Genomic DNA, 52,485 nt, shown 5'->3' with positions numbered 1-52,485 from the left:
AGTCGTCAAAAGACAGAAACTTTTAGACCAAAACATTTCTTTCCAAAGAGATTGTTTTACTCTTGGAAAGTCTCGTTTTATCAATCGGGAACTAGCGCTTTTATAAGCATTGATAAACTTTGTCAATTCTGTTTTTGGTTGTGCTTTGAACAAAATATGAATATGGTCTTTCTCGTGATTCCACTCAACGAGCGTGATACGATAGGGCTCTGCGATTCGTTCAAAAGTTATTTTAGCAAATTCAGATATTTCCTCATCAATCACTTGTCTACGGTATTTAGTTACTAGTACAAGATGATAATAGAGAAGAAATACTGAATGATTGTTAGTGTCTAATTCCATTGTTTTATCAACTCATTTCTTATATAGACTGATTGTAACACAGAACGAAACAAAAAGAAAATCAGTCTTATATGTATATGTCGGTATGAGGGTTATCCACAATAACCCTCATACCGAACAGCATTCATCACCCACCTATAGAGGATGGGCGACTTCTGCCTAGTTAAGTTAAACCAATTTGCTGCGGTAAAATCACAGTTTTCTAAGGTGAGGTGTTGCCAATTTATTTCAAAAAAATCACTTTGAATAAAAGATGATTGAGTGAGTGCGGCCACTTTAAAACTAGCATAACTAAAACTTGAAAAATCAGCCAAACACGCTTCAAATTGGCAGTCAACAAAGACGCTTTCGGCAAAGTTTGTGCCAATTAATTTACAATTTTTAAATAAAACACGATGAAATGAAGCACCAATCATTTCGGTATTTGAGAAATCACAATGATCAAAAATGGTATCGGCAACTTCAAAATTGCGCATCGTCAAATTACTCAAAGTACATTTATTTAGCTGTGTTTGTTCAAATGCAATGAATCGCGTCTCATAAGAGCGACAGTCGAGTTGTTCAATCAAGCATTTTGCATAAATTTCGTCATCAATTAACGTTGTAAACTTTCTTAATGGCAAAAAATCAGGTATTTTGGGAGAAAGTGGTTTTTTAATGGTTTTTTCTTCAAAAGATCACTCCTTATCTCATAGAGTTTATCAAAAAAAGGGTTAAGAAAATAGAGTAAAGGAAGAGAAAAAAAGTCGATTTGTTGAAGGATAGTAAAAACCCATGAAATCCGTAAAAGTAGATTTCATGGGAAGTTAAATTAATTTAGTTAGAGCTTTCCTCAACTTCAAATTGATTGGTCAATTCACGTAAACCATCTGAAATGGTTCTTAACTCGCCAACGTGTCCAATAAATTCTTCCATTGTTGCTAACACTTCTTCAGCGTTGGCAGAAACTTCTTGTGTTCCAGCTGCATTTTCCTCTGTTGAAGCAGAAATAGTTTCTAAATTTTCTAAAACGACTTGTTGAATCGTCACAATTTCTTGTGTTGCCTCTTGGATCGTTGTGACCCCTTCGATTAACTCATTGCTACGTTTAAAAACTTGGCCCGAAGCTGAAATAGCCCGTTCAATAAGGCGTGATTGTTTTTCACCACCTGCTAAAGAATCAGTCGTTTGTTGTACCATTTGAGTCGATTGCCCTTGAATTCGTGCGATAATCGCTTCAATTTCTTGAGTTGACGTTTTACTTTGTTCGGCAAGTTGACGAATTTCAGCTGCTACGACTGCAAAACCTTTTCCTGATTCACCAGCACGAGCCGCTTCAATTGACGCATTTAAGGCGAGTAGGTTTGTTTGGTAAGATATATCATTAATTACGTTAATAATTTTATTAATATCTTGAATATTTGTATTCATACCATTCATACCTGTTACTAAGTGTTCCATTTGGCCTAATTCATTTTGCCAATTTTGACTGACTTCATCCATGATTGTCATACTCTGTTGGTTGATTTCAATCGATTCTTGTGATTTTTCATTCATTGTTTCAACATTTGATTGTAAGTGGTTAATCACATCTGAAAGTTCTTGAACACGTTCGACACTTTGCCCAGTTTCACTTGCTTGTGTTCCAGTCACTTCGGCAATGCCATTAATTGTTTCAGCGACTTCTTCAGTGGCTGTATTTGTTTGTTTTGATAAGTCAAAAAGTGAATCAGCCATCGTTGCTACATGCACACTTTCACCTTTCACTCGTGAAATCAAAGCGCCGACAGAATCAATCATTTGGTTATATTTATCAATGAGGCGATGAATTTCTGAGCCATTTGGATCCGGGTAAATATAAGATTCTACCAGGTTCTTCAGAGTCTTTTTCGACTTTTCAGGGCGTTTAATATGTTCTAATTTTCCTTCACTGATTTTATCGAATTTTTCGATGAACGTGAAGAGGATTGCTTTAATCATTGTGACAAAGATAAGAGCCGCTAAGATAACTAAAACCATCATAATAACCAACACAATTAGCGAAGTTACAATTAGGGATTGGCTTTCTTTTTTGTATTCATTTTCATCGATGTTTATTAAAATCCAAAGATTACTATCGAGACTAGATTTGTCGTAAAATAAACGTTTTAATTTTCCGTCATTAACTTCAATTCGTCCACTAATCGCGTCACTTGCTTGGACTTTTGCAAAACTTGGATACAAATCGGCTATTTGTTTTCCAATAAATTCTGTGTTTGAAGCACTAACAATGATTCCTTTATCAGAAGTAAGGTAAATATTACCGGTTCGCCCAACGGATAAATGACGAAGCATATTTGTGACGTTTTGATAAGAAATATCAACCATTAAAACGCCCCACTCGCCTTGCTTGTTCTCGAACGCTTTAGCAAAAGTGTTAACATAACCGGCCCCACTTGCTGCTAAGTAAGGTTCTGTCCGGATAATCGTCTCCTTATTTTCCATGGCCATCTTATACCACTCACGCGTTGTTGGGTCATAGTCTTCTCCTGGAGAATTCAAAGCAACAAATTCACCGTCGTCTTTTGTAAAGACAATTTGCGTTGTATTTGTATCACCAATACTAGACCACTGAACAAGGTACTCAATTTCGTACATATCAAAAGAATCTTGCATATCAGGCAAGGCAATTAAATCATTAATTTTTTGATCAGCCGCTTCAAAAATCGACTGCTTTACTTCGATGACAGACTTTGAGACCGTTTCTTGAGTTAGTTGATTTCGTTCAATTAATAGTTTTGTTGAAGAGTTAATCGAAGCAAATAATAAAGTAACAATTGGAAGTAATGCACTAATGATTAAAATAAAACCAACAGTATGTGCAAAACTTCTCTCTTTTTTTCTTTTTTCTTTTTGAGGTATTTTTGTAGCCATAATGCCATCCTTTCATTAAATAACGAGATATACTTATCTTATCGGATGAAGGTCAAAAAGATTCAATAAAAATGAAAAAATCTTAATTTAATTATCGGGAATGATTTATTGCGATTCACATTTTGCTTATTAAAATTGTAGTTTTAATGGAAAATACGTAATCGAAGGGTTGGGTGACATACAAAGGGAGAGGGACTGTTTTTTTTAATTGTTTTCGCGGAGTGCTGCGTATGGAGTAAGTTCGCACGCACGTTTGCTGGTTAAGAGAAAAAATTAGGGGGGAGTTTTGATATAAGAACTGAGCGAAAATAAACATACAAGAGCTATTTGCTGCAAAAAATCAGCACATCCTCAAATGATTACAACTTTAAGAAAAAGTGAGTTTTATGCTATTATAAACGTAAGAAAAATCGAATTAAAAGGAATGGTGGGGTATGAAAATGAATAAAATAAAAGAGAAAGGCTTCTTCATTTTACTAGCAGGTGTACTTAGCGGTTTTCTTATGCCTTACGTTTTAGGAGTTTTTTAGCCAAAGTTTAATCTTTTTCGCTCAGTCATTAGTTTACTAGGAGATGTGAGCAGTCCTGTTCAGCAAGCTTTTTTAGTTTGGTCAGTTGTTACAGGAACATTCTATTTATTCTCTCTTCCAGCTGTCTATCAAGAGATTTGTAAAACATCGGTCAAATTGGCGCGCATCGTCGCCAGTTTAATTGCCGCTTATGCTTTAGGGGAAGAAATTTTTTCAGGAATCTTTCGTTTAGACACACAACAACCAACTTGGAATTTTTCTTCTTGGATGCATAATATCGGTTCTGCCATTGGTTTTTCTGGTTTTATGGTTTTACCCTATTTCATTTATCGTTATTATGAAAAAAAGAAGATAAAAAATGGGCACGTCGCTATTTTTGGTTAATGCTTATTAATTTCTTAGTGATTGGTTTTTATTTCGTTTCGCGTATGATTACAATGTTTCAATTTGCCCCGTTTCACGCTGACGGTTTCTTCCAACGTTTGAGCTATTTTTTTAACTATTTACCAGTAGGAATTTTTGCGCTAAACCATCTGAAAAATCAAAAACAGGACGATTTTATGCCAAAATAAGGCGAAATTTTTACTAAGTAGCAAGATTCACAAAATCATGCTATAGTTAGATAGTAAAGAAACGGTGGAGCGCAAGTTATTACTTCATCTAAACCCGACAAGGATACGCCCACTTCAATCGTGTGCAAACGATAAGTGGGTGAGGAATGGTCGTCAGCTACGAACGTATCTGAAATGCCTTTTTCTAACATAAAGTATTTAATTTCACTAGGATATATATAGTATAATAACATTAGTGAAAGGTGGTGAGGTGAATGTCTACCGTTACGGCAAAAATACAAGTTTACGTTTCGAGTCTCCAAGCGGAAAATCTAAAGGCCACAACGGACGCTTACCGTGAGGCGTGCAATTGGCTGTCGAAACATATTTTTGAGACAAAAGACCTGAATCAAGCAAGTTTAAACAAGCGCTATTACGCTGATTTGCGACGTCTATTTGAGCTGAAAAGCCAGATGGCACAATCGGTAATGAAAACCGTTATCGCGCGTTATAAATCAGCGCAATCGAACGGACACAACTGGTCTTTCATTGTGTTTAAGCTTCCTGAATACGACCTCGTTTGGAATCGAGATTATTCTCTGACGCAAAATCAATTTAGCGTAAACACGTTAGCGGGTCGCCTTAAATTGAATTACGAACGTACCGCCATGAAAAAATACTTTAATGGGACGTGGAAATTCGGCACGGCGAAATTAGTGTACAAATATCAAAAATGGTTTTTGCACATACCGATGACAAAAGAGTTTCCAGAACTGAACGACACCGATGTCAAGAATATTGTTGGTATTGATTTAGGTATTAATTTTCTAGCGACGACGTATGACAGTCAAGGAAAGACCACGTTCTACAATGGTAACGTTGTTAAACATAAACGCGGACAATTTAAAGCCGTTCGTAAACAATTACAATTGCGTCAAACACCTTCTGCTCGTAAAAAATTAAAACAAATCGGTTCAAGAGAAAACCGTTATGTCGCTGATGTGAACCATCAGATTACAAAGGCACTCGTTGATAAATACCCGAAAGGGACGCTGTTTGTTTTAGAAGATTTAACGGGTGTTCGTTCGGCGACTGAAAAAGTACGCGTGAAAAACCGCTATGTTTCTGTCTCCTGGGCGTTCTACCAATTCCGTCAATGTTTGGAATATAAAGCAAAACTGAACGGACAAAAGGTAATTGCGGTCGATCCTAGATACACGTCTCAAACGTGTCCGAAATGTGGACATATTGAAAAAGCAAATCGCAATAAAAAACGACACCTGTTTAAGTGTAAGAACTGCCAGTACGAATCAAATGACGACCGTATTGCAGCGATGAACTTACACCGCAAAGGAATTGAACATATCGGTGTTGTTACCACAAGAGTATAACTCTTGTGGTAGGGGCGAAGTCAACCGTCCTTATATTCCACCATACGAAGGTAGGAGGTCTAAACAACCGTTCGCACTACTGGGTAGGAATAAGTGTAATGGTTATCTGTAAGGGCAGAAACCCTGTCGAATTTAGACAGACACAAGCCCCCCACTTCAAACGGTTACGTTAAGTGGTGGGTCGTTGACTGATTCCCCGTTAAGAAGAAAGGAGAAAAATACATGTCGAATTTACCAAATTGTCCAGAATGTCAATCAACTTATACTTATGAGGATCGTGGGTTACTTGTTTGTCCAGAATGTGGCCATGAATGGACGGCCGGCGAAGAAGCAGCTGTGGAAGAAACGGGTTTAATCGTAAAAGATGTGAATGGTAATCTTTTAAGTGATGGGGATACGATTACAATTGTGAAGGATTTAAAAGTTAAAGGGGCACAGTCGGCTCTAAAACAAGGAACGACAGTGAAAAATATTCGTCTAGTTGAAGGCGATCACAATATCGATTGTCGAATTGATGGTTTTGGTCCAATGAAACTAAAATCAGAATTTGTGAAAAAGATTTAAGGAAATAAATCAAGAAAAAACCGAAATGATTGCAGAAGTCTTTTTCAGCAATCATTTCGGTTCTTTTTGAATGGCTGGAGAATTCAAGGTCACGCTTTCGTTTCTGTCGTCGTTGTTATAAAATAAATGAGAAGTTTAAATAAAAGAAAGCAAAAGAGGGTAAAAATGTTGAATTCGTATGAAAAAATAATGGAAAGAACAAAGTGGTTTCGTCAAGATCGTTTTGGGTTATTTATTCACTGGGGATTGTATGCGATTCCAGGTCGTGGAGAATGGGTTAAAACTTATGAAAAAATGACGAATGAGGAGTACAATCAGTATTTTGAAGCGTTTAACCCAACGGAATATGATCCGAAAAAATGGGCAAAAGCGGCGAAAAAAGCGGGGATGAAATATGTTGTTTTGACGGCAAAACATCATGATGGCTTTTGTTTGTTTGATAGTCAATATACCGATTTTAAGTCAACGAATACCGCTATTAAGCGTGATTTAGTTGCTGAATATGTCGAAGCGTTACGAGAAGAAGAGTTGAAAGTTGGTTTGTATTTTAGCTTAATTGATTGGCATCATCCCGATTACCCGAAGTACAATGACTGGCATCATCCCATGCGAGGAGTAGCGACTTATCAAAATGAAACGATTGATTTTGATAATTATCTCGACTTTATGCATAAGCAAGTTGAAGAGTTAGTGACAAATTATGGTAAACTCGATATTTTATGGTTTGATTTTTCTTATGACGAAATGACTGGGGAGAAATGGCAGGCCGAAAAATTAATGGCGATGGTTCGTAAACACCAACCGGATGTCGTCATTGACAATCGTTTAGAAACATCAGGTGAAGCTTTTGGTAGTATCGTTTCAGCGCAACCAAGTAACTATTCGGGTGACTTCTTTAGTCCAGAACAACTTTTACCCCCAGAAGGCATTAAAAACCAAGCGGGGCAGCCAATCCCTTGGGAATTATGTATTACCATGAATAATAATTGGGGATATAATCCAATGGATAAAGATTACAAGTCAAGTAAGACGTTAATTCGCAAATTGGTTGAATGCGTTAGTAAAAATGGCAATATGCTTTTAAACATTGGGCCAGATGCTAAAGGGAGAATAAATCAAGAAAGTTTCGCTATTTTAAATGATTTTGAGCAGTGGATGAATGACCACGATGAGTCGATTACAGGTTGTGGAAAAGCAAACGACTTACCAAAACCAGAATGGGGTTACTATACCCAAAACGCCAATATTTTGTATGCCCATGTTTTTGAACAACCCATTGGACCGCTAGCAATGGTTGGTTTGAAAAAAGATAAAATAAAACGGGCGTCCTTACTGAGTGATGGTAGTGAAATAAAAATTTCAAATAGTTGGACGACAAAAGCGTTTGATGATGTTACGTATTTAGAATTTGGCGGCGTTTCTCACTATACGTATCCACTTCCTAATGCGATTGATACGGTAATTAAAATTGAACTTTTTGATTAAGTGAATAAAAAAGAGATCGTTAGACAATTTGAAAGTCTAGCGATTTCTTTTTTTGTTAAAGATACTTGCGTCCCTCACGAATACTTAGTGCACTTAGTTGTGGCTTATTTTCTTGAATAAAATCGGTAACCCAAGCCGGATTGGTTTTACTATAATCTCTTAAGCTCCAACCAATCGCTTTATTGATAAAAAACTCGGTCTGGTTGAGATTATTACTTAAAATTTGATGCAATAAAGTTGTATCCATTCGTTCTTTTAAGAGCAACTGGTGTAAAATGGCGACGCGTCTTAACCAAAAATTTTCGGCAGTACTCCACTCAAGCATGGTCGTTTTTAACTCAGGGAAAGCCAAAACCAGCACACGCACAATGGCATTTAAAGCATCCACGCTATCCCACCAAGCTTTTTCAGTAATCAGTTTTTGTATTTTAGGTAAATCTTTTTTATCTAATAATTGGCGATAGTATAGTAGATAATCAATCGCTAAATATTGAAACTCTCGTTCTTCTTTTTGCCAACAAGTCTCAATAAAAGCCCAATCAATCTGTTTTACTTCATTTTGTTTAAAATAATTTTTGCTAATTTCTCGTCGTTTAGGCGTTGGAATACCTAAAAAAGGAAATTGGTTCCGCATGTAAGCAGCCATTTGGCCCGATTTTTCAGTATTTGCTTGGTTAAAAAAAGTTTCAAAAATATCCATCAGCGCTTTCTCCTTTATTCGCTTTTAAAAGTAAATTTCAACGTAACCGGATTATGATCAGAATTTGCAAATTCTAAATCAGAAACGACGACTTGCTGCACTTCAATGTTATCTGAAACAAGAAAGCCATCGATTAGTGAAACAAAGCTTGTTTTTTGGTCATAGGGAACACCGTTTTCTCGCACGCTTGGAATTTTTGCTTCAACTAGCCCTGTTTTAGCAATGGAAAAATGATCCGGCAATAAGTTTTCTGGAAAAGGTTGCGTCCAAGTTTGAATTGTATCGCTCGTTTCAAAAATGGCGGGACTATTACCAAGCAAATCATGATTAAAATCGCCGCCAACGATGACACTGCGCCCTGCTTCGTATTCACTGGTCATGAGTGCGGCTAATTTTTTGATCTGGGCATCTAGCACACTCGTATCTTTTGTAAAAGCAGATAAGTGCACGTTGATTAAAGTAATTGGATGATGATCAAAAGTAGTTTGTGTCACAGTAAACGCCCGATCTAAATCAAAGTATTTATTAAAATTGGTTTCGATAGGCAAAGAAAACCGGGTGCTTTTTTCAAGCGGAAACAAACTGAGCGTGAAGAGACCCGATTGCGAGCGACCAATCGGACGTGTAATTGGGTAAAATAAATAACTAGAGTCGTAATTTTGTCCAAAGGTATAATGATAAGTTGGTAAGGCATCGCTTAAATAAGCGACTTCATTTATTTTATAAGAGCGATGTGCCCAAGTATCGACTTCTTGAAGTAAAAAAGCATCGGAATGAAGGGTTTCTAGCGTATTAGCGATTCCACTTAAATTATCTAAGACATTTTCTTGGCTGTAAGCCCGCGAGTATTTCCCACCATCCATAAAAAAAGTATAGTCAGCTGGATAAGCTGCGTAACCAATATTAAAACTTGTAACTTGATAGGTCTGTTTTGGTGAAGTTAGACTTGTCTTTTGATTAACAATGGCCAACTCCTGTTTGTCAGGGAGCCGCTTATAATCGACAAGTAAATAAACGAGATAAGTAGCCAGAACAAGAATGAACAAGAAAAGAAAAATGATTGTGTAGCGTAGACCTTGCTTCATTGAAACACCTCCAGTTATAATAAGTTTAGTATAACACAGCGAAAAACGAAGGAGCATTCAGATGAATTTAAGTGAGCAAATAAAAAATTATCAGCCATTTAACGAACAAGAGGTACAAGACAAAAAAACACTTCTTGCGTTAATAAAAGAAAAAGGACTCGAAAATTTATTAACACGTGAAAATTCTCTGGCTCATTTGACGGCTTCTGCTTGGGTAGTTAACGCAGATCATCAAAAAGTCTTAATGGCTTATCATAATTTGTATGATTCTTGGTCGTGGCTTGGCGGACACGCGGACGGGCAAGCGGATTTACTTGCCGTTGCTTTAAAAGAAGTAACAGAGGAAAGCGGCTTAACAAAACTGCAACCGATTTTAAACGAAATTTTTTCTTTAGAAATTTTGACTGTTGATGGACATGAGAAAAAGGGTGTCTATCTTTCTTCACATTTGCATTTGAATGTGACTTATTTAATTGAAGCCAGTGAAGAAGAGCCTTTAACGATCAAGCCAGATGAAAACAGCCAAGTCGCTTGGTTTTTCCGTGATCAAGCAGTCGCAGCATCGAGTGAGCCGTGGTTCCAAACGCGAATTTATACAAAATTAAATCAAAAACTTGCTAGTTATTTTGAAAAAAATAACTGATAACATCATTTAGGAGGAAAAATGACAAATAAACATTATTTTAAACGCGGATTGATTGTCGTTATAGGTTCTTTTATTATGGGAATTGGCATTTATTTGACGATGCTCTCGCAACTAGGCAATGATCCATTAACGATGTTTTGGATTGGTGTCTCCAAGCAACTATCATTAACAGTCGGACAAGCCAATTTACTCGTCAGTGGGATTATGTTATTTATTGTTTTCTTTTTTCAACGTAAAGAGCTTTCAGTTGGTAGTCTTTTAAATCCGGTTGTGATTGCATTAACGACAGATTTACTTGTAAAATTACCGATTGAAGCATCGAATTGGCCGCTGCGTTTGGCCTTTTTTTTAGTTGGGATTGTCTTATTGTCTTTTGGTGTTGCCTTTTATGCTTTGGCCGATTTTGGTCGGGGTGCTTATGAAGCAGTCACGTTTACCCTTATCCATCAATTAAAATTATCGGTTCGAACGGTTCGAATTGGTTGTGATTTGACGTTTGCGATTGCCGGGATTTTACTAGGGGCACAACTTTCAATTGGACCCGTTTTAGCGATATTACTAATGGGGACTTTGATTCAATTTTTCATCCAGCGCCTTGTTCAACCAATTCAACGCTATCTAACCTAAGCAACAAACGGCCCATTTTGTTTAATGGGTTATTTTTTTTATTTGTGTTATGCTAGGTTAGATTCAGCACAAGTGCCATAAAAAAGAAAACAAAGGTGAAGTAACATGGAACAAAGCAAACATCGACCAAAACCAATACTAGAAGGTTTGCGTCCCTATCCGATTGAAGGGCGAAAAACCTTAACGGTAAAAAATCGGCAAGAAATCTACCAACGCCTAACTAAGCCTCAGCGTGAATTGATTGAAAAGCATAAAAAATATAAAATGGGCTCATTCTTTTTAGAAAAACAATATTTAAAAGCAGAAGAGTGGGACTTTCACACACTGAATGTTGATGAAAATTATAATCAAAAATTAAAAAAATACCACTTGTACTGTCAATGTGGCAAACCCGTTAAATATCAATTTGTACTAAAGTCAAAAACAACCAATGAGAAAATTCATTTAGGGATTACCCATTTTACGGATCACTTAGGGGTAACGCCAGCGGTTGCGAGTGAAATAAAAAAAGGCTTAAACCAAGTTGATTTAGCTCTTGATGAGATTCTTTGGTTAAAAGATCGTCGCTATTTCTTTCCACAAGACTTATGGCAAAAATACCTCATTGCACTGCACAAAAACGAACGTTTAGTTCACCCAGTTCCCGTTAATTTAGTTTTAACTCAACGCGTTTGGGCCTTTTTTGAAGTGGATATGCCGATTTTTGTGGCCGATTATTTAGCAATCATCCAAGATATTCGTGCAATTGATAAAGCGTTTCAAAAAGGGACGAAAAAACAAGCCATCCAAAATTTTGAAACATTCAAAAATCACTTTGTTCAACAACTCCAGCCAAAATCAGTCGCTAAAAAAGAATATTTACCTGAAACAAAAACTCTCTTTGCTCAATTTATGCAACTAGAGGAAGAAAAAATAGCCCAAGTTTGGTTAGAGCTGCAACAATTAATGGTGCAAAATCAAGAAAAAAATAAAGGAGGAGATTCCATCGCCTAGAAGATACCACGGCCCTTATTTGGCTTTAAAAACCCATCATTTAATGGTGCCTTATACCCAACAACCCCGTCGTGTTCGCGTATTACTTCCGGTAAATTATGAAGAGAACACTACGAAGACGTATCCCGTAGTCTATATGCACGATGGCCAAAATGTCATCCATTCAAGAGAATCGTATTCGGGGTACTCGTGGAAAGTGATTCCGCATTTAAAATTTAACCCAAATCTGCCAGAACTAATTATTGTAGCCATTGACAATGACGGTGAAAATCGTTTAGATGAATACACGCCTTGGCCATTTCCTCATTTGGAAAATATAGCGTCTCGTCATTTAGGTGGTTTAGGTAAAAAATATGGTAAGTGGGTAGTCGAAGAAGTCAAACCCTTTATTGATGCCCACTATCGAACAAAACAAGCAGCTGATCAAACTTTTTTAGCGGGAAGTTCTTTAGGTGGGCTAATCACTGCGTACATGGGAGCGGCTTATCCCGATGTTTTTGGTGTTTTAGGCGTCTTTTCTTTAGCATCTTGGGTCCAAGAAGAAGCTTTCTTGCATTATATTCAACATCAAAAAATCAATCCAACAACCAAAGTGTATATTCAAGTAGGCACAAAAGAAGGAAATGAAACCGACGAAAGTTTTATGGCCGGCAATATGGATCAAAAATATATTGATAGCAGTTTATGGTACTATCAAACCCTCTTAAAAACAGGTGCTGCACAAGAACAACTTTGGTTAAGGATATTAGCCGATGAAACGCATTACGAAAAATACTGGGCCGATCATTTTGGTGAATTTTTAGAATTTGGCTTTAGTCAATAAAAGGCATCCGCCCGCCATTAAACTATTGCTTAATGTCTACTGATTAATAAAAATACCCAAACGATGGTTAAATTCGCCATCGTTTGGGTATTTCTATGTTTAAATGATTCCTTGTTCAGCAAGTTTGCCTAAGTAGTAAGGCATTTGAACGCGCCACCACTCCCAGTCGTGGGCAACATCATGCCCCCAATAGTCAAACCAAGCAGGAATGTTTTTGTTAGAAAAAATTTGTTGGAGTCTTTTCGTATCCGCAATATGAGGGCCTTCCCATGCGCCTTGTCCAACACAAATGATAAAGTTGTTTCGGCGATAGTGCTCGATAAACCAAGCATCTTGTAAATTAGGCAAATAATCAATCGGTGAATTGAAGTAAACACTCGGGCTATTACCGTAATCACCAGTGAAAAATTTTGCATCGTATGAACCACTTAAGGCAATACTCGTATCAAAAACATCGGGATGACGTAAAGCAAAGTTTACTGTATGGTAAGCGCCCATACTACAACCGGTTGCTATTAGTGCGCCATGCCACTGACTTTCATAGCGAATGAGTGGGACAAGTTCTTGAATAATATATTGATCGTAACGGTCATGCGCTTGCCCCATTGCTTCGGGTGATTTCCAAGTCGCAAACCAAGACGCTTGATCATAAGAATCAGGCGTATAAAATTTAACCAGCCCTTGTTCGATAAAAGGCCGACAAGCTTCGATCATACCAAAATCACCATACTCGTTTTGGCTACCACCAGATGATGGGAAAACGACAATTGGTTTACCGGCATGGCCATAAACATTAAAGTAGACTTCTTGTTGTAAAAAATGACTATATTGACTTCTTCTTTCAAAATGCATATTTTTTCCTCCTAAGCGCGTTGATGAATCAGTTGAATAAACTCAAATAGTTGAGTTTTGGATGGGGTGCGAATTAAATAACCTTCATCGCCCATAATTTGAGCAAAAATACCTGGGATGGTTTGAATGCTAATCAGTCCCATTCCAATTTTTTCTTTTAATTCAGCATTTGTATATTGGTAACGATGCTGTCCGTATTTACGTGAGACATACGCGCAGTGGTAAGGCCGGGTCACGTCAGCTAAAAACTGATTATGCGCAACAACATTCGCGTATTCTTGGAAAACATCAATGTCGTTCGCGTAGTTAAACATATCAATCGTCAAGCCACCTGGCGGGCGCATATTTACTTCTAAAGGAATTAAGCGACCTTCTTTTTTAGTACGGAAAAACTCAAGATGAAAGAACCGCTCTTTTACTTCAAACGCTTTGACAATGTTCATCCCCATTTGATAAATATCTTCTGGAATTTCTCTTGGAATATAGTAGAACATGTCATCATTTTTTTCTAACGTATCTAAAACCGCTTCACTATAGTTTAATGTCGAATAAAAAACGACTTTTCCATCTTGGTCCGCGATACCATCAAAAGTCACGATGTCTCCTAAAATAAACTCTTCCATAATATAAGTCACATCAGGTTGGTAATACGTGAAAAAAGTTTTTAATTCTTCTTCAGAATGAATTTTGTACGTATCGCTTGCACCAACGCCACGATTCGGTTTGATGATGACTGGATAATTTAATTCTTTGGCTAAGGCTAGGGCATCAGCTTGGTCGGTAAAAACACGGCCTTTTGCGACCGTTAATCCAAGTGAACGAAAAATTTCTTTCATACCTGATTTTGTTTGGATTTTTGGCAAATCTTCAATCTGATAACCAGGGATGTTAAAATCCGTTCTTAAGCGAGCGTCGAGACTTAACCAGTGCTCATTGTGTGATTCAATCCGATCAATTTTGCCATATTTGTAAGCAAAATAAGCGACCGCTCGATAGACTTGCTGATAATCTTCCATTTGATCGACACGATAATACTCGACTAGATTTTCTTTTAACGACTGGGATAATTGTTCATAAGGAGCATCTGCAATCCCTAAAGTGCGAAAGCCTTGCTCTTTTAGGCGTTGAGCAAAAGGCGCAAAATTATCAGGAAAGTGGGGCGAAATTAAAATAAAATTTTTTTGATTTGTCATGGGACGTCACCTCGTTCATTAAAGTTTTGCTAATCATAGCACAATTATGAATAAAACTCTAATGTTTCATTTATATAATTTTAATCTATGTAAAAGTAAACGCGCGTGTGAAAACTTCATTTATAACACATCAATAAATCGTATGGACTTGAATTATTCGCTTTCTTTTTTTGTTTTTAAGTAACTAAAAAGAAGGCGTTAACAACCTTATTTAATAAGGTTTTTCATTTTAACATACTCGAAAATATATACACATTGCGTAAAATGTTGAATACGTTTACATTGGATGCATAGACCTAAGGGGGGATTTTATGAGTGAGATTCGTGGAGACATTGAAGAAGCGAAAATAAATCAAGAGCAAGACACAATGATCTATCCAGAGACAGAGATGTTAAGAAAACGATTAGAATGGTTTCAAGATTTAAAATTAGGCGTAATCTTCCATTATGGGTTGTATGCGGAAGCGGGCATTGTCGAATCTTGGCAGTTATCGGAGAAAGATTTATGGGCTAGAGAAGGACGAGAGTTTCGTAAAGATTTCAAACAACTACAATTAGATTATTGGAATTTAATTTCAAAATTTAATCCAACCCAACTAAATGCAAAAAAGTGGGCAGAAGATTGTAAAGCGGCTGGGTTTAAATATTGTATTTTTACGACGAAACATCATGATGGTTTTAACCTCTTTAATACAATGACAACCGAATATAAAGTCGGTGGGAAATTAAGTCCTTTTAAACGAGATATTTTAGCGGAAGTTTTTGATGCTTTTCGTGAGGAAGGTTTGGGAATCGGCGCCTATTATTCAAAAGCCGATTGGTACTCACCATATTATTGGTTAGATGATGACACAATCAAAGGTCGAAATGCGAGTTATGATACCGCAGCCCATCCTGAAATTTGGCAAAAATATGTCGCGTTTGTTCATGAACAAATTCGAGAAATTACACATCAGTATGGTGAAATTGACTTGCTTTGGTTAGATGGTGGTTGGTGTGGACAAGGCAAAGAAGATTTGCAAATGGATCGCTTAGCAGAAATTGCTCGTGAAAAACAACCGGAATTAATTATGGTTGATCGCATGATGGGTGGCCGTCACGAAAACTACGTCACACCAGAAAGAAAAATTCCTAGTTTAGCAGAAATTCCAACCAAAGTTTGGGAAAGTAACATTCCAATAGGAAAAGACTGGGGATATGTGCCAACAGATCGCTTCAAATCTAGTCAAGAATTGCTAGATACGTTTGTTGATGTAGTTAGCAAAGGTGGGAACTTGATTTTAGGAGTAGGACCAACACCACAAGGGACCTTTACACAAGAAGAAACGACTATTTTAAGTGAAATGGGGACTTGGGTTGACTTATATGAAGAAGGAATCTACCACACAAGAGCACAAGCAAAAGAGCGTGACAACCACTGGAAACTCACTTTCCATAAAGATGGTCAAACACATTACGCCTTTCGCAGCATTTTAGAAGATTCAACCGGTCCTTTTAGACTACAAGAAATTGAAGCCACAACGGAGGATACTGTTTTTGATTTAGCGACAGGGGAAGTGTTAAAAGTATCAGAAGACGGCACGCTTGATTTTAGTCAAATTCACCAACCCGCCATTGGTTCAATTGGCTTAAAAGTGATAAAAAATAACTAAAAAACAAGGAGGAAAAGAAATGAAATTGAGAAATAAATTAATATTCGGGTTAGGTATCTTATTATTTGGCACGTTATTGGGCGCTTGTTCATCTGGCTCAACAACAAATGGGAGCGATTCAGGTGAATCCAAAGTTAAATTAAATACGGAATCACAATTTCCAATTATTGCAGACGGTGAAGAATTAACATTAAGCATTATGGCACCAGGAATGGGCTTAGCGGAGTGGAAAGATATGCCGACGCTACAAGACTATATGAAGAAAACCGGCATTACAACAACTTACAACACGCCACCAAATGCGGACTTTTCAACAAAATTAAACTTAGCTTTTGCAGCCAATGACTTATCAGATATTATTTATGGCGCAAGTTCAAATGCTTTAACTTCAGCAATGGAAATTGATTATGGTGCACAAGGCACACTCGTTGCATTAGAAGAGTACATCACACCTGAAATTATGCCAAACTTTACAAAATTAGCTGAAGAAGATCCAGCTATTTTAAAATCGATTACGACACCAGATGGGCATATTTATTCATTACCAATGATTGCCCGAAATGCCACAGCGATTTGGTACCAACAACCAATGTGGTATAACGGTGAATGGCTAGATGCACTAGGCGTTACGGAATTACCAAAAACAACGGATGAATTATATGATTTATTAGTTCGCTTCCGTGATGAAGATCCAAACGGAAACGGCAAAAATGATGAAATTCCATTAACGGACGTTGAAATGGATGGGACGCGTTTATGGTTAATGGGTGCTTTTGGAATTAAAACACGTGGGATTCAAGAAAACGATGGGGTCGTTTCGTACACGCCAATCTCAGAAAATTATAAAGGCTTTTTACAATACATGAATAAACTTTATAAAGAAGGTTTGTTAGATAAAGAAGTTTACAGCCAGTCTGGCGACCAAAAGAAAGCAAAAGGACAAGACAATCGTTTAGGATTATTTAACGATTACTATAGCTTCTTTACAACTGGTCGTAGCGAACATGAGGCGATGAATGATCCGTTATTCCAACCATTAACTTCTGAATACTCGAAAGAAGCAGTCATTGCGGGTAGCCCACGTTTATCTCGTGCAGCCTTTGCGATAACAAAACAAAATCCATCGGTTGAAGCTTCTTTACGTTGGGTAGACTACTTCTATTCTGTTGAAGGAATTAAATACTTAGAACAAGGTCCAGAAGGCGTTTTATGGGAAAGTGCGAAAAATAGTGCAGGCGAAGAAGTTCGGGTTTACACGGATCAAGTCGATTTAAATGATACAGAAAGCTTCCGTGGTAAAATCACGCCTGCTTTTGGTTTAGTGACACCAAACATTGTGGTAGACAACGAAGGCGAATATTTAATTCGTAAAGATGCCAATGACGAACCAGATACGGCGTTTAACGAATGGGTTGCGAAAGAAACGCAAGAAAAAATGGACCCAGCAGCAGAAGTGCCATTCCCATTATTATATTTAACAAAAGAAGAAAATGATAAAGTCAGTGCAAATGCGACAGATTTAAGTACTTATGCCAAAGAAATGGAAGCAAAATTCATTACAGGCGTGACTTCTTTTGATGAATGGGATAAATACGTCAAAACGATTGAATCAATGGGTGTGGAAGATTACGTAGCAACTTACCAAGCAGCTTATGATCGTTGGGCGAAAAACTAGTTCTTAACTTTGTTCACTCTTTCAGACCTGAGGCAAAAACCGTTTGGCTTTTGTCTTAGGTCTATTCCCTTTTTAACAATAAACCAATAAGGAGCAACGACAAATGACCCATAAACAATTTGAATTTGAACGAATTCGGAAACTCTTTTATAAACTAGGACGTTATAAAGTCAAAGAACGTCAAAATCTAAGTCCTCTTCAATTGAAGCAAGAAGGCACTTGGCAAGACTATACTGCGGGCGATTATTTTGGTAAAAAAAATACACACTATGAAATCAAAGGTCGGTTTCAAATACCAGCTGCTTGGCATGATTTACCCGTTGCTTTTGAAGGATTTAGTGATTTAAGTCAATCCGATAATAGTACGAATCCACAAATGCAACTTTATTTAAATGGTGAATATTTACAAGCACTAGATGCCAATCATCGAGAAGTTGTTTTACCTGAAAAATGGAAAGAGGCAGGAGAAATTCAATTTGAAGTCAAAATTTTTTCTGGCCGCGAAGAAAAAAAGTTTCCGTTACACTTTCACTTGGTTGCGTATGATCAAGCGACTTATGATTGTTATTATGATTTAGCAACGATTTTTGATGCTTGGCGTGGTATCCAAAAGTATGGAGGCAATGCGACTTTTTATCAAGAAAAGCTTGTTGAAGCTGTTAATTGTCTTGATTTTCGTCAAGTTTATTCTGGAAATTATTATGTAGGACTAGAAAAAGCGCAAGCCATTTTGGCAACGATGAATGAAAATGTGTGTCCGAATCAGCCCAAAGTCACTGCGGTTGGGCATACACATATTGATTTGGCTTGGTTATGGACCGTTCAACAAGGAATTGATAAAGGTGAGCGCAGTTTTCAAACAGTCTTTAAATTGATGGATGAATACCCAGATTACACTTTTTTACATAGTCAGCCACAAATGTATCAATTTATGAAAGAGACGTATCCACAAATTTATGCCGAGATAAAAAAACGCATTCAAAGTGGTCGCTGGCAAGCAGAGGGTGCAATGTGGGTGGAAGCCGATTGTAACTTAACTTCAGGTGAATCGCTTGTTCGTCAAATTCTATACGGCAAACGTTTCTTTAAAGAAGAATTTGGCATTGAAAGTCAAATTTTATGGTTACCAGATGTATTTGGTTACTCAGCAGCTTTGCCTCAAATTTTAAAGAAATCAAAAACGCCTTATTTTATGACAACCAAGCTTTCTTGGAACCAATTTAATCAAATCCCTTATGATTCATTTTATTGGCAAGGAATTGATGGTTCAAAAGTATTAACGCATTTCATTACAACGGTGAGTGAACACTATAATCCAACTCCTTATTACAGTACTTATAATGGATTACTGGACCCTTATACCGTTAAAGGTAGTTTTGAGCGTTACCAACAAAAACAAGTCAATGACGAAATTTTACTGGCTTATGGTTATGGCGATGGCGGTGGTGGACCAACGCGCGAAATGTTGGAATATCAAAAGCGTTTAATGAAGCCACTGCCAGACATGCCAACGATTACAGGTGACCACGCTTTAAGTTTCTTTGAGCGTTTAAGTGAGAAACAAGCCCAATTACCGACTTGGTTTGGTGAACTTTACTTTGAATATCACCGAGGCACGTTAACGTCGATTGGTAAAAACAAAAAATACAATCGTCAAATCGAATTTTTATTACAAACACTTGAAAAACTTTACACGCAGTACGCTTTTGATCAATATCCGCAAGCAGCTCTTGAACGAATGTGGAAAGTGTTATTACTCAATCAGTTTCATGATATTTTACCGGGTAGTTCGATTGAAGAGGTCTATGAACAAACAACGCTTGAATACGAAGCGATTTTAGCCGAGTGTCAAACGCTATTGTTGCAACTACCATTGGAACCAGCAACTGACTATTATACGCTCTATAATTCCCTGGGCTTTGCTCGTCAAAGTGTAGCGAAAATCCCACTGATTGGGGCAGTCACAACGCTAGCAGGGCAAGTCTTAACGAGCCAAGTGACCCATGATCAAAAATTATTAGTGGCTTTACCAGAAGTGGGTGCTTTAGACACCGTTACTGTTCAAGTGACTGAAAAAGCAATGCCAGTAAGTCTGAAAAAACAAGTCGACAAAGCTTTTGAAACGCCTGATTTTTGTGTCGTTTTAAATGACCAATACGAAATCATTTCGTTATTTGATAAACAAGCGCAGCGAGAAATCATTCCAAGCGGCCAAGTCTTAAACCAATTGATTGCCTATGAAGACGTCCCGATGGATTATGATGCTTGGGATATTGATGTCTATTACCAAGAAAAATATTGGTTGGTTAATCAAGTCGATTCAGTTGAATGGGTTGAACAAGGACCGATTCGTGATACCTTAAACATCCGTCGTAGGTTTGAAAATTCAACGATTGACCAAATGATTCATTTTTATCATGGTACCAAGCGCATTGATTTTGAAACAAAAGTTGATTGGCATTTGCATCAAGTTTTACTCAAAGCACAAATGCCAATTGATGTAAATACCCTTGAAGCGACTTACGATATCCAGTTTGGGAACGTCCGTCGAGCCATTCATAAAAATACTACTTGGGACTGGGCACGCTTTGAAAGTTGCGGTCAAAAATGGGTTGATTTATCAGAAGGCAATTATGGTGTCAGCATTTTATCGGATAGTAAATACGGGTTTAGTGCAGATTTCCAAAAAATTGGGATTAGTTTAATTAAGTCAGCCATTGATCCTTACCCACAAGCCGATATTGGCCAACATGAATTTACTTATTCGCTTTATGCCCATGAATCTTCTTGGCAACAAGGCAAGACAATGGCTCAAGCGTTTGATTTAAATGTGCCGCTTCTTTTATTAGAAGGTCAATTAAAAGAAGAACACCCCCAAGGACTCTTCCAAATAAGTGCTTCAAATATTTTACTGGATACGGTGAAGAAAGCAGAAGACGAAGCAAGTGTGATTGTGCGACTAAACGAATTTATGAATATCCAAACAGACACGAAACTATGCAGTACGCGCCCAATCAAAGCTGCCTACTTATGTAACTTATTAGAAGAAGTGGAAGAAGACTTACTAGTCGAAGGAAATAGCGTGAAATTGAAATTTAAACCTTATGAAATCCAAACGGTAAAAATTATTTTTGCTTAATGAGGAGGCAAAACATTGTTAGACACACTTATCCAGCAAATGACTTTAAAAGAAAAAGTCGGCCAACTAAACCAACGTTTATACGGCTGGCAAACGTATGAAAAAACGGCAAATGGCATTCAATTAACGGATTACTTTAAAGAAGAAGTCAAACGTTGGGATAGCTTAGGGGTCATTTATGGGGTGTTTCGCTCGGATCCATGGTCTGAAAAAAATTTAGAAACCGGCTTAAATCAAGTCGAAGCCAAACAAGTTAGTGAAATGATTCAAGCGTATGTAAAAGAACATACGCGTTTGAAAATTCCTGTTTTGTTAACGGAAGAATGCCCCCATGGCCACCAAGGTTTAGATTCAATCACAACACCAACCAATTATGCAGTTGGCGCAAGTTGGAACCCAGCCTTATATCAAGACTTGCAAGGCATTGTTGCCGAAGAATTACGCGAAAAAGGCGCCCATGTTGGCTTAATTTCAACGCTTGATTTGTGTCGTGATCCACGCTGGGGCCGCACAGAAGAGTGTTTTAGCGAAGACCCCTATTTAGCTAGTGCTTTTACCAAAGCAGCTGTCATTGGCTTGCAAGGCGAAAAATCGGAAAAAATCCTTGCGCCACAAAAAGTCCTTGCTACCTTAAAACATTTTGCGGCACAAGGCGCTGCCATGGGAGGACACAACGCAGGTCCTGTTCCTATTGGAGAACGCGAGTTAAGAGAATTACATTTGCCGATGATGCAAGCGGGGATTGATGTCGGCGCAGTCATGTGTATGGCGGCTTATAACGATATTGATGGCGTGCCCTGCCATATTAATGAAAAACTGCTGACGGATATTTTACGGACAGAAATGGGCTTTAAAGGCGCCGTGATGGCGGATGGCTGTGCCCTTGATCGCGTGGCTGAAAGAACTGGAAAAACAAGGGCGGCCACACTCGCTTTACAAAGTGGCGTCGACATTAGCTTATGGGACAATGTGTATCCTAGTCTAGAAGAAGCCGTTTTAAGTGGTCAATTAGATGAAAAAGTTTTAGATCAAGCCGTTTATCGCGTACTCGCATTAAAAGAAAAAATGGGACTGTTTATGGCCGAAGAAAGCACGCCTGTCCATGCAACGCGCGCGCAAAAAAAAGCCGCTTTAAATATTCAAATGGCCGAAGAATCAATGGTTCTTTTGAAAAATGACGGAATCTTACCACTTACAGCGAAAACAAGTCAACGCGTCGCACTAGTTGGTCCACATATTGACAATATCTATCACCAATTAGGAGATTATACGCCGTTTAAAAAGCTAGATGATTGTATTACGCTGGCACAAGGAATCGAAATGGCGTGTAAGGAAAGTGCGATGAGTTACGCGAGTGCATATGGTTCGTTCATTTCAGCACCCTTAGAAAATGGGATGGCAGAAGCTTGCGCCTTAGCTGAACAAAGTGATGTTGTGATTGTTACCCTCGGTGGTTCCAGTGCGCGTGATTTTTCAACGGAGTTTGATGCCAATGGCGCGGCTTTGGCGGGTTCCAATGAAATGACTAGCGGTGAAAACATTGATTTAGCCGATTTGGCCATTCCAAAAGCCCAAATGGCTCTATTAAAAGCCCTACACCAGACTGGCAAGTCAATTGTAGCCGTCGTCATTAGCGGCCGTCCTCACTTGTTAAGCGCCTGTTTACCTTATGTCGATGCTTTATTATTAGCCGCTTACCCTGGACAACATGGCGGCCAAGCACTTGCGAATTTATTATTTGGTAAAAGCAGTCCGAGCGGTAAATTGGCGATTTCATTGCCAGATGAAAATGGGCAACTACCGGTTTATTATAATTATCGAGCAGCGGCTTTTAAAGAAGATTATTTAGACTTAAGTGGGCAGCCAACATTTTCATTTGGTGCCGGTCTAAGTTATACGAAGTTTGCTTTAGAAGCCGTTCAGTTGCAAAAAACGGCGCAAGGTTGGATTGTTTCAGGTCAATTGCTGAATACCGGCGATTGTGATGGCGCCGAAGTGGTTCAAATTTACATGAAGAATTATTCGACCCTTGTTTTGCCACGTGTGAAAAAACTTTGTGGTTTTGAAAAACGCTTCGTTAAACAGGGCGAAAAAGTTTCCTTTGCTATTCCAATTGACGCACAGGCATTACAAACGTTTGATTTAAATATGCAACCGACAGCAATTACGACCTTTGATTTGTCGGTTGAGATTCAGCAACAACACGTACAACTGTCTAATCAAGCCTAATCTTTTTTAGAAAAAAAGGGTTGTCCGCTAGATAAAAACAAGATAAAAAATATCCCAACGATTGAAAGTAAGAAGGGCTAGTTCGAGTAGAGCGGCCATGAACGCCTCTTTCAAATCGTTGGGATATTTGACTGTTAATAGACTGACGATACCGTTTCTTTTTTTGAATTTAGCGATGAATCGTCCGAAATTGCCCAGGCGTAACACCAACGACTTGTCGGAATTTACGAGTGAAATTAGAAACGTCGTAATAGCCATTACTTTGGATAATTTCTTTAATCGGCTCATCGGTTTCAATTAAGGCTTGCTTAATTTTTTCCATCCGAATATTCGCTAAGTATTTTGCAAAGGTCGTATCGGTCTCTTCTTTCATGATTTTATTAATTGTGGTGGAAGAAAGAGCGAAGGTTTCCGATAAGGATTCCAAGGTCAGAAAATCTGAATTATAGTGCGCTTCAATATAGCTAAACAAGGCTACTTTTAAATCGCTTTCTTCTGTTTGCACTTGTTCTTCAACCTGGCTACAAATCATTTGCGTCAGTGTTTGTAAATGCAGTTCCAAAGTTTGATAGTTATTCACATCAACCAGGACTTCTAGTTCTTGTAGCAGTTGATCTTCAGGTAAAAGGGCACTGAAGTTGGCATAGGTATTCATTAAAAAATAACTATACATTCGAAACAACTGGAAGGTCTCGCAATGAGTGATTCCATATTGAATGAGTTCTTCGAGTGTTTCAAGGGCGACGGTTTCGTTTCCTTTCGTTAAGCTTTGCATTAATTTTAATTGTTTATCTTCAGGAAAGCTAAAGGCGTAGGCACCACCGGTTTGGCCACTTGGCATATCTGTATAGTAATAAATCATTTGCGTGGCATTTTTATAGCGATAACTTAACGCGGCTAAAGCTTCAATAAACGAGTGTTTGACGGCTAAGAGATTCGAAGTTGTTGTGCCAACACCGATTGGTAAAGCGACTCCGCAAAGTTCGACTAAAGCTTCCACGAGCTCATCCAGTATTTCGATTTGAGGGCGTGTGTGATTGGTTGCAACAAGTAAGGTCAAAGCATTTTCGCCGATACATTTTGTTCCAATCCATTCAAAATCCGTTTGTTTGATTTGGTTGAGTTGTTGTAAAATTTGTTTAATCACGTGATCGCTTATACTTGTCGGTGTGTCACTAATTTCTTCTAAAGAAATAACGACTGAAAAGTAAGCCGTCTTTGAGGACTCGTTAAAACTTGCTTGAAAAAGCGACTGAGTTTTGCTTAAATCATTTAATTGTCCAGTTAAGAGTTGATGCAAAAGGCTTTCTTTAATATAGGGTTTTTGCTGTATAATTTCATCTTTTAAGTGATTATTTTCAGATAGGAAATTTGATACTTTTGAATGCAGGTCTTCAAAAGAAAGCGACTGGTTGTTGGGGCTGTCTTTGTCATGTTTTAACAATAAGGACTCAATCTTTTTATAAGGTCTTAAACTTTGTCGTGCTAAAAATAAACTCACCACAAGTCCAATAATTAACACGGCTAAAATAAGATAAATAGATAATTTATAGACTTGTGAAATTTTGGCTAAAGCAACTTTCGTATTTACAATTGCAAGGTATCTTAACTGTAAGCTATTGTTAACAATCGATTGAACGGTAAAGGTTTCGTTCCCTTGTTTGATTTTTGCCGGTAAAGTGCTTTTGTTTTCAAATTTATTGGCCAAAGAAGACTCCAAGGTAGACGCTTGTCGACTAAAGGACAGGATTTGTTGGTTGGCATCAATTAAATAAAAGTATTGATGCTCAATTTCTGATAAAGGAGCAAACAAATTATCCATCGCGGCTTTTTTGATGATAAAAAGCATCGTTGCTTGGTGAGAACCAAAACTATCGGTGGTCGGCACGCTATAAAAGAACGTTTGCCCCTCTGCCTGTTGTTGATCAATGCTTGAAAAAACAGGGGCTGTTTGATTTAAAAAAGTAATGAGTTCATCTTTACTGATGGTCATTTTGCGAAGGGCTAGTAAATCCTTAATTTCGGTACTGCCATTTGGCGAATAAAGCTTTGTTTGGTCGTCTGGGTAAAAAAGATAAATTTGTTCAATAAAAGCATTGTTTAGCCGGTATTTTAATAAGGCTGAGCGACTAGCAATGGTTTCGTAAGGATCGGCTAATTTCGAAAGAGAAATCGCTGAATCGTAAGGCAATTGTTGTGCCAGTAAATCGAGTTGCGTTAAATCGCTTTCAAAGGAAGCTTTGGATTGTAACAAAACATTTTTAGTCGATAATTCGACTTGCTTCATGACACTTTGTTTTGAAGTGGCGTACCAGACAAGGGACATCGGAATGAAAATCAAAGCAAAGAAAAAGATATAGCTAAAAATGGAATACTGTGTAATATTTAATTTCTTCATAAAATTCATGTAAAAAGCTCCTTAGGCAATCAAGCGTTTTATTCGCTACTATTATAGCAGAAAAAGTAACAGAAAAAAGCAAAGTGGGAGAAAATAAAGAAAGTCTTCTTCTTTATGCTACAAAGAAAAAGACTTCTTATCTAGTTGCGAAAGTCTTTCTTTTGATAAAAGAAAAAACTTAAGCCAAGCAATAGTAGGCTCACAATGAGGATCCACCATTGATTTGATAACCCATTAACTAAAAGGTTCGCCGGAATTCCTTGGGAAATCGGCGAAATTTCACCTAAAAAATGAAGTTTATCAAAGAGATTGGCCAAGATTCCCATTAGATAAAACCCAAAAATCACACTTAAAGTCACACCGGTGCTTTGTTTGACGTTTTTTAAAAAAGTTGAAAAAAAGAAGCCTAAACATAAAAAGAAAAACAAAGAAAAGAATTCACCGCAATAGATGATACGAACACCACGGATAATTTCAGCAGTTGCATCACTTTTTTCTTTAAAAAACCATAAAAATAGGCTGGTCGCAAAGGCATTGACTACCCAAAACAAAGCCAATTGAAGCAAAGAAACAAGTAATTTCCACTGAACAATTTGCCAACGTGCAATTGGTTGGGCATATAAAAAATCAATGGTCCCATCGCTTTCTTCTCGAATTAGTCCTTGAGTGCCAAGGAGCATCGCATAAATACAAGCAGCTAGATAAAGGTATTGAAAATAATAAGCAAAATAACCAACCGGGGTCATCATGCTGGCCGGTCCACTTAAGGCAATGTTAAAAGTTCCTAGCAGACTATCTGGTAAACTAGCCATCATTTGTTCCATGGATTGCTTTAAAACGGGGGTAAACATTTGGGGATAAATCGCTGAAAAAATCAGCAATAAACTTAAAAAAGTACTCAGCCAAATTATCAACGCTTTTTGTTGATTGCGCCATTCGATTTTAAAAAGTGTCATCATAAACCCCTCCTTCATAAAGTGCCATAAACTGCTCTTCAATACTAGGGATGCTTACTTGAAAGTCCACAATCTCCGGTCGATTTAAAAACTGCAGTAACTCATTTTTAGAACCGGTATAAAGCGTCTGCCATTCGTTTTGTTGTTGGGCGATTACTTTAAATGAAGCAGGGAAATCCTTTTTTTGAATCGTTGGTGCAGTGAAAGTAACTAGTTTTCCCAAAGCACTTTCTTCAGCCATTGATTGTACAGTGATGAGTTTTCCTTGCCGAATAAACGCAGCACGATGCGCATTTTCTTGAATTTCATTGAGTTGATGGCTGGATAAAAAAACCGTAATCCCTTGTTGATTACGGGTTTTGATTTCACTAAATAAGCGCCGCTGCATTAAAGGGTCAAGTCCGCTAGTTGGCTCATCTAAGATTAATAATCGTGGTTCAGGTAATAAACTACAAGCTAAAGCGATTTTTTTGCGATTGCCTAAAGACAATTCTGCCACTTTTTTTTGGGGGTGCATTTCAAATAGCTCAAGTAAATACTGAATTTTTGGGCTAGCTTGCTGGATTTGGTGAAAATTCGCGACGGCTTGTAGGAGCTCCATGGCAGAAAAATTTGGATAAAAACGCACCTCAGAGGAAACATAACCGGTCACGGTTCGAATTTCTTTGGCTTGTTTTTGGCTATCATAACCAAAAATACTCAGCTTTCCTTGTGTCGGTTTAATAAAATCAAGGAGTGCTTTAATGGTCGTCGATTTCCCGGATCCGTTTGGTCCGATAAATCCATAAATTTCTCCTTCTTCAACCGTCAAAGAGAGTTCGCTTACGGCAAGGGTTTCTCGGTATTTTTTGGAAAAAGACTCAATTTTGATTGCTGGCATTTTTTCCCCCTCTTTTTCACTTCTTTGAAAGTAATGATTTCTTTGCCTTCATTTTACTTTGAAAAGAACGTAAAAGTCAAAACATCGATAGGCAACCAAAGCGCTTTTTCTTTTTTTCGCGTATACTAAAAGGGCAGCGGATGATGAGGAGGAATGAAAATGATCGATGTGAAGATGTTGGGCATGATTTTTTTAATTAATTTTACCTACGTAACGGTGAGTACCATTCGTTTGATGCTGATGATGAAAGGGTATCGCTTGTTGGCGCCGTTACTTAGTATGGTTGAAATCACGATTTACGTATTGGGCTTATCACTTGTTTTAGATCGTTTGGATAACTTATTCAATTTATTTGTCTATGCCTTAGGTTTTGGGGTCGGCATTTTAATGGGAATTAAAATTGAGGATTATTTAGCATTGGGGTACATTATGACTACCGTTATCTTACCAAGTAATTCCCAAGAAGAACGAACGTTGCCAAATGTGTTAAGAGAAAATGGCTATGGCGTGACTCAAAGTATGGGGGAGGGCTTAGCTGGCCCGCGTGTTATTTTAGAGATTTTAGCCTTACGTAAAAATGAACGCAATTTGTATCAAATCATTCAAGAAGTAGAACCCCGGGCTTTTATTATTACTTATGAGCCGAAGTATATTTCAGGTGGTTTCTGGAGCAAAAAAGTGCAAAAAAGGCTAAGAAAATAAGGGGCATAAAAGACCTATAAAAAGGTAGACCAAAAATATTTGTGTATAAAAAAACTGAGACTCCAAAAAAAATTAGACTAAAAATCTAACTTTTTTGGAGTCCCAGTTTTTTTTAGTAGGTGTGAGGAGTTTATTTCGTAATCTTGATTCGTTTTTAATTACAAGTCAGTAGTGAAGCAAGTTTTTAATTTTTTTAGATAAATCTCTTCGGCGGCCTGTTGAATAATCACTAAATCTTTTTTTCCATAAACGCGGTTAATGTAAAGCATATTTTTATAAGTGACGTTAGCCATCTCTTGGTAAAAATCAAACCCAATCACTAAGTCAAATTCTTGGCATTGAGATAAATCATGGTGGCAGCAAATTTGATATAAAGGCAATTGTTTGGCAATGTCTTGAGCCAATTGATTATTTTTATCAGGCCAAAGAAGTAAGAAATTTATTTTAGGCAGATAGCCTTTTTTTTGTAAATTGCTATATAAAAAACGCGCCATATCTTCTAAAAATAACGAATTTTCAACGAGTGGCTCATTAAAAAGTACGACCGACTGAGTCGCTTTAAAGTTATTTTTTACGTAGTCGTAGAAGAACTTTTGGATGGGGTTAAAAGCCACTGTTTCTTTTAGATGAAAGTTTCCCGGACTTCCTGAAAAAAAAGAATATCTGATTTGCATATTCAGTAGATTTAAATAAAAATGGTCAAAATCTTGTGCGGTCATAGCTGTTGTTAGTGAGCTGAAAAGTCTTTGTAAAAAAATTTGGGTCTGATATTCTAACTGCCCATTTGTTAATTGATAGATAATTGCTAAGTGAGGGCTTGTGATTTGTCTTTGATAACAATCGCGAATATCAAAGCTATAGATGGTTAATAATAAGAAACTAAATTCTTGATTGAATACTTCTTCATCTAATTGTTTGGGTAACAATTGTTTAAATTGTTTTTTTAAATTAGAAACTAAATGGTGTTGATGAATAATCAAATTGAGTTCAGGAATAATGTTTGGTGAAGGCAGGTAATCTTTTTCAATCCGCGTAAGACAAACGCCTAGCCAAAGTCGATAGTACTCTCTTTGGATGGGGGAAAGCGGGATTTGAAGTAAAGAGTCGATTTCCTGCAAAAGCCCATCAAATTGTTCTTTGTTACTACCTAGTGGCCAATCAAAATCATTGTAAGTATTCCAAAAAAGACTGACAAATAAAAAACGAATCTGGCGTTCATTTCCAACGAGGTTAAAACCCTGTCCAAGATCAAGGGTCAAGTTAAACTGGGCCAACATATTTTTGAGCTGGTTTAATTTGTTGTAAATTAAAGAATGACTAGCAAATCGTTCTTTGGCAAAAGTTTTGACGTCCAAAAAGTGCTCAGAAAAAAAATCAAATAAGAGCTGGTAATTGAGGCTATCCATTATATATACTTTCCGCAACGAAAGAACTTGGGAATCTTTTTCAAAATGTCGCTGTGTCGAAATACTACGAACGGGTGTTTCACATCGTTCAAAGACGATTGATATACGATGCTTTAGGCAATCGTTTTTCGCGGCTTCAATCGTTTTATCGACGGTGGGGTTAGAAACGCCCATCCGTTCAGCGAGTTCAGTAATTGAAAAAAAGCGGTCTTCGCTATCCAATACGTTTAATAATTGTAACTTTCTGAGTTGGAAATTATCCAAAAAATACTCCACTATTTATTCTCCACCTTACCAAATCAATGATTAGTAAATTTCTAACCTTGATTAAGCCACAAAAAGACAGGCGATTCAAGTAAAATGAGAAGTTTTACAAAAATAAAAAATAAAGAGAGTCCGTTTTTTATAAGTATTTATTTTTCAGGGTTTTTTTTATTTTTTTTTTTAGCCAATACCGAACTTATATGTAAAGGTTATCGCTATGTTTCTGAAAAATAATTCGCTATAATTAAAGTGTCACATAGATGAAACGGAGGGATAGGAATGTCAAAGACTAGGCTAGTTGAAACATTTACAAAGCTCGTGCAAATTGATTCAGTTTCGCGCAATGAAGGAGCGATTCATGCGTATTTGCACGAGTTATTTTCAACAATGGGGTTGGAAGTAACAGAAGACAATAGCAAAGAGGCAACCGGGCTAGGTGGCAATAATATCATTGCAACCTATTATGGCAAGACCAACCAAGAACCGCTATTTTTTTCATGTCATACGGATACGGTGACACCTGGAGTTGGGATTGAGGTCGTTGAAAAAGAAGGCGTTTTGTATTCAAAAGGGGACACGATTTTAGGGGCGGATGATAAAGCCGGGATTGCCATTTTAATTGAAGCGATGCAGCGAATTCAAGAAGAAAACATTGCCACTGGAAATATTGAAATTGTTTTGTCTCCGGGTGAAGAAATTGGTTTACTTGGAGCCTCGGCGCTAGACATGCATTTAATTGAAGCAGATTATGGCTATGTACTAGATAGTGCTTTTGAGGTTGGGCGAGTAACCATTGCAAGTCCTACTTTGTTTATGTACGATGTGACCATTACCGGCAAAGCGGCTCACGCTGGATTAGAACCAGAAAAAGGCGTTTCTTGCGTCTCTATTTTAGCAGAAGCTCTAAAAAGCATTCCGATTGGTCGCTTAGATGAGAAAACGACAACAAATATTGGGGTCATTCAAGGTGGAGAAGCAACGAATATTGTGATGGACAAGATGCTTGTTAAAGGGGAAGTGCGTGCCATTGATCCTAAAAGAGCGGACCAATTAGTTGCGCAAATGCAAGGTGCTTTTGAAGAAGCGGCGGAAAAATTTGGCGGGCAAGTTGCAATTAATGTGAAAAAAATGGCAACTGGATTCCATATTGGCGATGAAGAACCTGTGATGCAATTATTTATTCAATCAGCGGAAAAATTAGGTTATGAAGTCATTCGTGAAATTAGTGGTGGAGGCAGCGACGCCAACATTTTTAACACTGGTGGAAAAACCTGTGTGAACTTTTCAATTGGTTACGACAAAATTCATACAACGGAAGAACTCGTTGTGATTGATGAAATGGAAAAAGCGGTAAATCTCGTGATTGAGCTATTACAACAAGCCCCTGCGAAAGCTGATTCTGGCGATGAATAAACAAATCAAACAACTCTTACTGATGGTCTTGGCCATTCTTATTTTAGCAACGAGCGTCAATATGTTCCTTGGACCACATCATATCGCCGCAGGGGGCGTGAGTGGTATCGGAATTTTAGTTGAATCGCTACTAGGAATTAACCGAGCGTGGGTTGTCATGGGCTTAAATGTGGTGATGCTTATTTTAGCGGCCATTTTTTTAGGGAAACAAGTCTTTTTGCGAACCTTACTCGGCAGTATTTTATTCCCGCTTGCCCTCAGAGTCATTCCACCAGTCATGTTAACGCAAGATCGGCTATTATCGGTGATTATGGGCAGTATTATATTTGCTATAGGGGTTGCGATTTTATACCGGATTCAAGCGTCAAGTGGTGGAACGACCATCCCGCCACTCATTTTTGAAAAATATTATAAGATGAATACCTCGCTTGGTTTGTTACTCACTGACATGATCATTGTATTTATGAGTCTTTATGTTTTTGGGTTTGAAGAATTTTTGTTTGCCATTTTATCAATTGGCATTACTTCTTTAGTCATGACGTATATCGAAACGGGTTTAAAACGCCGCCGAGCTGTGATGATTTTAAGTTTAGAACATTCAGAAGAAATTCGAGCAAAACTGCTAGAAGAGGTAAACCGTGGGCTGACGCTGTTTGATGTCCGTGGAGGACGAGACAAAAAAGACCGTGATATGATTTTAACCGTTGTAAATAACCAAGAATATCCGAAAGTACGCGATATCATTGAAGCAATTGATCCAAAATGTTTTGTGATTACTTATGAAGTATCTGAAGTACATGGTTTGGGATTTTCTTATCACCCCATTCAGTGAGCTTTAAAAAAAATAAGAGTTACTAGGAGGAGAATACAATGGAACCAGAATATATTGATATAGCCCAACCGATGTTACCGATTTTAGCCTTTACTTTGGTCATGCTCGTTTGGACAATTGGTGAGTTTATTTCAGCCAAAACGAAAGCTTTAGTTTCAATGATGTTAGTTGCTTCAATGATTTTTCTAATCGGCTTTTCTGCCGATTTAATTCCCCATGATATGATTCAACAATCAGGATTACTCGGACTCGGACAAGCCGTAATCGGATTAATCATCGTTCACTTAGGAACGATGATGAGTATTGACGATTTAAAAGCGCAGTGGCGCACGTTTGTGATTGGTTCGGTAACGGTCGTGGTTGTTTCGTTGGTACTTTACTTTGCGGGTGCCTTATTATTTGACCGTAACGTGGCCATTGCTGGAGCTTCAGCGATTACTGGCGGCACGCTCTCTATTTTAATGGTGCAAGGAAAAGCGGCAGCAATCGACGCCGCAGGAGGGAATTTAGGGATGTTATCAGCCGCTTTGTTAGCTGTTTTCCCTCTATTAATCTTGAATTTTAAAAACTTTATTGGTTTCTTAGTAACGGCTGGGATTTTAAAGAAAGAAGCATTACGTGTTCGCGGGGAATACCGTGCTGGAAATTTAAAATTGTATGAAGAAGAAGTGAAAGAAAATACGAAAACAGAAAGTGAAGTGATTTTACCTAGCTATTTACAAACGCCGTATGCCGTCTTGTTTCTACTTGGTTTAACCGAACTTTTTGCGCGTTGGTTAAGTGGCTTAACCAATGGTTATGTAAATACTTTTGTGATTGCTTTGCTTTTAGGGATTGTCTTGCGTCATTTTAAAATTGTCAAACCCAGTGCGCTTTCAACAACCGACTCTTTTGGTTTGTTAATGATCTCAATTATGGTCATTGCTTTTGGACCATTGGCCGATATTAACTTAGCTGATTTAGTTGCCTTGATTTGGCCGATTCTGTTCTACTTAGTCGCGGGTGTTTTAAGCATTATGGGAATTGCTTATGTCATTGGGCGCCAAGTGGGTTATTCCGCAGCCTTATCCATTGCGGTTGGGTTAACGGCCTTATTTGGTTTCCCAGGAACGATGGTCTTAACGAAAGAAGCCGCTGCTGCCGTTGGTGAAACAGAAGAAGAAATTGCCGTGATTGAACAAAATATTCTCCCGATTATGGTCACTGCCGGTTTTTCTACAATTACGATTACCTCGGTGATTGTAGGTGGCATTATGGTTGGGTTCTTAGTCGGTTAGGAGGAGATAACAATGCGAATCATTAGCCAAGTACTAGAAAGTGAAACATGGATTCGCCAATTATTTTTGCTAGGCTTTGGGATTTATTTGATTCTCTTTCCTAATTTGGGATTACAACTGCTACTTCTAGCAGTTGTAATCTTATGTATCGTGCTAGGAGCCTATAATATTTTCCGCTTTTTCTTAAATCAAAAGAAAACGGCGGGCTATACCGGGTTTGCACTTTTAGGCGGTATACAAATTGTAATTGGTGTGTTCTTATATCTAAATTTAGCCAGTGCAAGCGCACTAAGTATTATGCTATTTGCCTTATTTTTAATTTTTAATGGGATGCTTGATTTGAAAGACTACTGGCAAACAACCGATAAAAAAAACTTGTATAGTAAAGTTTCACTCCTTTTAATGGTTTTAAATATCTTATTAGGCATTATTTTAGTGGCAAGTCCATTTCACTTTTTAGCGGCACAGCCGGTTTTTATTGGACTGGCATTAATCGTTATTAATGGCATTGATTTATACAAAGGAAAATATTTGAAACAAAATGATGGAGGAACAAATAATGAATAATCGTCGCTTTTTTGATATCTTATTAGGGATTGGGTTTGCCGCTTTAGGGGTGGCTGCTTTAAATCGTCCCGTATCTACTTTGGGATTTTTAGTTTTTTTCTTTGGCGGCTTAGCAGTTGTCCGTGGGATTTCAACTATTTTTGGCTTTGGATCAATGAGTTCACAGGAGTCAAAAGGATTGCGAATTGTTTTAGGGCTCTTTGATGTAATAATTGGGATCATGCTTTTAAGTAATTTCATTCGGGGAGCCTTCTTCTTAGGAATTATGTTTGCGGTGTGGTTTATGATTGAAAGTATTGGGAATTTATTCTTAACGGCTCGTTTTAGTAAAGCCAAGGGATTTGGTAAAGTACTCGTTTTAGTCTTTGATTTGATTGCCTTTGCATTCGCTATTTTATTATTATTTAATCCGATTATTGCGACTTTAGCGCTACCTAAACTTGTTGGCTTTTCTTCTTTAGCCTTTGGTATCGTTTTAATGATTCAAGGATCAAATGTTGGCGGATCAGCCGCTGAATAAAATTTTATATTCCTTTAACTTGGTGAAAATAACAAGTTAAAGGAATTTGTGTTTGTTTGATTTAAAAAATCGAGGTGAATGAGATGAATGATTTAAAAAAGTCAAAAGCTTTTTATTTGATTATTTTAGCAATTAGTTTTTTATATTTATGGTCAAAAGTGAAAAACATCGAAGTTTTGGCTAAAGTTTTTTCAATTACGGTTAGTACCTTACTTATCCCAACGATTATTTCATTTTTTATCTATTACTTACTGAGACCCTTATACTTACAGCTCATTAAGTATTTAAAGAATGAAGTATTGAGTTTAGTTTTGTCTTTGCTGTTCTTCTTAGTTGTCATTGTATTTTTAGTTCGGGAGTTTATTCCATTATTGCTACTCCAAATTGATGCACTCATGAAAAGCTTACCACAACTAATTCAAGAAGTTGATCGCTGGCTCATCCAAACGGACTTGCTAAATCGTGAAAGCATGGAGGAGTATTTGGCACTATTTAATCGTTCATTTACTGATTTCTTTGATGTCATTTTTGTTGGTTTACGTAGCGGCACAAATTTGGTATTTAGCTTTGTTTCGAGTTCTTTTTTAGTGGTGAGTATTATGCCAATTATGGTTATTTATATGCTAAAAAATACGAATAAAGCAAAAAAAATTCATGAAAAATTACCGAAAGAGTACCAAAAGTGGGGCTTGGATTTCTTTGTAGCATTAGAGAAAACACTATCGGATTATATTAGCGGAAAAGCCGTTGTTTGTTTCTATGTTTTTTTAGGTGCATGGTTAACTTTTGGACTTGCGGGGTTAAAAGGGGCGCTGCTGTTTGCGGTTGTGGCAGGAGTCATGGATATTGTTCCTTATTTTGGGCCATGGATCGGGGCGATTCCAGCCGTGATTGCCGGATTAGTCACTAACGACGTCAATGCTTTTATTATTATCATTGGAATTATTATTGTTCAATTAGGTGAATCTTATGTAGTTTCTCCTTATGTAATGAGTAAAGAATTGAAGATGCACCCGTTATTTGTCATTATTGTCATGCTGATTACGGGCCAAGCTTTTGGCATTTTAGGAATGATTATTATTCTACCAGTCGTTGCTGCTTTAAAGGTGGCCATTGTCTATGGGATAAAATTCAGACAAATTAAAAGTAAACGAAAGGAACTTGAAGAAAACAATGAAAAATAAACTGCAACAGATGCTAGTGATTACCTTAGTTTTTGGGATAATCAGCCTCATTATTTATTTCATTTTTGATAGTTTCTTAGTTTTGACGATACTTGTTGAAGTGGTCTCCATTTTAATGAGTGGCTATTTGATTTTCTTTGATGACCGTAACGCCACGTCAAAATTTGCTTGGTTATTTGCTATTTTAATTTTTCCATTTATCGGTATTTTACTTTTCTTTTTAATCGGTCGTAATCCGAAAACTAGACGCTTTTCAAAAATTCAAAAAGAAAACATCCGCCAGTTACATCGTTATTTATTGGAGATTTTTAAGCAACATCCCAACTGGGTGGATGAAAAAAATCCTTTATCAAAAGAATTATTTTATTTATCAGGGAACGAAGCCTTAAAGGGCAATGCTTTAGTCTCTTACGCCGATGGGGAAGTTGCCTATCAAAATATCTTGACCGATATTCGTCAGGCGGAGCATCACATCCATCTGTTTTACTTTATTTATAAAGCCGATGAGACGGGCAGTGAACTCGCTGCTTTACTGAAAGAAAAAGCACAAACGGGGATTAAAGTTCGTTTGATGTATGACAGCGTGGGTTCGATTAAGCTGCCCTATGAGTTCATTGATGATTTAAAAACGAGTGGTGTGGAAGTTCGCCCCTTTGATTTAGTCAATACCCCACTGCTAAGTACGCGGATGAACTGGCGTAACCACCGGAAGATGATTGTTGTCGATGGGAAAGTGGCTCATCTTGGTGGAATGAACCTAGGAAATGAGTATCGCTCATTAACGGATAAATTTGATTACTGGCGTGATACAAACTTACGAATTGTTGGCCCAGCAGCACTTGAAGTTCAAGGGACATTCATCCATGACTGGATTTATTTTGAAAATAATGAGGAAGCGCTAACCCCCTTTGTTACTCAAATGAACCATTACTTCCCTTTAGAAAATCTCGAACAGGAAATGAACGAAACTTGTCAAGTCGTTTTTGGTGGTCCGTATGATGAGGAAACGGTGATTCGAGACGCTTTTATGGATGTCATTGGTAAGGCCACGCGGTCAATTAAAATTGCCAGTCCCTATTTTGTTCCAGATAACGAAGCCCTCTCAGCCATTCGACGTGCGGCCCGTAGCGGAATTGAGGTTCAAATCATCATGCCAGGAAAAGGTGATCGTGGAATTTCTTATTATGGCAATACGTCATTTATTAATCGTTTGCTAAGTGCTGGCGTCAAAGTTTATTTTTATGATACGACGGCCTTTTTACACTGTAAATACATGATTATTGATGATACGATTGCCACGATTGGTTCCACAAACTTTGATGTGCGCAGTTTTTATTTAAATCATGAAATTTCGGCTTTTATTTATGGACCTTCTAATGCGGTAAATGAAGTAATTGAACAGTTTAGAGTGGATTTAACCCGTTCTCAGCCAGTAACAATGCTTGAGAGAAGTCGTCGCCCCATTCATCAACGAATCAAAGAGCGTTTGAGTGAATTTTTTGCTCCCTTGCTTTAAGTTTTTTAACGATTACAGCGATTTGGAATTAAAAAAATTGTGAAAAAACACATTCGAAAGAAGGATAGCCTTTTACTTTTTTTTAGGTAGAAGGCTATTTTTTATGGAAAGGTTATGGTTTGGGGAACTTTGTCTCAACGTTGTATAATAAAGGAAAAAGGAGGCGTTTAATATGAAAAAAATTCCTGGATTATTTTTATTACTTTTTATTTTATCTGCTTGTACGCAAACTCCGACCATTTCGCAAAGTTCCAATTCTGCAACCAATGCAGGTACGGAGTCTTCGGTTTCAGCGAAGTCTGGAAAAATCGCCTTTACAGAAATAACTGTTAAACCAGTGGAACTTTATGACTTACTAGCAGAAGAATTACCAAGTGCAGCGTTGACTAAAATTGCTTTAGAAACAAGTGTTCGTTACGGCTTTATTTACGAAGCAGAAGCATTGGATCAAACGAATCGGCGTGAGTACGAATGGCGAATTCATCCAGCAACCAAAGAAATTATCCGTCAAGAAGAAAGTCGGAGCCTAGATCGGGAAACCGCCTTAACCAGAGAACAAGTCGAAAAAATTACCGAAATCGTTGATAGTGTCTTAGCAGAGGCAGGAACGAATGCACGCTTAGGCGGCTGGAGTGCCGAGGTTGAAGCAGGTAGACCAATTTTAGAAGTTGAATTAGCTGGAATCGCAGGTAGTGAGAAATACTTTAACTTAGATACGGGTGCGCTCATTCGTATAGATGATTAAAAGCAAGTTCAGTAAAACAAGGTTAACTCAATAACTTTAAAAAATATTAACCAACAAAAAGTGAAAAATTCTCTTTTTGTTGGTTATTTTTATTGTGATTTTTTAAAAACAGTATATACTATACAATATATACTATTTCTTTTTTTAAAGGAGTTCATGATTATGAGTGAAGTGGGAATGAAAAGGAATACAAAAATAATGATTGCTGGTGTCTATGCACTCGTTGTTTCAATCGCTTTTAATTTCTTTTGATTACCCGGCAATATTTATGCAAGTGGCATTACTGGTTTTTCGCAACTGGTTGTGTCGATCTTAGAAAATTATTTTCACCTTTCTTTATCGATTCCGTTGCTTGTTTTGCTAATTAATATCCCCTTACTGGTCATTTCTTGGTTAGTGATTGATCGAGAATTTACGAAGTATACGATATTGGCGGTCTTATTGACTTATGTTTTTATGAGTCTGGTTCCGGTAAAGACCATTGTGACTGACCCTATATTGGCCTCGGTTGTCGGTGGTGCGTTACATGGCTTTTCAGTTGGTATTACGTTAAATAGTGATTTTTCAACAGGAGGCCTAGATATTATTGGCATCTTAACACGTAAGAAAACCGGAAGATCGATTGGGAGTATTTTTATTATCTTTAACTTAGGCATTCAGTTTATTGCCGGATTTTTATATGGTTGGCAATATGCTTTTTATAGTGCTCTAGCGGTTTTTGTTAGTGGGAAAACAGTCGATTTTGTGAATACCAAACAACAAAAAGTCCAAATTTTATTAGTCACGGATCATTCAGAAGAATTACTGCCCGTCTTGCAAAAAGTCTTAAAAAGAGGGATAACCGTTGTCAATAACGTTGAAGGCGCTTTTTTAAAAGAAGAAAAGAAAATGCTCTTTATTGTAGCTAGTCAAAAAGAAGTTTCCCAATTAAACCAGGTGGTCAAACAAGTCGATCAACATGCTTTTATGAGTATTTCACCCGGTATTGTCACCAATACAAATTTTTATGAATGGTAAAGGAGAAAATTCAATGGAACAAAGAAATTTTAAACAATTAATTGAAGCCCATAAAGCAGAATTTTATCAAGATTTAGCGACTTTAATTGAAATTCCAAGTGTCAAAGGTCCAGTCGCAGACGGCGCTCCTTATGGTGTAGAAAATAAACGTGTCTTGGAGCAAATTATGAAGCTCGCTCATTCCTATGGCTTTTCGGGAGAAATTGTCGATGATGCGGTTGCCTATATTCAAGTCGGCAAAGCTTCCGATTATATCGGGATTGCGGGCCATTTAGATGTGGTTGCAGCCGGTGGTGCTTGGACCTATCCGCCCTTTGAGTTGACGATTGCAAACGGGAAGTTATATGGTCGTGGAATCCTAGATAATAAAGGTCCGATTTTTTCTTGCTTATTTGGTTTGAAATTACTAATGGAACAGGGCTATCAGTTAAAACAAACCTTACGAATTCTTTTTGGCAGTGATGAAGAAAGTGGTTCGGCGGATATCGCACGTTATTTAGCGCAAGAAGCAGCTCCGCACTTTGCTTTTACCCCTGACTGTAAATATCCCGTTGTTTATGGCGAACGTGGGATTATTAATGTTGTGTACGAAACTGCCCTTAGCTCAGAGGCCTTGGCTTTAATTTCTGAAATTAGTGGGGAACAAGATCGCAGTTTTGTTCCGGATGTTTTAAGTTGCCAATTAGATGGTCGAATCTATGCCGTTTCTGGTAAACGTGCGCCTTCAAATGCCCCAGAATTAGGCAATAACGCGATTACTTTATTAGCCAAAGAGTTGGTAAAAGCGACAACGAATATGGAATTGAAAAATTATTTTCAGTGGTTAGACGAAAGCTTCCATGATCAGCACTTTGGTCAAGGACTTGATATGGATTGGTCCGATGAGATAAGCGGTATCTTAAATGTCACCCCCTATTTACTAGAAAAAACGCAAACGGGCTTTAAATTAGGCTTATCTTTACGCTATCCGGTTTCTTTTACGGAAGAAATGGTGTTGGAAGGTTTGCAAAAAGCGGCGTATTCAAACTCAACCTTAACCCTTGTTCGGAGTTTGCCAAGTCTATTAACCGATAAAAACCGCTCAGAAGTGGCGCAATTATCAAAAGCTTATGCGGACGTGACGGCACTTGATAGTACCCCAGTCACGACAACCGGTGCCACTTATGCGCGGGCTTTACCCAATACGGTCGCGTTTGGTCCTTCGTTTCCTGGTCAAAAAGGGATTGCGCACAATGCCGATGAATACATGGATGAAAGTGATTTACTGTTAAATATGGAAATTTATATGAATGCAATTTTAAATCTTTGCGAATAAACTTGAAATACGAGGAGGAAAACAAATGAGTTACGGAATGATTGCCACCTGGAGAATGGCTTGTGATGGTATTACGAAAGGAACCACTGATTTAGCCAATGGGGGAAGTGCCCAAACGGCGATTGTCGCTGCGATAAAAATGGTAGAAGACTATCCTTTTTATAAATCGGTAGGTTACGGTGGGTTACCAAACGAAGAAGGGTTAGTTGAATTAGATGCCGCTTTTATGAATGGTGATAATTTTGACATTGGAGCAGTGGCGGGGAGTCGCAGCGTGAAAAACCCAATTGCGGTAGCAGAAAAATTAAGTCATGAACGTTTTAATTCGTTTTTAGTCGGTGATGGAGTGGCTAAGTATGCCATTAAAGAAGGTTTTGAGATTCAAAATATGCTGACTGAACGTGCGAAGAAAACGTGGGAAAATCGTTTGGCTGAAATGAGAAATTCAAATTTAAGTCCCTATGATGGTCATGATACAGTTGGGATGGTCGCCTTAGATCAAAATGGCAGCATGGCTTGCGGGACTTCAAGTAGTGGTTTATTTATGAAAAAAGAGGGCCGCATCGGGGATTCTCCACTGTCAGGTTCAGGCTTTTATGTTGACAGTGAAATTGGTGGTGCGACGGCCACTGGCTTAGGAGAAGATTTGATGAAAGGCTGTTTGAGCTATGAAACGGTGCGTTTAATGGGCACTGGCTTGCAGCCACAAGAAGCCGTGAATCAAGCGATGCAAGATTTTGCCAAACAATTAGAACGTCGAAAAGGCAAATGTGGCGCTTTTTCTTTAGTCGCGATGAACAATAAAGGCGAGTGGGGGGTGGCAACCAACGTTGAGTTTTCTTTTGCGGTGGCCACCGATCAATTAGCACCAACGATTTATTTAGCTTATCCAAGTGAAGATGGTAGTTATCCTAAGATAGAAGTTGCTAGCCAAGAATGGCTAGATGCTTACCAAGCACGCATTACCGCACCAATTCAATAAAAACAAATTGATAATAAAGGAGAAGACCCGTGCGTTCAAGACAAGTCCATTTAGATTTTCATACAAGTGAATTAATTCCAAAAATTGGTGAGCACTTTGAGGCAACGGCTTTTGTGCAAACCTTAAAAGAAGCCCACGTGGATTCGATTACGTGTTTTGCTAGATGTCACCATGGTTGGTTGTACTATCCCAGCCGGAAAAATCCTGAGTTAATTCATCCAGAATTAACAAATCCGAACTTATTACTAGAACAAATCGCTGCTTGTCATGCAGCAGATATTGATGTACCAATCTATACGACTGTTCAATGGGACCATTATGTGATGAAAAATCATCCAGAATGGTTAGCAGTGAATGATAAAGGTGAATTTATTGATACACAAGGCGTACCTGCCCCGCATTTTTATCATACGATTTGTGTAAATAGCCCCTATCGTGCATTTTTCAAAGACCATGTGTTAGATATCATTGACGTTGTTGGCAAAGAAAATGTGGATGGTATTTTTATGGATATTTTATTTGCGGTTGATTGTGACTGTCAGTATTGCCAAACGAAAATGGCCGAATTAAAGATTGATCATACGATTAAAAATGAACGCTTAAAATATTCAAAAATAATGTTGCATGAATTTAAAAAAGAAATTTCTGAAATGATTTGGGCGATTTCACCAGAAATTAAAACATTCTATAATGGCTCACATATCGGACCAAACGATAAAAAAAGCTTGCCTTATTATTCACACTTAGAGTTAGAAAGCTTGCCAAGTGGTGGTTGGGGTTATGATCATTTCCCAATTACGGCGCGCTATGCTCGTAACTTAGGCAAAGAGTTTATTGGAATGACTGGGAAATTCCATACTTATTGGGGCGATTTTCATTCACTGAAAAATCGAGCAGCGATGGAATTTGAAGTCTTTAATATGTTTGCTCAAGGCGCACAAGGTTGTTCAATTGGGGATCAATTGCACCCAGATGGCGAATTGTCAAAAGCGGCTTATGACTTAATTGGTCATGTTTATGAAACGGTTGAAAAAATTGAAACAGATAGTAAGTATGCGCATATTCCAATGACTGAAATTGGCGTCTTAACGCCAGAAGAGTTTTGGATTCCAGGGTCTGACACGCCACGCACCAGTCCGGCGATTATTGGAATTACACGCATGTTGCAAGAATTAAACTATCAATTTGATATTATTGATTCCGCCATGGATTTTGCGAAGTACAAAGTTTTAATTTTACCAGATATTATTCCTTTTGATGAAACGATTTTAAATAAATTAACCCAATATGTTGCATCTGGTGGCCAGGTCATTGGTACCTACGAATCAATGATTGATTCTACCAAAAAAGAACAAGCTTTTTATGGCATTGATTACCTAGGTGCAGGTGAATTTGAGCGTGACTTCATTTTACCAAACGAAAACTATGGCAAACAGTTACCAAAAGAAGAATTTGTTTCGTATATTCGTGGCACAAACATCGCTTTAAATGGTGCTAAAAAACTGGTTGATCGAGTAAAACCTTACTTCAACCGTGAAAATGAGACCTTTATTTCGCACCAACACGCGCCATCAAGAAGAGAAATTGGCGCACCGGAATTGACAAAATTCGGCAATGTTTACTACTTTGCCCACCCAATCTTTACTTTGTACCGTAAAAATGCGCCACAATTTATTAAAGAAATCTTGGCGGATGTTTTAACCGAATGTATTACTGAAAAGCAAGTCCGTCATGATGGCCCTTCTTCTTTACAAATTACGGCCAACGCATCAGAAAATAAGGATACGATTGTTTTACATGGCTTGCACTATTTAACAGAGAAAAAATCAGAAGACATCTATACAATTGAAAATCATTATCCATTATTAAATGTGACGTTCGAATGTTTTGTAGGCACTAAGACAGTGAAACAAGTGACCGATATCATTCAACAAAAACCAGTGGACTTTCAAGTCATTGATGGTTATATTGTAATCAACGAAGAAGTCTTAGCACCACACTTTGTTTATAAAATTGAACTATAAGAGGGAAAAGACATGACGATATTAACCATTGATATTGGTGGCTCTAGTGTGAAGAGTGCGATTTATACAGGAGAGCTCCTTGATCAAAAAAAGTTTGATTCACCCAAAACGTTAAGTGCGATGCAAGCACAACTAGATGATTTAATTCAAAGTTATCTTGCACATTACCCAGTAGACACTTTAGCCTTTAGCGTCCCAGGCATTGCCAATCAAACGACGGGACGAGTCGATGGGGTAAGTTCTTTACGGTATATTCATGATTTTGACTTTGTGGCTTATTTTAAAGAAAAATACCAATTGCCTGTTTTTTTTGAAAATGATGCCAATTGCGCCTGTAAAGCAGAAATTCATCTGGGGATTGCCGGTGACGTTAAAAATGCTTTGTTTATAGTGATTGGTACAGGCGTTGGTGGCACTATTATTTCAAATGGTCAAATTCAACCAGGAGAACATGCTTATGGCGGCGAGTTTGGTATGATGTTAGTTGATGGTCACCGTGAGCTCAGTGAGTTAGGCTCAGCGGTGCACATGGCACGCAAATATTCAAAGAACAAAGGCCAAGAATTTACTGGTGAAGAGGTCTTCGCACTAGCAGATGCTGGTGAAAAAGAAGCACTCGCTGCAACTGATGAGCTCTACCACTACTTAGCGCTAGGAATTTATAATTTACAGTATATTATTGATCCAGAATACATTGTTTTAGGTGGCGGTATTACTAAAAAGGCTGATTTACTACCAAAAATTCAAGAAAAATTAGCGGAAATTATGAATTATGGTCAACGTTGCCCAATTATGCCTCAAATTCAAGTAGCGAAGTTTGGCAATGATGCCAACTTAATCGGAGCTGCCTTAACAGCACAAGGAAAATAAAGAAAAGACAGACTGTGTGCAAAAAATCTTGTTCAAGTCTATTTTTTTGAATGGTATACTAGGTAAAATGAGGTGAAAAAATGAGCGGAAAATATTCAACAAAAGTAAAATTTGAAGCAGTCGCCCAAGAAATCCAAACGCGTATCCAAAAAGGGCAGTATGTTAGCTCACAAAAATTACCTTCAGAATATGATTTAGCCAAAGAATTTGAAGTTAGCCGCCTAACAATACGCAAAGCCATTGATGATTTAGTGCAAAAAAATGTCTTATACAAATTAAAAGGCAAAGGTAGCTATGTGATGTCGCAACAAAAAATTCAAAGTGGCCGTTCGGGACTCCAAGGATTTACGGAAGCTGCTAAAGAGTACGGGAAGGTAAGTAAAACACAAGTGATTTCTTTTAATCTGCTAAAAGAAAGACCAAAAGTTATTCTAGAAGCACTTCACTTAACTGAAGAAGCAGAAATCTATGAATTGGTCCGAAGACGCTTATATGATGAAGTTCCAATGACGGTTGAAAAAATTTATTTAACGAAAGAGTATGTTGAGGCGTACACCGAAAAAGATTTTGAAGGATCTTTGTTTAAATTGCTCGAAGAAAAAGTTGAAATTGCTTATTCGCATCAGGAAGTCGAAGCAATTTTAGTGACGAAAGAACTCGCCAAATTACTCGAAGTTCCAGTTGGAAACCCACTTTTACAAGTGCACTCCATTACTTATACAAAAGATGCTGCGCCTATTTTATACGACCAATCTTATTATCGAGCAGACAAATATACCTTTAAAAATACGTTAATTCGTAACTAAACAAGACCGACCCCATAAGGCTGATCTTGTTTTTTTAATCTCTAGTGGGAAACAACAACTCTGATCCGCTTTGTTCAATTAATGTTGCATAAATAGCGTCAGGTTCTTGATTGGTAATAAACGCATCATAGTCGCTATAGTTACCAATTTTAAAAAAATGAGTAGAGCCAAATTTAGAGTCATCGACGAGTAAAATTTTTTGTTTCGCTCGATGCATCATTTCTTTTTTGAGGTTGGATTGGCTAAAGTTGGCTTCATAGATCCCTTCTTCATCAATCCCACGGCAAGAAAAAAAGGCTAGATCATAACGGAAAGAATCAAAAATCGGGTCTTGGTTTGAAGGAATCACGGAATTGGTGTTCATTTTAATTTCCCCGCCAACGATGAACACTTTGAGTGATTCATTGTTTGATTCGCTAAGTAAACTCGCCGTTTTTAAACTATTTGTAATAATCACTAAATTAGGAATTTTAATAAGAAAAGGGATGAGTTGCTGTACCGTACTACTGGAATCTAAAAATAAACACATCCCCGTTCCAATAAACTCCTGAGCAATTTGGACGATTTCTCTCTTTTTTGTAATGTTGGTTTCTTCTCGATAAGTATAAGCAAATTCCACATTTGAATCTTGTACGAGACTGACACCGCCATGCATCCGTACAATTAAGTTTTTGTTTTCTAGTCGAATGAGTGCACGACGAATAGACGAAGTACTACAGTGAAGTAGTTCGCTCAGTTTCGCACTCCGAATAAATTTCTTTTTCACGAATATCCATTTCATCGCTCCTTTGCCTTTATTGTAGCAATAAATGAACGAAAGTGAACAGTTTTGAATGATAAAGAAGTACAATTTTGATAGAGTTTCTAAGTCAGCGTCCACTCTTTTTATTCAATGAAAACGTTTGTATAATAAAGAGGTAAAAAGAAATGACTTGGAGGATTTAAAATGAATGAACAATTAATTCGTGAGCAAATTTGTGATGTCTGTAATAAAATGTGGTAATTAGGATGGGTAGCGGCCAATGATGGCAACGTATCCGTAAAATTAGATGAGGATACTTTTTTATGTACATCAACGGGCGTCAGTAAAAGTTTTATCACTCCGGAAAAATTAATTAAAATTAATCATAAAGCAGAAATTATCGAAGCTCAAGGGGATTACCGACCTTCAAGTGAAATTAAAATGCATTTGCGTGTTTACCAAGAACGCCTAGACGTTGGTGCGGTTGTGCATGCGCATCCACCAGTTGCAACGGGTTTTACTTTAGCACATATCCCATTAGACAGTTATTCTTTAATTGAAAATGCGATTGTAATTGGCTCAGTACCAATTACCCCATTTGGTACACCGTCAACGGCAGAAGTTCCGGAGGCTATTGCGCCTTACTTGTCTGAGCATGATGTTTTACTATTAGAAAACCATGGTGCTTTAGCAGTAGGTTCTGATATTATTTCCGCTTATTATCGTATGGAAACACTGGAATTAGTTGCAAAGACTACTTTTTATGCCCGCAAGTTACTTGGTGGTCAACCAGAAGCAGAAATTCCGCGTGAAAAATTAGAAACATTGTTTGAAATGCGTAAAAACTATGGCGTAACCGGCAAACACCCTGGTTACAAAAAATATAGCTAAACAGAAAGAAAGGGAAACGATTTGAAAAACATGTTTTAGCTTTTGATTTTGGTGCTTCTTCTGGTCGCACGATGGTCGGTCATTATGATGCCGGCAAGCTCGTCGTGGAAGAAGTCCATCGCTTCCCCAATTATCCAAAAGAAGTAGCTGGGGAATATGCTTGGGATGTCGCGTATCTTTTTGAACAAATTATTGAAGGGATTACCCAAGCGACCAAACGTTATCCGATTTCAAGTATAGGAATTGATACAGATGATGAACGATTTGTCGCACCAGGTCAAATGGTTGCACGAATTCAAAAATTTGCGAGCCAAACAAACCAAGTGCTGCCAAAAACGGATGGAGAAATCATTCGCTGTGTTTATGAAAGTTTAGCCATGAAGTATAAATACACGTTTTTAGAAATCATTGATGCTTTGCAAGAAGAATTTGATACGATCAATATTTTAGGCGGTGGAGCCTAAGCAACGATTTTATGCCAAATGGTCGCAGACGCAACGAACTTACGGGTTTGTGTGGGACCAGTTGAAGCCAATGCGATTGGGAATATCGCCGTTCAATTACAAGCCCAAGGTATTTTTAAAGACGTGACAGAAATCCGTGAATGGGTTAAAACCATTGCCGACCTGGACTATTATTATCCAACAGAAGAAAACGCCCAGTGGGAACGACAATTTTCAAACTACCAAAAAATATTAAAAATAAATCAAGAAACAAAGGAGTAATAAACGATGCGTAATTATCCAAAAATCGGAATTTGTCCGACAATCGACGGGCGCCAAGGTGGCGTACGCGAATCACTAGAAGAAAAAAACAATGGCGATGGCCAAAGCCGCTAAAGAATTAATCGAAGGTACTTTACGTTATGCCGACGGAACACCCGTACAATGTGTCTTAGCCGAACGAACAATTGGTGGTCGAGGCGATGCGGGCATTGTTCGCGAACAATTTAGTCGTGAAAATATTATCGGTACGTTATCGGTCACGCCAAGTTGGTGTTATGGGACTGAAACGATGGACTTAGAGCCAGAAACCATTAAATCAATTTTGGGCTTTAACGGGACGGAACGCCCAGGTGCTGTTTATTTGGCGGCTGCGATGGCTGATTATGCCCAAAAAGGCATGCCTGCATTTAAAATTTATGGCCATGACGTGCAAGATTTAGATGATCATTCCATTCCAGCGGATGTGGCTGAAAAAATCTTGAGCTTTGCCCGAGGTGCCCTGGCAGTCGGACAAATGAAAGGAAAATCGTATGTGAACATTGGGGCCTCTTGTATGGGGATTGCCGGTTCACAAGTCGACGATCATTTCTTTGGCAAATACTTAGGCATGCCGGTTGAGTTTGTTGATATGACCGAAATTTTACGTCGCATTACATTAGAAATTTATGATCCAAAAGAATATGAAAAAGCCCTTGCTTGGATTCAAGCCAATTGCCAAGAAGGCATTGATATTAACGAAGGCAAAACGTTTCCTTAGGTAATTATCAAGTTAAAAGTGATTCCAGCCGATCAAGATTGGCAATTTATTGCGAAACAAGCCATCATCATTCGCGATATTTTATTTGGCAATGAACGCTTAGCAGAACTTGGGTGGGAAGAAGAAGCCCGTGGTCGCGATGCCATTGCCGGTGGGTTCCAAGGCCAACGACAATGGACCGACTGGTTACTAAATGGTGATTTTACTGAAGCAATTATGGCTTCGACCTTTGACTGGAATGGTGCGCGCCCAGTGACTGCATTTGCGACCGAAAATGATACGCTAAATGCCGTTTCGATGCTTTTTGGAACGCTAATTACGAATAAAGCGCCGATTTTCTCTGATGTTCGTACTTATTGGAGCCCGGCAGCCGTTGAAAAAGTGACTGGTAAGCCGTTAACCGGGCGTGCGGCTAACGGAGTGTTACATTTAATCAACTCAGGAGCATCGGCTCTTGATGGCAGTGCGGCAGCCAAAGACGAACAGGGTCAAGGGACAATGAAAGAGTTTTGGAACATGACCGAAGCAGATATAAAAGCTTGTTTAGAAGCAACGGACTGGTGTCGTGCAAACTATGAATATTTCCGTGGTGGCGGTTATTCTTCACACTTCAAAACAGCGGCCGAAATGCCGGTAACGGTTATTCGTTTGAACATGGTTGAAGGGGTTGGACCAACGCTTCAAATCGCCGAAGGATACACGTGTGTCTTAGAAGACGACATCCATCAAGTGTTAGATGAAAGAACGGATAAAACTTGGCCAACAACTTGGTTTGCGCCAAACTTAGGCGAAGCCGGTTTTGAATCGGTTTATGAAGTCATGAATGCTTGGGGCTCAAACCACTGTGCCACGGTTCATGGCCACGTCGGTTCAGATATCATTACGTTAGCTAGCATGTTGCGCATTCCAGTTGCGCTACATAACGTGCCACGTGAAAGAGTTTTCCGACCACATGCATTTAGTGGCTTTGGCACCAAAGATTTAGAAGGCGCCGATTTTAAAGCGTGTGAACATTTTGGCCCACGCTATCAGTAACCAATCAAACCCTCCGGTGTAAACGGGAGGGTTTGATTGGTATTTTTTTATAAAGGGAAAAAGTGTGGTACTATAAAAAATAAAAAACAAAAGCAGGTGAAACAATGATAAAGCCGAAAGTTTGGCAAAAAGGGGATAAAATAGCCATTGTCAGTTTATCAAGTGGGTTATTAGGTGAAGCTTTTTGCCAACATAACGTTGAAATAGGGGCAAAACGTTTAAAAGAAATGGGATTAATTCCTGTTTTTATGCCGCATAGTCTAAAGGGAATGGCTTTCGTGAAAAACCATCCAGAAAAAAGAGCCACGGATTTAAAAGCTGCTTTTTTAGATCCGACAATTAAAGGGATCTTGTGCGCGGTTGGAGGAGAAGACGCTTTTCTCACGATTCCCTATCTGCTTGAAGACCCAGAATTTATAGCAGCAGTCAAAAATTCACCAAAAATATTTAGTGGTTTCTCTGATACGACCGTGAACCATTTATTATTTTATCAGCTAGGATTAATGACCTACTATGGCCCAACCTTTCTAACTGATTTAGCGGATATTGGTCCTGAGATGTTGCCTTATACAAAGAAGAATTTTCAACGGTTCTTAGGAATAGAACCCGAACAAGCCATTAGAGCGAGTGCATGTTGGTATGAAGAGCGTCAAGATTTTTCGATTGCCGCAATTGGGGAAAAACGGATTGCCCATGAAGAACATAACGGCTTTCAATGGTTGCAAGGAGAAGGCGCGATTGAAGGGGAATTACTGGGTGGTTGTCTTGAAAGTTTGGTTGATTTATTAATTAGTGCCCGTTTTCCCGAAGAAAAAGTCATCGCCGAAAAATATCAGCTGTTTCCGCCTGATACTCAGTGGCAAGGAAAAGTAATTTTTTTAGAAACTTCCGAAGAAAAGCCACATCCAAGTGCATTTAAAAAAATGCTGCGAAAATTAAAAGAAAGCGGTATTTTCAAACGAGCAAATGGTGTTTTATTTGGAAAACCACAAGATGAAGTTTTTGCTAAAGAGTACGACCAAATTTTGGTAGAAGTAATTGCCAACCCAGCTCTTCCGATTGTTAGTAATATTAATTTTGGCCATGCCTATCCACGCACGATTTTGCCTTATGGCGCAAAGATTGAAATTAAGGAAAATGGTACAGCGATTCATTTTAAAGAAGAAATTTTCGATTATTTAAAGTCTACCGATTAAATAAAAAACATTGAAACAATGGTATTGGAGCTCAATATTTTATAGAACAAGTGCAAGACTTTTAACGGTAGCATACGGAAAATCTCGCACTTTTGTCAATATTGAAGGATTAGTGTGAAAACACTGCTACTGATCATTTTTGAAAAAAGGGCACACCAAATAAACCCAAAATTCTTGGGGGCTCTCAACTATTCTTTCTGGACAATTCCCAATACAGTTTGAAAATCATTTGGAATAAGCCCTTCTTTTATTAATAAGTTCTTGGCTGCTGTAATAGCCAATTCTTTTCTTTTATTGATCACGTGTTCTGACATGTCCACTTGGTCAATATCGACTGGATTCCACACTTCACCAGTGGAAATCATGTGGTAAATTGCGGTTAACATCATCCGAGAAATCGCAATGATACTCCGCTTTTTACCACGTCGTTTTGAAAGTTTTTGATATTTTATCCGATAATAAGGACTCTCTTTTGTTGCTTTTACAGCAGCGTGAGCGCATTGAACAAGCGTTGGTTTTAAATAAACACCTGCACGAGAAATTCGAACAGATTTTTTCTTGCCAGCGGATTCATTACTGCTTGGAGCTAATCCAGCCCAACAAGTTAACTGTTTAGCAGTCTGAAATTGAGACATATCCGTTCCGATTTCTGAAATAATTTGTATAGCAGACGCTCGCTTTATACCGGGTATGGTACAAAGAAGTCGTATGGCTGGTTCATAAGCTTCGACCATTCGATCTAGGGTTTTATCAATTAACTCAATCGTATGATTAAGATAAGTGATATGCTCCTCAATTAATCGAATACGAATTACCTGTGATTCTGAGAATGAGTATCCTTCAATCGACTCAATGAGTTCTTGCCCCTTCGGTTTCATTCGACCGTGAAGTAAGGAAAGACAATAATCAGGATCAAATTGGTCGGTTGAAATCAGATATTCTCGCACTTTCTTAGAACTTTTACCAAACATATCAGAAACAACAGCATCCATAGCGACATTCCCTACAGTGAAAACATTCTGTAGACGATTTTTTTCGCTAGAACGTTGACTAACTAAGCGAACACGATAGCGAGTAAACTCGCGTAAGTCGCGAATTGGTTTTTCAGGGATAAAACTATTTCTAACTAATCCCATACGGAACAGTTCGGCAATCCATTTGGAATCCTTCACATCATCCTTGTTTCCTTTTACTGCACGAACCCATTTAGGGTTTGCGACCACAACATTCATTTGGTCCTCAAGTAAATTAAACACTGGAATCCAATACTTGCCTGTACTTTCCATACAAACATCAAAACAATTGTGTTTGACTAACCATTTTTTCAATGCCAGAATTTGGTTATTAAAAGTCGAAAAACGTTTCTTTTGATAAGTTGGTGTAAGTAAATCTTTTTTAGTGGTAATGATGGTCGCGATTAAAAAGCGTTTGTGCACATCAATACCACAACAAATTGGATAAACAACTTTCATCAATGACACCCCATTTCTATAAAAGTAAGAGTGATAGGGACTGTTTCATCAGGCATTAACGAAACTGTGTTAAACAATGATTAGTGTACGGGTTTAAAAACCCACTCATTTGTGCTTGAAAAGATGAAACTGACACTGGTTATAATACTGTTTACAGTCAAAAAGAAAACCTCTTCGTGTTTTGTAGTATGTCACTCTTACTTTTATTATAGAGCATCAACAACAAAAAATGGGAATCCGCACCTGTTTTTATTACTATTTGACTTGAATTGCGGAGCAAGTCAAGATGGAGGTTATAATGTATAAACCACAAATTTACACGCCACTTATTTTTTCAGATTTTGATCAACCTCTTGGCTTAAAATAAATCCTGAAAATCGTTGAATTAAAAAAAGCAGATCGTATTCCTTAGGTAGAGCTAGAAAAGAAACATGCTAAATAAAAAAGGGATGTTAGGCAACTTTTACGAATGGCTTTGGATGCTTACTAAGTTCAAAAAAAATATGGCTTCAGTGATGGAGAAACCGTGAGCTAAATTGCAATATCAAATGCATAAAAATTTCAGAAAAAGCCACTAGAATAAGAAATACTTAAAAAAGCACTGCTATCAAGGTTTCTAGCTTC

The 52,485-nt window shown here is 38.0% G+C and carries 42 protein-coding genes and 3 pseudogenes; 32 read left to right on the top strand and 13 right to left on the bottom strand.

The genetic code is table 11. The features are described from left to right. From tnpA to JOD14_RS06620, 3 genes are all read right to left on the bottom strand, one after another. On the bottom strand, positions 1-342 hold a 342-nt coding region (tnpA, locus tag JOD14_RS06630; protein WP_204654054.1), incomplete at its 3' end, for an IS200/IS605 family transposase. Positions 343-434: 92 nt separating this feature from the next. Continuing rightward, positions 435-965, bottom strand: a complete 531-nt coding sequence (locus JOD14_RS06625; RefSeq protein ID WP_204654053.1) for a pentapeptide repeat-containing protein — start codon at positions 963-965, stop codon at positions 435-437. 193 nt (positions 966-1,158) lie between these two features. Beyond that, positions 1,159-3,234, bottom strand: coding sequence for a methyl-accepting chemotaxis protein (locus tag JOD14_RS06620; RefSeq protein ID WP_204654052.1), 2,076 nt, complete (start codon positions 3,232-3,234; stop codon positions 1,159-1,161). A gap of 542 nt (positions 3,235-3,776) precedes the next feature. Here JOD14_RS06620 and JOD14_RS06615 point away from each other — a divergent pair. The 4 genes and pseudogenes from JOD14_RS06615 to JOD14_RS06600 form a co-directional block, all read left to right on the top strand. Next, positions 3,777-4,148 (top strand): annotated as a pseudogene (locus JOD14_RS06615) (DUF998 domain-containing protein); the annotation flags it as partial. A gap of 442 nt (positions 4,149-4,590) precedes the next feature. Next, entirely contained in the window at positions 4,591-5,706 is a 1,116-nt protein-coding gene (locus tag JOD14_RS06610) for an RNA-guided endonuclease InsQ/TnpB family protein (RefSeq protein ID WP_204654050.1), read from the top strand. Between the two features lie 222 nt (positions 5,707-5,928). Next, the gene (locus tag JOD14_RS06605) at positions 5,929-6,270 is read left to right on the top strand and encodes a zinc ribbon domain-containing protein YjdM (RefSeq protein WP_204654049.1); all 342 of its coding nucleotides are present in this window, start codon (positions 5,929-5,931) and stop codon (positions 6,268-6,270) included. Positions 6,271-6,435: 165 nt separating this feature from the next. Continuing rightward, positions 6,436-7,755, top strand: coding sequence for an alpha-L-fucosidase (locus tag JOD14_RS06600; protein ID WP_204654048.1), 1,320 nt, complete (start codon positions 6,436-6,438; stop codon positions 7,753-7,755). Between the two features lie 55 nt (positions 7,756-7,810). Here the strand turns inward: JOD14_RS06600 and JOD14_RS06595 are convergent, their stop codons facing one another. Then, complete coding sequence (locus JOD14_RS06595) at positions 7,811-8,455, bottom strand: DNA alkylation repair protein (protein ID WP_204654047.1); 645 nt, start codon at positions 8,453-8,455, stop codon at positions 7,811-7,813. A 14-nt stretch (positions 8,456-8,469) separates the two neighbouring features. Continuing rightward, positions 8,470-9,540: an endonuclease/exonuclease/phosphatase family protein gene (locus JOD14_RS06590; protein ID WP_204654046.1), complete on the bottom strand. Its 1,071-nt coding sequence runs from the start codon at positions 9,538-9,540 to the stop codon at positions 8,470-8,472. 61 nt (positions 9,541-9,601) lie between these two features. On the opposite strand from JOD14_RS06590, the gene JOD14_RS06585 reads away from it, so the two are divergent. From JOD14_RS06585 to JOD14_RS06570, 4 genes are all read left to right on the top strand, one after another. Beyond that, positions 9,602-10,183 carry an NUDIX hydrolase gene (locus tag JOD14_RS06585; RefSeq protein WP_204654045.1) on the top strand — a complete coding sequence of 194 codons (582 nt, stop codon included), beginning with the start codon at positions 9,602-9,604 and terminating at the stop codon, positions 10,181-10,183. A gap of 21 nt (positions 10,184-10,204) precedes the next feature. Continuing rightward, entirely contained in the window at positions 10,205-10,813 is a 609-nt protein-coding gene (locus JOD14_RS06580; RefSeq protein WP_204654044.1) for a YczE/YyaS/YitT family protein, read from the top strand. 105 nt (positions 10,814-10,918) lie between these two features. Continuing rightward, entirely contained in the window at positions 10,919-11,806 is an 888-nt protein-coding gene (locus JOD14_RS06575) for a hypothetical protein (RefSeq protein ID WP_204654043.1), read from the top strand. Next, on the top strand, positions 11,793-12,629 hold the full coding sequence (locus tag JOD14_RS06570; RefSeq protein ID WP_379962458.1) for an alpha/beta hydrolase: 837 nt from the start codon (positions 11,793-11,795) through the stop codon (positions 12,627-12,629). Before JOD14_RS06575 ends, JOD14_RS06570 begins: the two co-directional genes overlap by 14 nt. 99 nt (positions 12,630-12,728) lie before the next feature. Here JOD14_RS06570 and JOD14_RS06565 read toward each other — a convergent pair whose 3' ends face one another. Both JOD14_RS06565 and JOD14_RS06560 read right to left on the bottom strand, forming a co-directional pair. Further along, complete coding sequence (locus JOD14_RS06565) at positions 12,729-13,481, bottom strand: esterase family protein (RefSeq protein WP_204654042.1); 753 nt, start codon at positions 13,479-13,481, stop codon at positions 12,729-12,731. 11 nt (positions 13,482-13,492) lie between these two features. Next, positions 13,493-14,674, bottom strand: coding sequence for an ATP-grasp domain-containing protein (locus tag JOD14_RS06560; protein ID WP_204654041.1), 1,182 nt, complete (start codon positions 14,672-14,674; stop codon positions 13,493-13,495). 311 nt (positions 14,675-14,985) lie between these two features. Between JOD14_RS06560 and JOD14_RS06555 the strand changes: the two genes are divergently transcribed. From JOD14_RS06555 to JOD14_RS06540, 4 genes are all read left to right on the top strand, one after another. Further along, complete coding sequence (locus JOD14_RS06555; protein ID WP_204654040.1) at positions 14,986-16,326, top strand: alpha-L-fucosidase; 1,341 nt, start codon at positions 14,986-14,988, stop codon at positions 16,324-16,326. Positions 16,327-16,345: 19 nt separating this feature from the next. Then, positions 16,346-18,001: a type 2 periplasmic-binding domain-containing protein gene (locus JOD14_RS06550; protein WP_204654039.1), complete on the top strand. Its 1,656-nt coding sequence runs from the start codon at positions 16,346-16,348 to the stop codon at positions 17,999-18,001. 103 nt (positions 18,002-18,104) lie between these two features. After that, entirely contained in the window at positions 18,105-21,140 is a 3,036-nt protein-coding gene (locus JOD14_RS06545) for an alpha-mannosidase (RefSeq protein WP_204654038.1), read from the top strand. A 15-nt stretch (positions 21,141-21,155) separates the two neighbouring features. Beyond that, positions 21,156-23,369 (top strand): glycoside hydrolase family 3 N-terminal domain-containing protein, encoded by a 2,214-nt coding sequence (locus tag JOD14_RS06540; protein WP_239576120.1) that lies wholly within the window; start codon positions 21,156-21,158, stop codon positions 23,367-23,369. A 169-nt stretch (positions 23,370-23,538) separates the two neighbouring features. Here the strand turns inward: JOD14_RS06540 and JOD14_RS06535 are convergent, their stop codons facing one another. From JOD14_RS06535 to JOD14_RS06525, 3 genes are all read right to left on the bottom strand, one after another. Beyond that, positions 23,539-25,776 carry a helix-turn-helix domain-containing protein gene (locus JOD14_RS06535; protein WP_204654037.1) on the bottom strand — a complete coding sequence of 746 codons (2,238 nt, stop codon included), beginning with the start codon at positions 25,774-25,776 and terminating at the stop codon, positions 23,539-23,541. A 131-nt stretch (positions 25,777-25,907) separates the two neighbouring features. Continuing rightward, positions 25,908-26,723: an ABC transporter permease subunit gene (locus JOD14_RS06530; RefSeq protein ID WP_204654036.1), complete on the bottom strand. Its 816-nt coding sequence runs from the start codon at positions 26,721-26,723 to the stop codon at positions 25,908-25,910. After that, on the bottom strand, positions 26,710-27,603 hold the full coding sequence (locus tag JOD14_RS06525; protein WP_204654035.1) for an ABC transporter ATP-binding protein: 894 nt from the start codon (positions 27,601-27,603) through the stop codon (positions 26,710-26,712). The genes JOD14_RS06530 and JOD14_RS06525 overlap by 14 nt, the downstream gene beginning before the upstream one ends. Positions 27,604-27,762: 159 nt before the next feature. Between JOD14_RS06525 and JOD14_RS06520 the strand changes: the two genes are divergently transcribed. After that, complete coding sequence (locus JOD14_RS06520; RefSeq protein WP_204654034.1) at positions 27,763-28,305, top strand: DUF2179 domain-containing protein; 543 nt, start codon at positions 27,763-27,765, stop codon at positions 28,303-28,305. A 158-nt stretch (positions 28,306-28,463) separates the two neighbouring features. On the opposite strand, the gene JOD14_RS06515 is transcribed toward JOD14_RS06520, so the two are convergent. Next, positions 28,464-29,987, bottom strand: coding sequence for a helix-turn-helix domain-containing protein (locus JOD14_RS06515; RefSeq protein WP_204654033.1), 1,524 nt, complete (start codon positions 29,985-29,987; stop codon positions 28,464-28,466). A gap of 267 nt (positions 29,988-30,254) precedes the next feature. Between JOD14_RS06515 and JOD14_RS06510 the strand changes: the two genes are divergently transcribed. The 14 genes from JOD14_RS06510 (at position 30,255) to JOD14_RS06445 (ending at position 45,043) form a co-directional block, all read left to right on the top strand. Next, complete coding sequence (locus tag JOD14_RS06510) at positions 30,255-31,388, top strand: M20/M25/M40 family metallo-hydrolase (RefSeq protein ID WP_204654032.1); 1,134 nt, start codon at positions 30,255-30,257, stop codon at positions 31,386-31,388. Beyond that, positions 31,381-32,220: a YitT family protein gene (locus JOD14_RS06505; RefSeq protein ID WP_204654031.1), complete on the top strand. Its 840-nt coding sequence runs from the start codon at positions 31,381-31,383 to the stop codon at positions 32,218-32,220. Before JOD14_RS06510 ends, JOD14_RS06505 begins: the two co-directional genes overlap by 8 nt. A 38-nt stretch (positions 32,221-32,258) precedes the next feature. After that, complete coding sequence (locus tag JOD14_RS06500; RefSeq protein WP_239576119.1) at positions 32,259-33,497, top strand: hypothetical protein; 1,239 nt, start codon at positions 32,259-32,261, stop codon at positions 33,495-33,497. Positions 33,498-33,509: 12 nt separating this feature from the next. Continuing rightward, positions 33,510-34,064 (top strand): DUF308 domain-containing protein, encoded by a 555-nt coding sequence (locus JOD14_RS06495; RefSeq protein ID WP_204654030.1) that lies wholly within the window; start codon positions 33,510-33,512, stop codon positions 34,062-34,064. Next, on the top strand, positions 34,057-34,584 hold the full coding sequence (locus JOD14_RS06490) for an HdeD family acid-resistance protein (RefSeq protein ID WP_204654029.1): 528 nt from the start codon (positions 34,057-34,059) through the stop codon (positions 34,582-34,584). The genes JOD14_RS06495 and JOD14_RS06490 overlap by 8 nt, the downstream gene beginning before the upstream one ends. Positions 34,585-34,667: 83 nt before the next feature. After that, entirely contained in the window at positions 34,668-35,768 is a 1,101-nt protein-coding gene (locus JOD14_RS06485; protein ID WP_204654028.1) for an AI-2E family transporter, read from the top strand. After that, on the top strand, positions 35,758-37,284 hold the full coding sequence (cls, locus tag JOD14_RS06480; RefSeq protein ID WP_204654027.1) for a cardiolipin synthase: 1,527 nt from the start codon (positions 35,758-35,760) through the stop codon (positions 37,282-37,284). The genes JOD14_RS06485 and cls overlap by 11 nt, the downstream gene beginning before the upstream one ends. Before the next feature lie 172 nt (positions 37,285-37,456). Beyond that, on the top strand, positions 37,457-38,029 hold the full coding sequence (locus tag JOD14_RS06475; protein ID WP_204654026.1) for a hypothetical protein: 573 nt from the start codon (positions 37,457-37,459) through the stop codon (positions 38,027-38,029). Positions 38,030-38,293: 264 nt separating this feature from the next. Continuing rightward, complete coding sequence (locus tag JOD14_RS06470) at positions 38,294-39,046, top strand: YitT family protein (RefSeq protein WP_338031675.1); 753 nt, start codon at positions 38,294-38,296, stop codon at positions 39,044-39,046. A 13-nt stretch (positions 39,047-39,059) separates the two neighbouring features. Beyond that, entirely contained in the window at positions 39,060-40,361 is a 1,302-nt protein-coding gene (locus JOD14_RS06465; protein ID WP_204654025.1) for a Sapep family Mn(2+)-dependent dipeptidase, read from the top strand. Positions 40,362-40,386: 25 nt separating this feature from the next. After that, a complete protein-coding gene (locus JOD14_RS06460; protein WP_204654024.1) occupies positions 40,387-41,343 on the top strand; it encodes a glycosylasparaginase in 957 nt (318 codons plus the stop codon). A 29-nt stretch (positions 41,344-41,372) separates the two neighbouring features. After that, complete coding sequence (locus tag JOD14_RS13525) at positions 41,373-43,367, top strand: beta-galactosidase trimerization domain-containing protein (protein ID WP_204654023.1); 1,995 nt, start codon at positions 41,373-41,375, stop codon at positions 43,365-43,367. Positions 43,368-43,379: 12 nt separating this feature from the next. Then, positions 43,380-44,237, top strand: coding sequence for an ROK family protein (locus JOD14_RS06450; protein WP_204654022.1), 858 nt, complete (start codon positions 43,380-43,382; stop codon positions 44,235-44,237). 80 nt (positions 44,238-44,317) lie between these two features. Beyond that, positions 44,318-45,043: a GntR family transcriptional regulator, LSA1692 subfamily gene (locus tag JOD14_RS06445; protein ID WP_204654021.1), complete on the top strand. Its 726-nt coding sequence runs from the start codon at positions 44,318-44,320 to the stop codon at positions 45,041-45,043. A gap of 34 nt (positions 45,044-45,077) precedes the next feature. On the opposite strand, the gene JOD14_RS06440 is transcribed toward JOD14_RS06445, so the two are convergent. Beyond that, positions 45,078-45,824 carry a DeoR/GlpR family DNA-binding transcription regulator gene (locus tag JOD14_RS06440; RefSeq protein ID WP_204654020.1) on the bottom strand — a complete coding sequence of 249 codons (747 nt, stop codon included), beginning with the start codon at positions 45,822-45,824 and terminating at the stop codon, positions 45,078-45,080. Between the two features lie 165 nt (positions 45,825-45,989). On the opposite strand from JOD14_RS06440, the pseudogene JOD14_RS06435 reads away from it, so the two are divergent. The 5 genes and pseudogenes from JOD14_RS06435 to JOD14_RS06415 all read left to right on the top strand — a co-directional run bounded on the left by JOD14_RS06435 (position 45,990) and on the right by JOD14_RS06415 (position 50,389). Next, positions 45,990-46,676 (top strand): annotated as a pseudogene (locus tag JOD14_RS06435) (class II aldolase/adducin family protein). 71 nt (positions 46,677-46,747) lie between these two features. Next, a complete protein-coding gene (locus JOD14_RS06430) occupies positions 46,748-47,140 on the top strand; it encodes an acetate and sugar kinases/Hsc70/actin family protein (protein ID WP_204654019.1) in 393 nt (130 codons plus the stop codon). A gap of 18 nt (positions 47,141-47,158) precedes the next feature. Further along, complete coding sequence (locus JOD14_RS06425) at positions 47,159-47,401, top strand: hypothetical protein (protein WP_204654018.1); 243 nt, start codon at positions 47,159-47,161, stop codon at positions 47,399-47,401. Between the two features lie 6 nt (positions 47,402-47,407). After that, positions 47,408-49,193: pseudogene (locus tag JOD14_RS06420) on the top strand (L-fucose isomerase). A 104-nt stretch (positions 49,194-49,297) separates the two neighbouring features. Next, complete coding sequence (locus JOD14_RS06415; protein WP_204654017.1) at positions 49,298-50,389, top strand: S66 family peptidase; 1,092 nt, start codon at positions 49,298-49,300, stop codon at positions 50,387-50,389. 188 nt (positions 50,390-50,577) lie between these two features. Here JOD14_RS06415 and JOD14_RS06410 read toward each other — a convergent pair whose 3' ends face one another. Beyond that, positions 50,578-51,861, bottom strand: coding sequence for an IS110 family RNA-guided transposase (locus JOD14_RS06410; protein ID WP_204654016.1), 1,284 nt, complete (start codon positions 51,859-51,861; stop codon positions 50,578-50,580). Positions 51,862-52,485: the final 624 nt, after the last annotated feature.

The sequence above is a fragment of the Enterococcus lemanii genome (genome assembly GCF_016909125.1).
GTDB lineage: Bacteria > Bacillota > Bacilli > Lactobacillales > Enterococcaceae > Enterococcus_I > Enterococcus_I lemanii.
This window is presented reverse-complemented; position numbering and strand designations above follow the sequence as displayed.

Excerpts from the sequence above, each read along its gene's own strand:
- JOD14_RS06520 (WP_204654034.1), top strand. The coding sequence starts at position 27,763 with ATGATCGATGTGAAGATGTTGGGCATGATTTTTTTAATTAATTTTACC.
- JOD14_RS06460 (WP_204654024.1), top strand. The coding sequence starts at position 40,387 with ATGAGTTACGGAATGATTGCCACCTGGAGAATGGCTTGTGATGGTATT.
- JOD14_RS06600 (WP_204654048.1), top strand. The coding sequence starts at position 6,436 with ATGTTGAATTCGTATGAAAAAATAATGGAAAGAACAAAGTGGTTTCGT.
- JOD14_RS06595 (WP_204654047.1), bottom strand. The coding sequence starts at position 8,455 with ATGGATATTTTTGAAACTTTTTTTAACCAAGCAAATACTGAAAAATCG.
- JOD14_RS06580 (WP_204654044.1), top strand. The coding sequence starts at position 10,205 with ATGACAAATAAACATTATTTTAAACGCGGATTGATTGTCGTTATAGGT.
- JOD14_RS06565 (WP_204654042.1), bottom strand. The coding sequence starts at position 13,481 with ATGCATTTTGAAAGAAGAAGTCAATATAGTCATTTTTTACAACAAGAA.
- JOD14_RS06415 (WP_204654017.1), top strand. The coding sequence starts at position 49,298 with ATGATAAAGCCGAAAGTTTGGCAAAAAGGGGATAAAATAGCCATTGTC.
- JOD14_RS06610 (WP_204654050.1), top strand. The coding sequence starts at position 4,591 with ATGTCTACCGTTACGGCAAAAATACAAGTTTACGTTTCGAGTCTCCAA.
- JOD14_RS06545 (WP_204654038.1), top strand. The coding sequence starts at position 18,105 with ATGACCCATAAACAATTTGAATTTGAACGAATTCGGAAACTCTTTTAT.
- JOD14_RS06450 (WP_204654022.1), top strand. The coding sequence starts at position 43,380 with ATGACGATATTAACCATTGATATTGGTGGCTCTAGTGTGAAGAGTGCG.
- JOD14_RS06555 (WP_204654040.1), top strand. The coding sequence starts at position 14,986 with ATGAGTGAGATTCGTGGAGACATTGAAGAAGCGAAAATAAATCAAGAG.
- JOD14_RS06425 (WP_204654018.1), top strand. The coding sequence starts at position 47,159 with ATGGTCGCAGACGCAACGAACTTACGGGTTTGTGTGGGACCAGTTGAA.
- JOD14_RS06530 (WP_204654036.1), bottom strand. The coding sequence starts at position 26,723 with ATGACACTTTTTAAAATCGAATGGCGCAATCAACAAAAAGCGTTGATA.
- JOD14_RS06550 (WP_204654039.1), top strand. The coding sequence starts at position 16,346 with ATGAAATTGAGAAATAAATTAATATTCGGGTTAGGTATCTTATTATTT.
- JOD14_RS06535 (WP_204654037.1), bottom strand. The coding sequence starts at position 25,776 with ATGAATTTTATGAAGAAATTAAATATTACACAGTATTCCATTTTTAGC.
- JOD14_RS06475 (WP_204654026.1), top strand. The coding sequence starts at position 37,457 with ATGAAAAAAATTCCTGGATTATTTTTATTACTTTTTATTTTATCTGCT.
- JOD14_RS06560 (WP_204654041.1), bottom strand. The coding sequence starts at position 14,674 with ATGACAAATCAAAAAAATTTTATTTTAATTTCGCCCCACTTTCCTGAT.
- JOD14_RS06575 (WP_204654043.1), top strand. The coding sequence starts at position 10,919 with ATGGAACAAAGCAAACATCGACCAAAACCAATACTAGAAGGTTTGCGT.
- JOD14_RS06620 (WP_204654052.1), bottom strand. The coding sequence starts at position 3,234 with ATGGCTACAAAAATACCTCAAAAAGAAAAAAGAAAAAAAGAGAGAAGT.
- JOD14_RS06525 (WP_204654035.1), bottom strand. The coding sequence starts at position 27,603 with ATGCCAGCAATCAAAATTGAGTCTTTTTCCAAAAAATACCGAGAAACC.
- JOD14_RS06590 (WP_204654046.1), bottom strand. The coding sequence starts at position 9,540 with ATGAAGCAAGGTCTACGCTACACAATCATTTTTCTTTTCTTGTTCATT.
- JOD14_RS06410 (WP_204654016.1), bottom strand. The coding sequence starts at position 51,861 with ATGAAAGTTGTTTATCCAATTTGTTGTGGTATTGATGTGCACAAACGC.
- JOD14_RS06605 (WP_204654049.1), top strand. The coding sequence starts at position 5,929 with ATGTCGAATTTACCAAATTGTCCAGAATGTCAATCAACTTATACTTAT.
- JOD14_RS06500 (WP_239576119.1), top strand. The coding sequence starts at position 32,259 with ATGGAACCAGAATATATTGATATAGCCCAACCGATGTTACCGATTTTA.
- JOD14_RS06465 (WP_204654025.1), top strand. The coding sequence starts at position 39,060 with ATGGAACAAAGAAATTTTAAACAATTAATTGAAGCCCATAAAGCAGAA.
- cls (WP_204654027.1), top strand. The coding sequence starts at position 35,758 with ATGAAAAATAAACTGCAACAGATGCTAGTGATTACCTTAGTTTTTGGG.
- JOD14_RS06445 (WP_204654021.1), top strand. The coding sequence starts at position 44,318 with ATGAGCGGAAAATATTCAACAAAAGTAAAATTTGAAGCAGTCGCCCAA.
- JOD14_RS06505 (WP_204654031.1), top strand. The coding sequence starts at position 31,381 with ATGAATAAACAAATCAAACAACTCTTACTGATGGTCTTGGCCATTCTT.
- JOD14_RS06485 (WP_204654028.1), top strand. The coding sequence starts at position 34,668 with ATGAATGATTTAAAAAAGTCAAAAGCTTTTTATTTGATTATTTTAGCA.
- JOD14_RS06490 (WP_204654029.1), top strand. The coding sequence starts at position 34,057 with ATGAATAATCGTCGCTTTTTTGATATCTTATTAGGGATTGGGTTTGCC.
- JOD14_RS06510 (WP_204654032.1), top strand. The coding sequence starts at position 30,255 with ATGTCAAAGACTAGGCTAGTTGAAACATTTACAAAGCTCGTGCAAATT.
- JOD14_RS06585 (WP_204654045.1), top strand. The coding sequence starts at position 9,602 with ATGAATTTAAGTGAGCAAATAAAAAATTATCAGCCATTTAACGAACAA.
- JOD14_RS06440 (WP_204654020.1), bottom strand. The coding sequence starts at position 45,824 with ATGAAATGGATATTCGTGAAAAAGAAATTTATTCGGAGTGCGAAACTG.
- JOD14_RS06495 (WP_204654030.1), top strand. The coding sequence starts at position 33,510 with ATGCGAATCATTAGCCAAGTACTAGAAAGTGAAACATGGATTCGCCAA.
- JOD14_RS06430 (WP_204654019.1), top strand. The coding sequence starts at position 46,748 with ATGGTCGGTCATTATGATGCCGGCAAGCTCGTCGTGGAAGAAGTCCAT.